This window comes from Sulfitobacter sp. M22, assembly GCF_021736025.1.
Lineage (GTDB): Bacteria > Pseudomonadota > Alphaproteobacteria > Rhodobacterales > Rhodobacteraceae > Sulfitobacter > Sulfitobacter litoralis.
The window spans coordinates 1,580,619-1,637,955 of record NZ_WMEC01000001.1; the positions used below are offsets into that span (position 1 = coordinate 1,580,619).

Annotated in this window: 57 protein-coding genes, 1 pseudogene and 1 other annotated feature (2 of these 59 only partly in view); of the genes and pseudogenes, 31 read left to right on the top strand and 27 right to left on the bottom strand. The window is 57.4% G+C overall.

Annotated elements, in window-relative coordinates; translation table 11 throughout:
• The 9 genes from hmgA to GLP52_RS07910 all read left to right on the top strand — a co-directional run.
• Positions 1-990: the 3' portion of a homogentisate 1,2-dioxygenase gene (gene hmgA, locus GLP52_RS07870; RefSeq protein WP_237272036.1), read on the top strand. It extends 372 nt beyond the left edge of the window; 990 of the gene's 1,362 nt are visible here — the last part of the coding sequence; its start codon lies off the left edge, out of view; it ends in the stop codon at positions 988-990.
• Complete coding sequence (maiA, locus tag GLP52_RS07875; protein ID WP_093734222.1) at positions 987-1,640, top strand: maleylacetoacetate isomerase; 654 nt, start codon at positions 987-989, stop codon at positions 1,638-1,640. The genes hmgA and maiA overlap by 4 nt, the downstream gene beginning before the upstream one ends.
• A complete protein-coding gene (fahA, locus tag GLP52_RS07880) occupies positions 1,637-2,893 on the top strand; it encodes a fumarylacetoacetase (RefSeq protein WP_237272037.1) in 1,257 nt (418 codons plus the stop codon). Before maiA ends, fahA begins: the two co-directional genes overlap by 4 nt.
• A gap of 12 nt (positions 2,894-2,905) precedes the next feature.
• A complete protein-coding gene (locus GLP52_RS07885) occupies positions 2,906-3,856 on the top strand; it encodes an MBL fold metallo-hydrolase (RefSeq protein WP_093734224.1) in 951 nt (316 codons plus the stop codon).
• A 23-nt stretch (positions 3,857-3,879) separates the two neighbouring features.
• Positions 3,880-5,505, top strand: a complete 1,626-nt coding sequence (locus GLP52_RS07890) for an FAD-dependent oxidoreductase (protein ID WP_237272038.1) — start codon at positions 3,880-3,882, stop codon at positions 5,503-5,505.
• Between the two features lie 2 nt (positions 5,506-5,507).
• A complete protein-coding gene (locus tag GLP52_RS07895; protein WP_237272039.1) occupies positions 5,508-5,690 on the top strand; it encodes a DUF2783 domain-containing protein in 183 nt (60 codons plus the stop codon).
• 76 nt (positions 5,691-5,766) lie between these two features.
• Positions 5,767-6,786, top strand: a complete 1,020-nt coding sequence (locus GLP52_RS07900) for a TRAP transporter substrate-binding protein (RefSeq protein WP_237272040.1) — start codon at positions 5,767-5,769, stop codon at positions 6,784-6,786.
• 59 nt (positions 6,787-6,845) lie between these two features.
• On the top strand, positions 6,846-7,241 hold the full coding sequence (locus tag GLP52_RS07905; RefSeq protein ID WP_237273479.1) for a TRAP transporter small permease: 396 nt from the start codon (positions 6,846-6,848) through the stop codon (positions 7,239-7,241).
• Positions 7,234-8,544, top strand: coding sequence for a TRAP transporter large permease (locus tag GLP52_RS07910; RefSeq protein ID WP_237272041.1), 1,311 nt, complete (start codon positions 7,234-7,236; stop codon positions 8,542-8,544). Before GLP52_RS07905 ends, GLP52_RS07910 begins: the two co-directional genes overlap by 8 nt.
• Positions 8,545-8,581: 37 nt before the next feature.
• Here GLP52_RS07910 and GLP52_RS07915 read toward each other — a convergent pair whose 3' ends face one another.
• The 3 genes from GLP52_RS07915 to GLP52_RS07925 form a co-directional block, all read right to left on the bottom strand.
• Positions 8,582-9,712 (bottom strand): aminodeoxychorismate synthase component I, encoded by a 1,131-nt coding sequence (locus GLP52_RS07915; RefSeq protein ID WP_237272042.1) that lies wholly within the window; start codon positions 9,710-9,712, stop codon positions 8,582-8,584.
• Positions 9,713-10,018, bottom strand: a complete 306-nt coding sequence (locus GLP52_RS07920; RefSeq protein WP_208596082.1) for a Dabb family protein — start codon at positions 10,016-10,018, stop codon at positions 9,713-9,715.
• 301 nt (positions 10,019-10,319) lie between these two features.
• Positions 10,320-11,315, bottom strand: a complete 996-nt coding sequence (locus GLP52_RS07925; RefSeq protein ID WP_237272043.1) for a zinc-binding alcohol dehydrogenase family protein — start codon at positions 11,313-11,315, stop codon at positions 10,320-10,322.
• A gap of 100 nt (positions 11,316-11,415) precedes the next feature.
• On the opposite strand from GLP52_RS07925, the gene GLP52_RS07930 reads away from it, so the two are divergent.
• The gene (locus GLP52_RS07930; protein WP_237272044.1) at positions 11,416-12,321 is read left to right on the top strand and encodes a LysR family transcriptional regulator; all 906 of its coding nucleotides are present in this window, start codon (positions 11,416-11,418) and stop codon (positions 12,319-12,321) included.
• A gap of 17 nt (positions 12,322-12,338) precedes the next feature.
• Here GLP52_RS07930 and GLP52_RS07935 read toward each other — a convergent pair whose 3' ends face one another.
• Both GLP52_RS07935 and GLP52_RS07940 read right to left on the bottom strand, forming a co-directional pair.
• Complete coding sequence (locus tag GLP52_RS07935) at positions 12,339-13,745, bottom strand: dihydrolipoyl dehydrogenase (protein WP_237272045.1); 1,407 nt, start codon at positions 13,743-13,745, stop codon at positions 12,339-12,341.
• Positions 13,745-15,133 (bottom strand): NAD-dependent succinate-semialdehyde dehydrogenase, encoded by a 1,389-nt coding sequence (locus GLP52_RS07940; protein WP_237272046.1) that lies wholly within the window; start codon positions 15,131-15,133, stop codon positions 13,745-13,747. Before GLP52_RS07940 ends, GLP52_RS07935 begins: the two co-directional genes overlap by 1 nt.
• A gap of 201 nt (positions 15,134-15,334) precedes the next feature.
• On the opposite strand from GLP52_RS07940, the gene speB reads away from it, so the two are divergent.
• Positions 15,335-16,312 carry an agmatinase gene (speB, locus tag GLP52_RS07945; RefSeq protein ID WP_093734235.1) on the top strand — a complete coding sequence of 326 codons (978 nt, stop codon included), beginning with the start codon at positions 15,335-15,337 and terminating at the stop codon, positions 16,310-16,312.
• A 325-nt stretch (positions 16,313-16,637) separates the two neighbouring features.
• Entirely contained in the window at positions 16,638-18,092 is a 1,455-nt protein-coding gene (locus GLP52_RS07950; RefSeq protein ID WP_237273480.1) for a sensor histidine kinase, read from the top strand.
• Positions 18,093-18,239: 147 nt separating this feature from the next.
• Here the strand turns inward: GLP52_RS07950 and GLP52_RS07955 are convergent, their stop codons facing one another.
• The 6 genes from GLP52_RS07955 to GLP52_RS07980 form a co-directional block, all read right to left on the bottom strand.
• On the bottom strand, positions 18,240-18,887 hold the full coding sequence (locus GLP52_RS07955) for a DUF3726 domain-containing protein (protein ID WP_093734237.1): 648 nt from the start codon (positions 18,885-18,887) through the stop codon (positions 18,240-18,242).
• Complete coding sequence (locus tag GLP52_RS07960) at positions 18,884-20,587, bottom strand: hypothetical protein (RefSeq protein ID WP_237272048.1); 1,704 nt, start codon at positions 20,585-20,587, stop codon at positions 18,884-18,886. Before GLP52_RS07960 ends, GLP52_RS07955 begins: the two co-directional genes overlap by 4 nt.
• 71 nt (positions 20,588-20,658) lie before the next feature.
• Positions 20,659-22,218: a BCCT family transporter gene (locus GLP52_RS07965; RefSeq protein WP_237272049.1), complete on the bottom strand. Its 1,560-nt coding sequence runs from the start codon at positions 22,216-22,218 to the stop codon at positions 20,659-20,661.
• Positions 22,219-22,265: 47 nt separating this feature from the next.
• Positions 22,266-23,273 (bottom strand): membrane dipeptidase, encoded by a 1,008-nt coding sequence (locus tag GLP52_RS07970; protein ID WP_093734240.1) that lies wholly within the window; start codon positions 23,271-23,273, stop codon positions 22,266-22,268.
• The gene (locus GLP52_RS07975) at positions 23,270-24,730 is read right to left on the bottom strand and encodes an aldehyde dehydrogenase family protein (protein ID WP_093734247.1); all 1,461 of its coding nucleotides are present in this window, start codon (positions 24,728-24,730) and stop codon (positions 23,270-23,272) included. The genes GLP52_RS07970 and GLP52_RS07975 overlap by 4 nt, the downstream gene beginning before the upstream one ends.
• A 123-nt stretch (positions 24,731-24,853) precedes the next feature.
• The gene (locus GLP52_RS07980; protein WP_237272050.1) at positions 24,854-25,723 is read right to left on the bottom strand and encodes a LysR family transcriptional regulator; all 870 of its coding nucleotides are present in this window, start codon (positions 25,721-25,723) and stop codon (positions 24,854-24,856) included.
• Between the two features lie 94 nt (positions 25,724-25,817).
• Between GLP52_RS07980 and GLP52_RS07985 the strand changes: the two genes are divergently transcribed.
• The 5 genes from GLP52_RS07985 (at position 25,818) to GLP52_RS08005 (ending at position 28,906) form a co-directional block, all read left to right on the top strand.
• Entirely contained in the window at positions 25,818-26,174 is a 357-nt protein-coding gene (locus GLP52_RS07985; RefSeq protein ID WP_093734242.1) for a RidA family protein, read from the top strand.
• A 270-nt stretch (positions 26,175-26,444) separates the two neighbouring features.
• The gene (locus GLP52_RS07990; protein WP_237272051.1) at positions 26,445-26,864 is read left to right on the top strand and encodes a hypothetical protein; all 420 of its coding nucleotides are present in this window, start codon (positions 26,445-26,447) and stop codon (positions 26,862-26,864) included.
• Complete coding sequence (locus GLP52_RS07995; RefSeq protein WP_237272052.1) at positions 26,834-27,301, top strand: hypothetical protein; 468 nt, start codon at positions 26,834-26,836, stop codon at positions 27,299-27,301. Before GLP52_RS07990 ends, GLP52_RS07995 begins: the two co-directional genes overlap by 31 nt.
• A gap of 39 nt (positions 27,302-27,340) precedes the next feature.
• Positions 27,341-28,555: an IS256 family transposase gene (locus tag GLP52_RS08000; RefSeq protein WP_237271104.1), complete on the top strand. Its 1,215-nt coding sequence runs from the start codon at positions 27,341-27,343 to the stop codon at positions 28,553-28,555.
• Between the two features lie 63 nt (positions 28,556-28,618).
• Positions 28,619-28,906 (top strand): PRC-barrel domain-containing protein, encoded by a 288-nt coding sequence (locus tag GLP52_RS08005; protein WP_272903430.1) that lies wholly within the window; start codon positions 28,619-28,621, stop codon positions 28,904-28,906.
• A 112-nt stretch (positions 28,907-29,018) separates the two neighbouring features.
• Here GLP52_RS08005 and GLP52_RS08010 read toward each other — a convergent pair.
• A pseudogene (locus GLP52_RS08010) lies at positions 29,019-30,116 on the bottom strand (IS256 family transposase); the annotation flags it as partial.
• Between the two features lie 54 nt (positions 30,117-30,170).
• Between GLP52_RS08010 and GLP52_RS08015 the strand changes: the two are divergent.
• Positions 30,171-31,415: an IS3 family transposase gene (locus tag GLP52_RS08015; RefSeq protein WP_237273481.1), complete on the top strand. Its 1,245-nt coding sequence runs from the start codon at positions 30,171-30,173 to the stop codon at positions 31,413-31,415.
• Positions 30,468-30,584, top strand: a sequence feature (AL1L pseudoknot). It overlaps the preceding gene by 117 nt.
• 37 nt (positions 31,416-31,452) lie before the next feature.
• Here the strand turns inward: GLP52_RS08015 and GLP52_RS08020 are convergent.
• From GLP52_RS08020 to GLP52_RS08030, 3 genes are all read right to left on the bottom strand, one after another.
• Positions 31,453-31,632, bottom strand: a complete 180-nt coding sequence (locus GLP52_RS08020; protein WP_237272054.1) for a hypothetical protein — start codon at positions 31,630-31,632, stop codon at positions 31,453-31,455.
• Between the two features lie 13 nt (positions 31,633-31,645).
• Entirely contained in the window at positions 31,646-32,596 is a 951-nt protein-coding gene (locus tag GLP52_RS08025) for a TniB family NTP-binding protein (protein ID WP_237272055.1), read from the bottom strand.
• A 383-nt stretch (positions 32,597-32,979) separates the two neighbouring features.
• Positions 32,980-33,492, bottom strand: a complete 513-nt coding sequence (locus tag GLP52_RS08030) for a 3'-5' exonuclease (protein WP_237272056.1) — start codon at positions 33,490-33,492, stop codon at positions 32,980-32,982.
• Between the two features lie 622 nt (positions 33,493-34,114).
• Between GLP52_RS08030 and GLP52_RS08035 the strand changes: the two genes are divergently transcribed.
• The 6 genes from GLP52_RS08035 to GLP52_RS08060 all read left to right on the top strand — a co-directional run bounded on the left by GLP52_RS08035 (position 34,115) and on the right by GLP52_RS08060 (position 38,186).
• Positions 34,115-35,059 (top strand): calcium/sodium antiporter, encoded by a 945-nt coding sequence (locus GLP52_RS08035; protein ID WP_237272057.1) that lies wholly within the window; start codon positions 34,115-34,117, stop codon positions 35,057-35,059.
• A gap of 68 nt (positions 35,060-35,127) precedes the next feature.
• The gene (locus GLP52_RS08040) at positions 35,128-35,586 is read left to right on the top strand and encodes a pentapeptide repeat-containing protein (protein WP_237272058.1); all 459 of its coding nucleotides are present in this window, start codon (positions 35,128-35,130) and stop codon (positions 35,584-35,586) included.
• A 38-nt stretch (positions 35,587-35,624) separates the two neighbouring features.
• On the top strand, positions 35,625-36,212 hold the full coding sequence (locus GLP52_RS08045) for an exopolysaccharide biosynthesis protein (RefSeq protein ID WP_237272672.1): 588 nt from the start codon (positions 35,625-35,627) through the stop codon (positions 36,210-36,212).
• A 238-nt stretch (positions 36,213-36,450) separates the two neighbouring features.
• Entirely contained in the window at positions 36,451-37,185 is a 735-nt protein-coding gene (locus tag GLP52_RS08050; RefSeq protein WP_237272059.1) for a Bax inhibitor-1/YccA family protein, read from the top strand.
• Positions 37,186-37,191: 6 nt separating this feature from the next.
• Positions 37,192-37,554 carry a TFIIB-type zinc ribbon-containing protein gene (locus GLP52_RS08055; RefSeq protein ID WP_237272060.1) on the top strand — a complete coding sequence of 121 codons (363 nt, stop codon included), beginning with the start codon at positions 37,192-37,194 and terminating at the stop codon, positions 37,552-37,554.
• A 140-nt stretch (positions 37,555-37,694) separates the two neighbouring features.
• Positions 37,695-38,186: an MgtC/SapB family protein gene (locus tag GLP52_RS08060; protein ID WP_237272061.1), complete on the top strand. Its 492-nt coding sequence runs from the start codon at positions 37,695-37,697 to the stop codon at positions 38,184-38,186.
• A 142-nt stretch (positions 38,187-38,328) separates the two neighbouring features.
• Here GLP52_RS08060 and GLP52_RS08065 read toward each other — a convergent pair whose 3' ends face one another.
• The 4 genes from GLP52_RS08065 to GLP52_RS19665 form a co-directional block, all read right to left on the bottom strand.
• On the bottom strand, positions 38,329-39,606 hold the full coding sequence (locus GLP52_RS08065; protein ID WP_237272062.1) for a hemolysin family protein: 1,278 nt from the start codon (positions 39,604-39,606) through the stop codon (positions 38,329-38,331).
• Between the two features lie 74 nt (positions 39,607-39,680).
• On the bottom strand, positions 39,681-40,043 hold the full coding sequence (locus tag GLP52_RS19590; protein WP_336885942.1) for a DUF6635 family protein: 363 nt from the start codon (positions 40,041-40,043) through the stop codon (positions 39,681-39,683).
• On the bottom strand, positions 39,988-40,143 hold the full coding sequence (locus tag GLP52_RS08075; protein WP_336885922.1) for a DUF6635 family protein: 156 nt from the start codon (positions 40,141-40,143) through the stop codon (positions 39,988-39,990). The genes GLP52_RS19590 and GLP52_RS08075 overlap by 56 nt, the downstream gene beginning before the upstream one ends.
• A 288-nt stretch (positions 40,144-40,431) precedes the next feature.
• A complete protein-coding gene (locus GLP52_RS19665) occupies positions 40,432-40,557 on the bottom strand; it encodes a DUF6635 family protein (RefSeq protein WP_423837024.1) in 126 nt (41 codons plus the stop codon).
• Positions 40,558-40,862: 305 nt separating this feature from the next.
• Between GLP52_RS19665 and GLP52_RS08080 the strand changes: the two genes are divergently transcribed.
• From GLP52_RS08080 to GLP52_RS08090, 3 genes are all read left to right on the top strand, one after another.
• Positions 40,863-41,783: a calcium/sodium antiporter gene (locus GLP52_RS08080; protein ID WP_237272064.1), complete on the top strand. Its 921-nt coding sequence runs from the start codon at positions 40,863-40,865 to the stop codon at positions 41,781-41,783.
• Positions 41,784-42,182: 399 nt separating this feature from the next.
• On the top strand, positions 42,183-44,645 hold the full coding sequence (gene secD, locus GLP52_RS08085; RefSeq protein ID WP_237272065.1) for a protein translocase subunit SecD: 2,463 nt from the start codon (positions 42,183-42,185) through the stop codon (positions 44,643-44,645).
• A 178-nt stretch (positions 44,646-44,823) separates the two neighbouring features.
• A complete protein-coding gene (locus tag GLP52_RS08090; protein WP_237272066.1) occupies positions 44,824-46,614 on the top strand; it encodes an SLC13 family permease in 1,791 nt (596 codons plus the stop codon).
• 339 nt (positions 46,615-46,953) lie between these two features.
• Here GLP52_RS08090 and GLP52_RS08095 read toward each other — a convergent pair whose 3' ends face one another.
• From GLP52_RS08095 to GLP52_RS08105, 3 genes are all read right to left on the bottom strand, one after another.
• The gene (locus tag GLP52_RS08095) at positions 46,954-47,817 is read right to left on the bottom strand and encodes a hypothetical protein (RefSeq protein ID WP_237272067.1); all 864 of its coding nucleotides are present in this window, start codon (positions 47,815-47,817) and stop codon (positions 46,954-46,956) included.
• A 794-nt stretch (positions 47,818-48,611) separates the two neighbouring features.
• Positions 48,612-48,809 (bottom strand): BBE domain-containing protein, encoded by a 198-nt coding sequence (locus tag GLP52_RS08100; RefSeq protein ID WP_237273483.1) that lies wholly within the window; start codon positions 48,807-48,809, stop codon positions 48,612-48,614.
• 375 nt (positions 48,810-49,184) lie between these two features.
• Entirely contained in the window at positions 49,185-49,976 is a 792-nt protein-coding gene (locus tag GLP52_RS08105) for an FAD-binding oxidoreductase (RefSeq protein WP_237272069.1), read from the bottom strand.
• A 161-nt stretch (positions 49,977-50,137) separates the two neighbouring features.
• Between GLP52_RS08105 and GLP52_RS08110 the strand changes: the two genes are divergently transcribed.
• The 4 genes from GLP52_RS08110 to GLP52_RS08125 all read left to right on the top strand — a co-directional run bounded on the left by GLP52_RS08110 (position 50,138) and on the right by GLP52_RS08125 (position 52,760).
• The gene (locus GLP52_RS08110; RefSeq protein WP_237272070.1) at positions 50,138-50,830 is read left to right on the top strand and encodes a winged helix-turn-helix transcriptional regulator; all 693 of its coding nucleotides are present in this window, start codon (positions 50,138-50,140) and stop codon (positions 50,828-50,830) included.
• A gap of 193 nt (positions 50,831-51,023) precedes the next feature.
• Positions 51,024-51,599 (top strand): hypothetical protein, encoded by a 576-nt coding sequence (locus GLP52_RS08115; RefSeq protein WP_237273484.1) that lies wholly within the window; start codon positions 51,024-51,026, stop codon positions 51,597-51,599.
• Between the two features lie 425 nt (positions 51,600-52,024).
• Positions 52,025-52,597 (top strand): tyrosine-type recombinase/integrase, encoded by a 573-nt coding sequence (locus GLP52_RS08120; RefSeq protein ID WP_336885928.1) that lies wholly within the window; start codon positions 52,025-52,027, stop codon positions 52,595-52,597.
• A 4-nt stretch (positions 52,598-52,601) separates the two neighbouring features.
• Positions 52,602-52,760 carry a hypothetical protein gene (locus GLP52_RS08125; RefSeq protein ID WP_237273485.1) on the top strand — a complete coding sequence of 53 codons (159 nt, stop codon included), beginning with the start codon at positions 52,602-52,604 and terminating at the stop codon, positions 52,758-52,760.
• Between the two features lie 436 nt (positions 52,761-53,196).
• Here the strand turns inward: GLP52_RS08125 and GLP52_RS08130 are convergent, their stop codons facing one another.
• The 5 genes from GLP52_RS08130 to GLP52_RS08150 all read right to left on the bottom strand — a co-directional run.
• On the bottom strand, positions 53,197-54,417 hold the full coding sequence (locus tag GLP52_RS08130) for an FAD-dependent monooxygenase (protein ID WP_237272073.1): 1,221 nt from the start codon (positions 54,415-54,417) through the stop codon (positions 53,197-53,199).
• Between the two features lie 352 nt (positions 54,418-54,769).
• Positions 54,770-55,063 carry a hypothetical protein gene (locus tag GLP52_RS08135; RefSeq protein WP_237272074.1) on the bottom strand — a complete coding sequence of 98 codons (294 nt, stop codon included), beginning with the start codon at positions 55,061-55,063 and terminating at the stop codon, positions 54,770-54,772.
• Between the two features lie 381 nt (positions 55,064-55,444).
• Complete coding sequence (locus GLP52_RS08140; protein ID WP_237272075.1) at positions 55,445-56,674, bottom strand: benzoate/H(+) symporter BenE family transporter; 1,230 nt, start codon at positions 56,672-56,674, stop codon at positions 55,445-55,447.
• Positions 56,637-57,263, bottom strand: coding sequence for a 3-oxoacid CoA-transferase subunit B (locus tag GLP52_RS08145; protein ID WP_237272673.1), 627 nt, complete (start codon positions 57,261-57,263; stop codon positions 56,637-56,639). Before GLP52_RS08145 ends, GLP52_RS08140 begins: the two co-directional genes overlap by 38 nt.
• A protein-coding gene (locus GLP52_RS08150) for a CoA transferase subunit A (RefSeq protein WP_237272076.1) crosses the window boundary here: on the bottom strand, positions 57,260-57,337 show its 3' end. The gene runs 618 nt beyond the window's last position; only the last 78 of its 696 coding nucleotides appear in the window; its start codon lies beyond the right edge, outside the window — the gene reads right to left on this strand; its stop codon occupies positions 57,260-57,262. The genes GLP52_RS08145 and GLP52_RS08150 overlap by 4 nt, the downstream gene beginning before the upstream one ends.

Below are 57,337 nucleotides of genomic sequence, written 5' to 3' on the forward strand. Positions count from 1 at the left end.
CTGACATGGTTGACGGGCATGCGCACGATGACGACCGCAGGCGATGTCCACACACAGATTGGCATGGCGACGCATGTGTATCTTGTGACAGACTCCATGATCGACGCGTATTTCTTTTCCGCCGACAGCGAGATGCTGGTCGTCCCGCAAGAAGGCCGTTTGCGTTTTTCAACCGAGCTGGGAATTATCGACGTCGCGCCGCAAGAGATCGCCATTATTCCGCGCGGGTTGGTTTACCGTGTCGAAGTCCTTGAAGGTCCGTGCCGCGGGTTCGTCTGTGAAAACTACGGGCAGAAGTTCGAACTGCCCGGGCGGGGGCCCATCGGTGCCAACTGCATGGCCAACCCGCGTGACTTCAAGGCCCCCGTGGCCGCGTTCGAAGACCGCGAAGTACCATCGACCGTAACTGTAAAATGGTGCGGCGCATTTCACGAAACCAAGATCGGACAATCGCCGCTGGATGTGGTGGCGTGGCACGGAAACTACGCGCCGATGAAATACGATCTGCGCACCTACTGCCCCGTAGGCGCAGTGTTGTTCGATCATCCTGATCCTTCGATTTTCACCGTTCTGACCGCCCCGTCTGGGCAAGAAGGCACCGCGAACATCGATTTCGTCCTGTTCCGCGAACGCTGGATGGTCGCCGAAGATACTTTCCGTCCTCCTTGGTACCACAAGAACATCATGTCCGAATTGATGGGCAATATTTACGGCCAATACGATGCCAAGCCCAAAGGGTTCATCCCCGGCGGCATCAGCCTGCACAATATGATGTTGCCCCACGGGCCGGACCGGAACGCCTTTGAGGGGGCGTCCAACGCGGATCTCAAGGCCGAAAAGCTCGATAATACGATGTCGTTCATGTTCGAGACCCGTTTCCCGCAGCAACTGACAAAATTCGCCAGCCATGAGGCACCGTTGCAGGATGACTATATCGATTGCTGGGCCGACATCGAAAAGAAGTTCGACGGGACGCCGGGTAAGAAATGAAACTCTATTCCTACTGGCGATCGACCACATCCTACCGCATTCGCGCAGCGCTGAACCTTAAGGGGCTGGCGTATGACGCGGTGCCGGTTGACCTCGTTGCTGGCGATCAGCGCGCGCCCGATTATGTTGCGTTGAACGCCGGCAAGGGCGTGCCAACCTTGGTGCTAGAGGACGGCACGGCGCTGACCCAGTCGATGGCGCTCCTCGAGTATATTGATGCGACATGGCCCGAACCGCGCCTGATCCCCGCTGATGCTTTGCTGCGGGCGCAGGTAATGGCGGTGGCACATACTGTCGCGCTTGATATTCATCCTGTGAACAATCTGCGTCTGATCGGGCAGCTCAGGACCCGTTTTGGTGCGACGCCCGATCAGGCGACCGATTGGATGTGCCACTGGATGAACGAAGGGTTCGCAGCGCTCGAGGCCATGCTGCCAGCCGGCGACAGCTTTGCCTTTGGTGACGCCCCCAACATCGCCGATATCTGCATCACGGCTCAGGTCTATAATGCCCATCGTTGGGGCGTTGACCTGACGCACTTCCCCAAAACCGCGCGTATTGAAAGGCTTTGCCTGAATATCCCGGCCATCGCCGATGCGCATCCCGACACTCAGCCCGACAATCGGACCGACGCGAAAGTAGCCACATGACATTGATGAAAAGCTGGGTAACCAGCGCAAACACGCCCGACACACCCTTCCCTCTGAACAATCTGCCCTACGGCGTATTTTCGGTCGGCGACGAAGACGCCCGCTGCGGGGTCGCGATTGGCGATATGATCCTTGATATGGCAGCGCTTGAAACAGCAGAGTTGATCCATCTGGACGACGACGCCGCCTTCGACCTGCCATTCTGGAATGATGTGATGGAGCTGGGCCCCGACATCTGGGCCAAGCTGCGCGCACGGCTGCACGAAATGCTGGCCGAAGGGTCGGCGGATCAGGCGGCGATTGAACCCTACCTTGTGCCGCTTGCGGATGCGCGACTGCATATGCCGCTGATGGTATCCGAATACACCGATTTTTATGCGGGCCGTCAGCACGCACAGAACATGGGCGCGATCCTGCGCGGGTCGCCAGATCTGCCGGCCAACTGGCTGCACATTCCAGTCGGCTACAACGGTCGCGCATCTTCAGTTGTTGTTTCTGGCACCGACATCCATCGCCCCAATGGCCAATCCAAGGCTCCTGACGCCGATGTGCCGTCCTTCGGCCCCTCTAAACGGTTGGATATCGAGCTTGAGATGGGCGCGATCGTTGGCACGTCTTGTGACTTTGGCACCCCGATCACGGTCGATCAGGCGGATGCGATGATCTTTGGCTATGTGCTGTTGAATGACTGGTCTGCCCGCGACATTCAGGGCTGGGAATATCAGCCGCTTGGCCCGTTTCAGGGCAAGGCTTTCGGTACGTCGATCTCTCCGTGGATCGTCACTGCGGCGGCACTTGATCCCTTCCGGACGGCGACACCAGCGCGTGAAAAGGAACTGCTGCCGTATCTCGACAGCACCATCGACGGCTTGTTCGACATCGAGCTTGAAGTTCTGATGCAACCCGAAGGGGCCGCCAAGGCAACGTCCCTGTCAAAAACCAACTATAGCCGGATGTATTATTCCGCCGCCGAACAGCTGTGCCACCATGCCAGCGGCGGCTGCGGCATGAACTCTGGTGATCTGCTGGGCTCCGGTACGATCTCGGGGCCAGATAAATCCGAATACGGGTCCCTGATGGAGCTGAGCTGGGCGGGGCGCGACCCCTTCACGCTCGACACCGGCGAGACCCGCACATTCATCGAAGACAACGATACGTTGATCCTGCGCGGTGCCGCGAAGGGCGATGGGTATCAAATCGGGTTCGGCACGTGCGAAGGCACGATCCGTCCCGCCGTTAAATTCCCCACATAAAGGACCAAAACAATGGCAAAAGCATTCGCATCCCAAGGGGATCTGTCCGAAAAGAAAATCACCTTCGACGAAGTCGGAGAGGGTCTGTGGGCCTTCACAGCCGAGGGCGACCCGAACTCGGGCGTCATCATCGGCGACGACAGCGTCATGATCGTCGAAGCGCAGGCAACGCCGCGCTTGGCCAATAAGGTCATCGAAAAGGTGCGCGAAGTCACCGACAAGCCGATCAGCCACGTGGTGCTGACCCACTATCACGCCGTGCGCGTGTTGGGTGCGTCGGCTTACGGCGCGGATCAGATCATCATGTCGGACGCCGCCCGCGCCATGGTCGAAGAGCGCGGTCAGGAAGATTGGGACAGTGAATTCCAGCGTTTCCCACGTCTGTTTGAAGGCCATGAATCAATCCCCGGCCTCACCTACCCGACGACCACCTTTAACGACAGCATGACCGTTTATCTGGGCAAACGTCGCGTTGATATCAAACACATCGGTCGTGCGCATACGGCAGGTGATGCGGTTATCCACGTGCCCGACCAGAATGTGATGTTCACCGGCGACATCGTCGAAGACCATTCCGCGTGCTATTGTGGTGACGGGTATTTTGGCGATTGGGGCCAGACGCTTGATAATATCAAAGCCTATGATGTCGATGCCATCGCACCGGGTCGCGGGGCGGCATTGATCGGAAAAGACGCTGTTGAACGGGCGATTGAAAGCACGCGTGACTTTGTCGAAAGCACATACAAACCCGCACAACGGGTCGCCATGAAGGGCGGCACATTGAAAGACGCATGGGATGCCGTGCGCGCCGAGTGTGATCCGAAATTCCACGACTACGCGATCTATGAACACTGCTTGCCGTTTAACGTAAGCCGCGCCTTCGACGAGGCCCGTGGTATCTGGCACCCCCGTATCTGGACCGACAAACGCGATCTGGAAATGTGGGCGCAGTTGCAGGGCTAAGGCCAAGTCTGGGAGGATTACTCATGGTCGACGTCCGCTACGACATCGCGTTCAAACTGTACCCTTACGAAAAGGTCGCAGATCAAGATCTGGCACCTCGACGACACCCTGTGGTGATCGTCGGGGGCGGGCCTGTGGGGATGGCAACGGCCCTTGATCTTGGGCGCAAGGGTACACCTGTTCTGGTGCTCGATGACCACGAAGGCGTCGGGCAAGGCAGTCGCGCCATCTGCTTTGCCAAACGCACGCTTGAAATCTGCGACCGTCTAGGGGCAGCCAAGGGAATGGTCGACAAGGGTGTCGTGTGGAACGTCGGCAAGGTGTTCCACGGCGACAAACGCGTGTTCGAATTTAACCTGTCGCCCGAAGACGGGCACAAGGCACCTGCGTTTATCAACCTACAACAACCCTATTTCGAAAAACACCTCGTAGAGGAAATTCGCGTGGCACAGTCGCAAGGCGCGCCCATCGAAATCCGCGGGCGCAATGGGGTCACCGGTATGGCGCAGCAGGGCGATCATGTGCTGATTGACGTCAATACGCCCGATGGCCCCTACCAGCTTGAGGCGGATTGGGTGATTGCCTGTGATGGGGCGCGTTCGCCCACACGCGATATGCTGGGGCTCAGCTTTGAGGGGCGCGTCTTTGAGGATAATTTCCTCATTGCCGATGTCAAAATGAAGGCTGATTTTCCGACCGAACGCTGGTTCTGGTTTGCCCCCCCTTTCAAAGACAGCGGTGCCTCTGCCCTGCTGCACAAACAGCCCGACGATATCTGGCGTATTGATTTCCAGCTTGGGTGGGACATTGACCGCGCCAAAGAGCTTCGCGTTGAAAACATCCGTGCACGTGTGGATGCGATGCTGGGCGAAAATGCCGAGTACGAACTGGAATGGACCTCGATTTACACATTCCAATGTCGACGCATGGAGAAGTTTCGTCATGGGAACGTGCTGTTCGCGGGGGATAGCGCGCATCAAGTGTCGCCGTTTGGCGCACGCGGCGCGAATTCCGGCGTGCAGGATGCGGAAAATCTGGCTTGGAAGCTTGATCTGGTGGTCAAAGGTCTTGCCCCCGATACGCTGCTGGACAGCTATTCAGAAGAACGGGTGCACGGTGCCGATGAAAACATTCTGAACTCGACCCGAGCGACCGATTTCCTGACCCCCAAGACCGAGATGAGCAAAATCTTCCGCGACGCTGTGCTCGAGCTTGCCCATGCCCATTCTTTCGCGCGGGTCATGGTGAATTCCGGTCGGCTGTCGCTGCCTTGCAGCTATGACGGTCTGTCGTTGAACGGGCCCGATGCGCTGAATGGCCCGACGGTCAGCCGGGTCGGTGCAAATTGCAGCGACGCCCCCCTGAAAGACGGGTTCTTGCTGAATGTTCTGGGGGGAGATTTTACCGTTCTGGCGATCGACACAGAGGTGCCGCAGCTTGCGGATGTTGACGGGATCACACTGAAAACCGTGACGTTGGATACCGGCCGCGACGACGTAAGCGGCGCGATCGCCGCGCGCTATTTGGGCGACGCCCCCAGCGGCATTTATCTGATCCGCCCGGACCAACATGTCGCGGCCCGTTGGGCAGTAGCCAGCGCTGCCGACATCCAGTCCGGTGTGCGCATTGCGACAGGAAGAGGGCAGTGAACATGGAACTCAATCTGAACCCGAATATCAAAGATCCCGACGGGTTTTATGATGAGCTGCTTGGGGCGCACAGCGGGCTGAGCAAGGACGAAAGTGATGCGTTCAATGCGCGGCTGATCCTTATTCTGGCCAACCACGTGGGCGACAGGGCGATCCTGCGCTCCGCGTTGAACGCCGCAAAGTAACACCGTTCGAAACATCGGACATCGCAACATCGCGGCAGGGAGGCCGCGTTGAAACAACCCAAAGGGGGGACTACTCATGACTAAATTCACATCCATCGCGCTGATCAGCGCATTGCTATCGGGCACAGCTGTTGTGCCAGCCTTCGCGGATACCGAACTGGTGTTGTCCAGCTGGCTGCCACCGCGCCACCCGATCGTGGTCAACGCAATCAAACCTTGGGCCAAGGAGGTCGAAGAGGTCACGCAAGGCCGTGTCACCGTGCGGGTTCTGGGCCGTGCCTTGGGCAGCCCACCGGCGCATTTTGACATGGCGAAAGACGGCATTGCCGACATTACCTATGGGCTGCACAGCTTTAGCCAAGACGATCGTTTCGATGCGTCCCAGGTCGGACAGTTCTCCTTTATCGGTGATGACGCCGTGACCGCGTCGCAAGCGTTCTGGACCGTCTACACCGAAGATCTGGGCGCGCGCGACGATCACGAAGGCACCCATCTGCTTAGCCTGTTCGTCCATGGCCCCGGACTACTGCACAACAACGTGCGCCGTATTGAAACGCCCGAAGATTTTAGCGGCCTGAAGATGCGCGTCCCCGGCGGCTATATTGCCGAATTCGTGGAAGACCTCGGTGCGACGCCGTTATTCATGTCCTCTACCGAGGTCTACGAGAAACTGTCGCGCGGCGTGATCGACGGCGCGGCCTTTACCTACGAGGCCCTGACCGCATTCAACCTAACAGACGACATCAAGTATTCGATGACCGTTCCGGGCGGGATCTATAACACGTCGTGGTTTCTGGTGATGAACGAAAAGAAATGGGACGGCATCGGCGCCGAAGATCAAGCCGCGATTGACGCCATCTCGGGTGTTGCTTTTGCAGAGCGGGTTGGCGCGGCATGGGACGCGGCGGACGCAGCGGCCGTGGTCGAGATCGAAGAAGCCGGTATCGAGGTCTATGCCGCACCTGACGCGGTTCTTAACGCCGCGCGCACATCGGCAACCGCCCTAGAGGCAACATGGGCAGAAAGCCTTGGCAGCGAATTTGACGGGCGCGCCGCGTTGGCACGTCTGCGCGAAATCTCTGGTGTTGCTCAATGATCATGCGCCTGTTGGGCCGAGGACTTGAAGTATGTTCAATCGCACTTCTCCTTGGTCTGATGACCGTCACGGGCCTTGATGTAATTGGTCGATATTTCTTGAACGCGCCCTTGAAGGGGGCGTTCGAACTGACCGAAATCCTATTGGCCGCCCTCGTATTCACCGCGCTGCCACTGGTAAGTCGCGCGGGGGAACACGTGGATGTCGACATAGCCACGAGCTTCCTGCCTGCCCGCCTGCAACACGCGCTTTCGCTGGTCATCGCGATCCTGTGCGCGGGGACCTTGCTGTTCTTTGCGTGGCGCTTGGGGCTGCTCAGCCAAGCGCAGGCAAGTGATGGTGCACGGTCGGTGGCCTGGGGCGTCCCCTATGCGCCGCTTGCGCTGCTTGGAGCCTTCATGTGTCTGCTTGCGGCGACCTATGGGATCATAAAAGGGACTGCCAAGAATGATTGAATCGACCGTCGGGATCCTGGTTCTTCTGGGTCTCATCTTTTTGCGGATGCCGATTGCCTTTGCGATGTCGCTGGTGGGCGGCATCGGTTTTGGCCTCATGCGTGACTGGAATGCCGCTGGCGCCATGGTGGGCAATGCGGTGTTCGAAACTGGCCTCAGCTATTCGCTATCCGTCGTGCCCCTGTTCATCTTTATGGGCAATATCTTGGCGCAATCGGGCATCGCGCACGGGTTGTTTGCCGGTGCTGACCGGTTGTTCGGTCGTATGAAAGGCGGGCTGGCCCTTGCCACGATCCTAAGCTGCGGCGGGTTTTCTGCGGTCTCGGGGTCATCGCTTGCGACCGCAGCCACCATGAGCCGCGTCGCCATGCCACCGATGCGAAAATTCGGCTATTCCGATAGCCTCGCCTCCGGTGCGATCGCTGCGGGCGGGACGCTCGGGATCCTCATTCCGCCTTCCGTGATCCTGATTATCTACGGTCTTCTGACCGAAAGCGATATCGGCAAGCTGTTTATCGCAGGGCTTCTGCCGGGGCTGCTTGGGATCATTCTTTATATGGTCGCCGTAGTGGTCGCCGTCAGGCTAAAGCCCGATCTTGCCCCGCCTGTGACGCAGTCGGAACCGATGACGAAACAGGATCGTATCGGCGTATTTGGCACATTGGGTCTGTTTGTCTTCATCATGGGCGGCATCTATGGCGGGTTCTTTACCCCGATCGAAGCCGCTGGCATGGGGGCCATTTTCTCGCTCGTCCTTGCGTTGCTTATCCGGGGACTGAACTGGAGCGGTTTCATCGATGCCTGCCGCCAGACCGTGTCATCGTCGGGTATGATTTTTGCGATCATCATCGGTGCCGAAATTTTCTCGGCGTTTGTGAACTTTGCAGGGTTGCCCGATGGTTTGGTCGATCTGGTCTACACGTATGACCTGTCCGCATGGGGCGTGATCTTTATCATGGTCGCGATCTATCTGATCATGGGCTGCGTCTTTGAAAGCCTGTCGATGATCTTGCTGACCGTTCCTGTGTTCTATCCGGTTGTGAGCCAGCTGGACTTCGGCGGCGGTGTATTGGGCGACCCGGAACTTGTTCTGATCTGGTTTGCGGTGATCGTTGTCGTCGTGACCGAGATCAGCTTGATCACACCGCCTGTCGGTATGAATGTCTTTGTCCTGCGTTCTGTCCTCAAGGACGTTTCGCTGAGCACAATCTTTCGCGGCGTATTGCCGTTCTGGATCGCCGACATCGTACGACTGGCGCTGCTACTGGCGGTCCCGTCGATCTCGCTTGTCCTGCTGACCTAGCCTGCCTCAAGCGACAAGGCACGGGCCGCCAATCGCCCTATAGCTGGGCGAACCGCGATTTTAGCAGTGCTTCGTCATATTCGCTTTGAGCGGTGCTATCGTACACGACCCCGCCGCCGACATTCAGCTTTGCCTGACCGTCGGCGGTGCAGGCCAAGGTCCGGATAGCGACATTGAATTCCATCGACCCATCGGGCGCAATCCATCCGATCGTGCCGCAATAGGCATCACGGGCCGTCGTTTCGAGATCCGAAAGGATCTCCATCGCGCGGATTTTTGGCGCACCTGTAATTGATCCGCAGGGGAAAACAGCCGTCAGGATATCGGTCAGTGTACAGTCGGGACGGATCGTCGCCGTCACCTCCGAGATCATCTGATGCACTGTCGCATAGCTTTCGATCTCGAACAGGGCCGGCACCCGAACGCTGCCTATCTCTGAAATACGGGCGAAATCATTTCGCAAAAGATCCGTGATCATCAGGTTTTCGGCCTGATTTTTCTCGGACGCACGCAGCCACGTCTTAAGCGCTTCATCTTCTGCAGCATCCGCGCCACGGTTGACCGTCCCCTTCATCGGACGGGTGCGCAGCTGGCCTTGGGCCGAAAGCGAGAAAAACAGTTCCGGCGAACGACACAACAGCTTTGCGCCGCCAAGATCAACAAAGGCACCGTAGGGCACGGGCTGCTTTTGTTTCAGCTGCTCATAAAGACGATCAAGACGGCCCTCGTAAGTCGCCGTCATAGGGAACGTCAGATTGGCCTGATAGATATCCCCGTCGCGCAAGTAGCGCTGAATGGTATCAAACGCCGTCTTGTAGGTTGGAAAATCCCACTCCGGTTTGAAACGTCCAAGGCTGGCGTCGCCTGTCGCAACCGGCGCGGGCGGCGCGTCAACCCGATCAAAGACGCCAAAGCGCAGCAACGGTTCGCCCAGGTCTGCCGGCAATCTGCCGCGCAGTTTCGGAATGAGCGCGTAGCCCAGCTCGTAGGAAGCTGTCCCTGCGAGCCATTTTCCGGCTTTGTGTTCGGTCTCTACCGCGCGCAGGGCATCGGCCACCTCGTCGGGGTGCCACGCCTCGATGATATGTGCCGGTCTATGAAACCAAGAGCCGGTTCCAAGTGGCCCTCGGTCAAACAGGATCGACGGACCTTGCGCGGAATGTGCCATTTAGAAATCAGCTGCGATACGCATTTCACGCAGCGGGCGGACAATGTCGATACAGTCTTGGTATATCTGATGCGCCCGATACGCCTTCAACGCAGCCTCATTCTCGAACTCGGCATAGACGATCACATCAACATCATTGGCAAAGCGATCTTCATTCCGGTTCCGCGAAACCTCGAAATGCTTCACTGATGGGATGGTGCCGAGCATGGACAGACCTTCGACAATTTGGTCAATATCTTTGGCGTCTTTGCTGCTGAAAAACACGACATGACGAATGATCTGGCCGTTAGATTTCTTGTCTGACATTTGACTGTTCCTATGCACGGTTAGCGGTGGGACTTCGGGTGGGGGACATGCTGTTCCCGTCGCTGCTGCTCATCTCACGAGACCATCGGCAACACAATACTGGCAGCCGCCACGCATGCACCCATCATTGCGCGCCGCGGCAAACGGCTGGACCGTGGCCCTGCAATGCAAAGCCATAGGCCGCATACTACCCACGTGCGCCCTTGACCGGTTGCGATACGGCTCAAGGCCGTGACATCACATCACGGCCTTGTTCAGGGGCATCGGGTTCCAGGACCCCTGCCCTTCAGTCAGTGCCGACTTAGAAGCCGCCCAACACCTGCTTGCCAATCACGCGGCCGCTTTCTTGCTTCAGATGGGCGGCGCGCAGGGCGTCAACGGTCAGGGCGTCTCCTTTTTCGGTGACGGTGGATTGCAGAGTGCCTGCATCGATCATCTCGGCGACACGGTTCAACAGGTCCCGCTGGGCACCGATATCTTCAGTGCCGAACATCGAGCGGGTGAACATGAATTCCCAGTGGATGCTCAAAGCCTTGGGCTTGGCAGCCTTAATGTCGAGAGCTTCGGGATCATCAATCAAGGCGATCTGCCCGCGAGGGGCGATCAGGTCGATGATCGCGGGCCAGTGCTGGTCCGTCGCGGTCAGCGCAGCGACATAGCTGGGGACAAGACCAAGGTCAGCCACCTGCGCAGCCAGATCGCCACGGTGGTCCACCACGTGATCCGCTCCCATCTTGCGCACCCAGTCCTGCGTTTCGGGCCGTGAGGCAGTGGCAATAACCGTGAGCCCGGTCAACGCCTTGGCGAGTTGGATCAAAATCGAGCCCACCCCTCCGGCACCGCCGATGACCAGTAGCGTCTGGCCACTGCCGCCCCCCTCGGTCAAGCGAAAGGCGTCAAACAGCATTTCCCAAGCGGTAATGGATGTAAGTGGCAGTCCGGCGGCCTCGACGAAATCAAGGCTGGCAGGCTTGCGCCCCACGATCCGTTCATCCACCGCATGAAATTCGGCATTGGTACCGGCGCGGGTGACATCACCGGCGTAATATACCGCGTCGCCGACCTTGTAGCCTGTCACCTCATTGCCGATTTCAGTGACGACGCCAGCCGCATCGAATCCAAGCACGCGCTCAGCGCCATCAGGCTCTACGCCGGCGCGCAGTTTGACATCCACCGGGTTGACCGAGATCCCCTCGACCGCGACCAAAAGATCGCGTGGTCCGACCACTGGCTGATCCATTTCAATAATTTCGAGCGTGTCTGCGTTGCCCGCTGCGTTGTAGCCGATGACTTTCATGAGTTGATCCTTTTTTCTGTTGGAGGAGAGATAGCCCTTGCGAAACCGTAAAAATACAGCAGTTTTCAGAGTTAATTATTCGGATTCTGGAGATAATGCCGTGGACACTGATAACCTGCGCCTTTTTGTTATGGCCGCCGATAGGTTGAATATCTCTGCCGCTGGACGCGATCTTGGTCTTGCGCCGGCGGTGGCCAGCGCACGGCTCGCCAAATTAGAGCACGAGCTTGGTGTCGAGCTGCTGCACCGGACCACGCGCAAGGTGTCGCTGTCCCTCGAGGGGTCCGATTTCCTACCCTATGCACGCGAAATTCTAGCGCAGGCAGAGGCAGCCAAAGCCGTCCTTGGCGGCAGTGAAACCAGCCCGAAGGGCACATTGCGCTTTGCCGCACCGAGCAGTTTTGCGCAGCGGCATATCATGCCATTGTTGCCCAGGTTCCACGCATTATTTCCCGATTTGACGCTGGACCTCCGCCTGTCCGACACCCGTTTCGATGCGATCGAGGGCAGCTTTGACCTTGCCCTACGCAGCGCGCCCCTGAAAGACAGCAGCCTCAAGGGGCGCAAGCTGGCAGAGGACACCCGCGTATTATGCGCCTCCCCTGAATACATCGCAGCACATGGCGCACCGCAGACCCCGGCAGAGCTTGAGGGGCATCGTTTTACCGCTTGGAAAGACCTAGAGCCACGCGAACTGATCGGGCCCGAGGGGGCGACCGCGCTTCTTGATCCGGCATGTATGAACTGCCGCACCATCGTAGACGACGGCGACGCGCAGCGCGAAGCGACCCTTGCCGGTGCGGGCGTGTCGATCAACTCGCTCTGGAGCGTCACTGACGAGCTTGCCTCGGGCCGCCTGATACGGGTGTTGCCGAAATGGAAGCTGAACGACAATTCGGTTTTGTGGCTGGTCTATCCCCGCTCGAACGTGCTCACCCCGAAAACACGGATCTTGATCGACTTTTTGATCGATAGTTTAGCCATCCGCATCGAGTGGGGCGACTGACCGCCGAACCCTAAGGGTCAGGCCCCCGGCGGGTCGTTGGACCCGCGTCCGATCGGCAGGGCGGCTGGCGTTGCGGCACAGATCTCGCGCAGCGCCGATTTCAGGCCTTCCTCAAGGGTTGGGTGGTAGAATGGCATGTTCAGCAGGTCGCTTGCCGTCTCGCCACGCTGGATTGCGTGAACAAGCAGATGCGCCATGTGGTCGGCACCGGGGCAAAACAATTCGGCGCCGGTCAGACGCCCGTCAGGCGCAGCATAAAGCCGGACAAGACCCTTCGCGCGCGCTTCGACTTTGGCACGGCCCTGATCCGCATAGGAGGCACAGCCGGTTAACGTGTTCTCATCCGGACCCTCGCCGAGTATGGCGAGCGGCGGATCGCTAAAGGTTAGCGTGAAGGTCGGCATACGCGGGTGGGCATTTATCGACGGATAGGCAGCGGCGTTGCTCCCTGCCACGTTTCCCTCGTCACTTGCCTCGTGCAGCACGGCCGCGTCAGCGTTCACGTCACCCGCGATAAAAACGGACGTGTCGCCGCATTGCATCGTGGTGCGGTCAAAGACCGGCACGCCATGTTCATCAAGCTCAAGCCCTGCCGCGTCAAGCCCGAGTCCCTCAAAGGCAGGCGGACGGCCTGTCGCGACGAGAACGCGGTCGAACGCGCGCTTGCCGCTAGAGGCACCGGACCACGACAGTTGCACGCGACCATCGAGTTTTTCGACATTCAGGTCGACGCCAAGATGGAGCGGAAGCTCCTCCCCGATGATGTTGACAACTGCGGCCTGCACGTCTGAATCCCGCGCGCCGCCGAGTGTATCGCCTTGATCAAAAAGGACCGTTTCGACACCAAGCCGCGACATAGCCTGCGCCAGCTCCAGCCCGATCGCACCGCCCCCGATCACAGCAAGCGAGCCGGGGAGATCATTCATCTCGAACACGCTCTCGTTGGTGAGGGCAAGATCGCCGAGGCCTTCGAACGGCTCGGGGATGCGCGCATAAGATCCGGTCGCGATCACAATCGACTTGGCGCTTACCGTGTCACCGTTGTCGAGGGTGAGTGCGTTCAGACCGGCAAGATGCGCGCGCGCCTGAATGCAGGTTCCAGCCGGAAGTTTGTCAAACGAAGCACGCGTTGCTTTCACAAATTTGTCGCGCTCGCGGCGGACGCGTTCTAGCACCGCCTGCCCGTCGACCTCGACGTGACCCACATTAACACCGAATACGCCCGTGCCATGGGCATTATGCGCCGCGTTTGCCGCAGCGATAAGAAGCTTGGACGGCATGCAGCCCGTATTTGCACACAGCGTGCCACGGAAGGCGTCGTCAATCAGGAGAGTGCGCGCGCCATCGCGACGCGCGCTCCGCTCGGCAGCGAGGCCGGCAGTGCCGGCCCCGATGATGGCGACATCGGTGTCATGATGCGCCATCACTTCGCCTCTTGATCCGTCATATAAATCGATTTGGCGTTGACGAACTCCTTCATGCCAAAGCCGCCATGCTCGCGCCCGTAGCCCGAGTTTTTCACACCGCCGAATGGCATGTTCGGAAGCGCAATATTGTACCCGTTGAGCGTGATCATACCGGTATCGAACTGCTCGCTCGCCAGCTTGCGTGCGCGCGCCTCGTCACGGCTGAAGATACCACCACCAAGGCCATAGCGACTGTCGTTGGCGATGCGCATGGCGTCTTCGTCGTTCTCGGCGCGGATCACGGAAGCGACGGGACCAAACAGCTCATCGCCATAGGCGGGCTGGCCAGGCTTCACGTCGACCAGCACGGTCGCGGGGTAATAGGCACCCTTGCGGTCCGGTGTCTCGCCTCCGACCACGGCGCGCGCGCCTTTTTTGATGCTTTCTGCCACCTGCTCCGCCAGCTTGTCGCGCAGATCGTTGCGCGCCATTGGTCCAAGACCGATGTCGGCGTCCGTCGGATCACCCATCTTGATCGCTTTCATCTTCTGGGTGTAGCCCTCGACAAAAGCGTCGTAATTTTTCGCCGTGACGATAAAGCGCTTACCGTTCACGCAGGTCTGGCCGTTGTTGTAGATCCGCGCCGTGACACAAGTATCCACCGCGAGATCGATATCGGCATCGTCCAGAACGATGTAAGCGTCGTTCGATCCAAGTTCGAGCACGGACTTTTTCAGCTGCTCCGCCGCTTTCTGCGCCACGGTCCGGCCAGCGGTATCGCTGCCTGTCAGGGTCACGCCGCGCACCAGATCGTTTTCAATAACCAGATCGGACTGGTCGTGGTCAATCAAGAGCACCGTAAAGAGGTTCTTTGGAAGGCCTGCTCGCTCCATCAGATCACGCAGGAAAAGCCCCGACCCGGTACAGTTTTCCGCGTGCTTGAGAAGAACGCCGTTGCCCGTCATCAAGTTGGAGATGGCATAGCGCACCACCTGATAGCAGGGGAAATTCCACGGCTGGATACCATAAATGACACCCAGAGGGGCATAGTGGACGACACCCGTGCCACCGGGAATATCGCGTTCCTCGTCGGCCAGCGCGTCAGGTCCGTGATCAGCAGTGAAGTTACAGATTTGCACACACAGATCGATTTCGTCGCGGCTGTCGCCGATTAGCTTGCCGACCTCGCGAGTCATGAGCTGGGCAAAATCTTCTTTGCTGTTGGAAAGTTCCTTGCCGATAGCTCGGATGATCTCGGCGCGATCCTTGGTCGATTTCAGCCGCCAGTCGAGGAAAGCATCATGGCAACCACGCACGGCGTCTCGCGCTTCGTCGTTGGTCATGAGGGTGTAGGTTTCCAGAGTTTGCTCTGTCGCTGGATTGATGGTGGTGATCTGGCCGGTCATGAATGCCTCCGCAGTAATTTCAAATGAATTGTATGGAAACAACGTGTCCTGTCTGCTTTCGTTCCTTGTGTGCGACTATGCTGCGCGCACATTATGGAGAGCAGATTGAAACCTCCGAGGGTTCCGGCCCTGTTTTGGTGGAAGCGATATATGATAAAACGCACGGCCCTTTAAAAACAAACAATTGAAGGTGAATAAAATATGTCATCACATGGCTATGAAACGGGGCGGCTCGACCTGCCTTTTGTCGGGATCGCAACTTTTGGCAAGAAGCCCTACGTGCAGGATTGGGACAAGATCGACGCTGATGTTGCGGTACTAGGAGCACCGTTTGATTTCGGGTGTCAGTACCGCGCAGGGGCGCGGTTCGGTCCGCGTTCTATTCGTGAGGCATCCACGCTTTTCAGCTTTGGTCATGCCGGTGCCTATGATCACGAAGACGACGCGACGTATCTGGATGCGTCTGTGCGGATCGTCGACATCGGGGATGCCGATATCATCCATACTAAAACTGACGAAAGCCACGCCAGTATTGCCTATGGGGTTAAGAAAATTCTCGACGCTGGTGCCCTGCCCGTGACCATTGGTGGCGACCATTCGATCAACATTCCTTGCATCAAAGCCTTTGAAGATAATTGTGCCGAAAACGGCCCGATCCATGTGGTGCAGATCGACGCTCATCTTGATTTCGTCGATGAACGCAAGGGCGTAACCGACGGGCACGGCAACCCGATGCGCCGCGCTATAGAAAGGGACTATGTATCCGGCATGACCCAATTGGGCATCCGCAACGTGTCCTCCACCGCAAGAGAAGGCTACATTGATGCGCGCGCACGGGGATCCGATATCCTATCTGTGCGACAAGTGCGCGCGCTTGGCACGCAGTCGGTACTCGAGCGGATTCCGGAAGGTGCTCGCTATTACGTCACAATTGATATTGATGCGTTTTGCCCGTCCATCGCGCCGGGCACGGGCACCCCAAGTCATGGCGGATTCCACTACTATGACGTATTAGAAATCCTTCAAGGTCTCAGCAAGCGGGGCGATGTGGTGGGCATTGATCTGGTTGAAGTCGCCCCAGCTTATGACCCTTCTGAAAGCACGCAGATCTTGGCCGCACAGCTTTTGCTGAACTTCATCGGGTTCATTTTCCACAATAAAAAGCAGACATCAGCCTGATGGACCGCCCCTGATATATCTAGCTTTCAGCGGCTAGAACGATCCCCTCACGACTGAGATGCTGAGTTCCAGCCCACAACCGTTCTCAGATCCGCTGATATGACAGCTCGCTGACCGCGGGCTGTCCATGTCAGCGTGTCTGGTGGAGCGCAGGATCCACCAGATGCCCAGAGTAAGCACCTAATGGGCCTCAATTTTGCCTAATTCGCCTACTAGCAAAAAAGCTGGTTAAGTTACTTAGTAGCGCAGAAGCGTAAAATTTTATGCTAAACGGCAGGGCTTTGAATTCCCTTCAAAAGCGACGTTTGGACATCAGGAAAAGTGCATGAGAAAATCTAACAGCACTCCCCACAGCGCAAACGGCCTTACGGCCCCAACAGCACCTGTGCCCGCACGTATTGATCCGAAAGCCATCATAGCCGTTACTCTTGGGTTTTTTATCTTATTGGCGTTCATGACCTATCAGATCGCCATCGTTATGGTTCACCATGGGGTGGAACGTGATGCGTCCCGGCGGTCGCTCGAGTGGGCGGAATTTGCGGTAAAGCAGGTTCCAGAAATAGCTGCCTTGGCTGACGGGCAGCGGATTGAACCGGAACATTGGGATGCGTTCCGTGATCTCGCCAGCTTTGGCGGTGTCTTCCGTTTCAAAATTTTCAGCCCCGATGGTGTGCTCCGCTTTGAATCCGATGATCCCGCCGCCACAGGTGAAAGTCTGGGCAAGCACAATGCAATTGCCGCATCCGTTGTGAAAACCGGAGAGGCCTATACTACCGTAGAGAACGGGCGGTCGAAGCCCAATCGCCCCGATTTATATAGCGAAACCTATTTGCCAGTATATGACAGCGGGCGATTGGTCGCGATCGCTGAGACCTACATGGACCAAACAAGCAAAACGGCGGCTGTGCGCGTTGAATACGCCTTCGTCGCTGTGCTGATGGCCGGTATGATCCTGCTGGCACTCTCCATCCCATCGGCTGGCTTATGGCTTATGTTCCGGCGGCTTAAATACAACAATGAACGATTGAGGCTCGCCCAGATACGCGCAATGGCCTCTGACAAAAGCAAGAGCGAGTTTATTTCGACGGTCAGCCATGAATTACGGACGCCTTTAACATCGATAAAAGGCTCCCTTGAAATGCTGAAATCTGGAAAAATAATTGAATTGTCGGCCCCCGCAGAAAGATTGGTCGCGATGGCAGCAAAAAATTCGAATATTTTAAATTTGCTCGTGAACGATCTTTTGGATTTCGAGAGAATAGATACAGGAAACCTTGAGGTGTCCAAGCGCCCTTCGGATATCGTCACCATCGTAAAAGATGAAATCGAGACCATGATGTCCTATGATACGGAACAAGAGGTAGAGTATTTCTATACAGGGGATGACGGACCGATTATCGGCAATGTGGATCCTGACAGAATAGCCCAGGTGGTTCGCAACTTGCTTTCAAACGCTGTCAAATTCTCACCGAGAAATGGAGGGGTTTTCGTGTCGGTCAGAGCGGAAACCGGGGCGGTGCGGATCGTTGTTGCGGACTCTGGCTGCGGCATCTCACCAGACGACTGCGCGAGAATTTTTGACAAATTTACCCAAGTCGATTCATCAGACACGCGAAAACACCGCGGAACCGGACTGGGTTTGGCCATTTCCAAGGGCATAATCGTGGCCCACGGCGGCGATATCGGCGTGACCAGTGTCGAGGGTGTCGGAAGCGAATTCTACTTCGTCGTGCCTATCGGCATCGAAGATAAGCGGCTGCCGTTGCAAGACGCCGCCTAATCCTTCTCTTTTCGATCACGCGGCGAGCCCTAGCGCGGCGAAAAAGACGTAAATAAAACCGCCTGATTGCTATGGCTGGTCCCCATCGAAGGTGGAAAGGTTGCCCCCCGCACCCCATGTCCGCGCAATTGCCCCGCGAGAACACTGCTAGTCGCTCTCTTGCCCGGCCCCCGCCCCGGCGCGGCTTTCGGCAGTGGCAGGGGCATAGGTGCGCTGCGCGTAGTTTTCCAGCGATTGCATTGTCTCGCTTGATACATCCCGATCAGAGCATGGCCGAACCGTCCCGTCTGCCGGTCGAATGGCGCGGGACAAGGTGACCGTTTCTGTGGAAGCCACGCGCAAAGCAGCCTCAGCACCTTCCCCACCAGGCGCGGCACCGCCGAGATTGAGCTTCACCCCGCTCCATTCCAACGCAATGCTGACCCCGGCGGAACGGGCGGCTTCGCTGGCAAAGGGGGCCAACAGCAAAGGCACCGCGACATTGCCAAGCCGCAATTCTGCCCCGCCCTTCAGATCGTCGGCCTGATCGCAGATCAGTGCCCCGGCGATGATCGGACAAAGCAGACCGCTTTGCGCGCGGAGAACACCGTCATTCCCCTGCTGCACCGCAAGTTCGGAATAGGTTTTACCATCGTTCTGCCGCAGCAATTCAGCAAGCAACGACGGCCCCGGGAACCCATTATCGCTGAGCCAGCGCACGGCCTTGCCGGCCTCCTCGGCAAGCCCCCAGCTCATGCCGCCGCCCCGCGCGGCCTTGCGTGCGAGGGCTTCGATTTCATTCAGCGAACAGATCATACCGGCACCTCTACCAACGCGGGATAGGTCCAACCCGCGAACTCCATTTCGGCCAGCTCATGCGGGAACGGCGCGTTGCGGAACATGTTGATCCGCACCCAACGGTCTGAGCGCGGGTCGAAATGGCAGGCCCCGAAAAAGGACAGTTTGGCGCGCAACAGGTCGATGGGCAGGATATCAGCACCGACCGTGTTGTCGCGGATCTCGGCATAGGGATGGCGGGCGACGATCTGCACGCGGCGCAGGATGTGACGATGCTCCGGATGGCGCAGCAGGAAATCCGCCACGCGGGTCTGATCGGCCTCATCGTCAAGTGCCCTGAACAATAACGCCGCATCCCGTCCCGGTGCCAGTGGTTGTTCATAGGGGGCGACCGGCTCCAGATGCCGCTCACCAAGGCGCGGCTCGAGCTTCTCGATGGAGACATACCAGGCCTTGGCCTGGCTCTCGGGGCTGTCCCAGTCGATCTTGAGCGCCCACGCATAGTCACGCTCCAGGATGCCGCGCAACTGGGCCGCGGTCATGCTGCCGTCGATGCGGAACCCAGCGCCCTCATCCGCGCTCATCTGGTTGGGCAGATCGTCGACAAGTGCACCGTAAGGCTCCATCATCAGCGCCACGAGAAGCTCTTGCCCCTCAAAGCTCAGCGCGCCCTCGGCCCAGCGGTAGAGCGCATCCCATGGCATGGGCGCCGTGAGCGCGCCGCTAGCCAGATGTGCGTCAAGCCGATCAAGGTCAGCCTTCAGCCCATCAATCTTGTCGCATTGCAACGGATGCTCGGAATGCCAGTCGTCCACATTACGCCGGCCGCGGCGGAGCATGGTCAAAAAGGCCTCGGTTTCCGTGGTAGAGATGACCGGCAAGGAGCGCACGCGGGCCAGTGCGGTCTCGCGGGCCTTGATCCAGTTGTTGAGCAGGATGGGGTGGTTCAGTAAGAAAGGCGCCATACCAAGGCCGGTGGAATTGCCGATGCCAAAGTGGCGGCGCATGGCAGGATCGAGCTTCACGGCCCCGGCCCCGCCCTTGCGCGCAGCGAGATGTTCAACAAGGTCCAGCACGAAGCCTCGAATCAAGAAAACAGTCAGCATTTCGGCTTGGAAGGGCGCGGCGAACTCAGGGCGATCGGCGATGCTCTCGCGGTCGGCAGCACCAAGCTTGCCGGAGCCGTAAACCGCCGTGGTTCGCATCAGATAGCCCACCGCGTCGACATCCGCCGCTTCCGGTTGTTCGCCCCGGCTCAGACAATCAACGACGTGATCGAACAGCCGCACCGAACGGTTCGCGCGGGAGACTGTGAGCTCGGAGGTTGTGACGCGCCCAGCCTCTTGCAGCGGGACATTCTGTGACAGGCGGGTGATGTCGGCCTCAGTGGGCAGGCCATCAAATAGGGCAAAGGTCGTGTCCCAAGCGGTAGCGATCACACGGTCGGAACGTTGCTCGGGGGGCAGATCATGGGCAAAAGCGACAAGGCTGTAGCTGTGTGAAGGTCCGTGCATGGTATAGACCGCATGGCCAACACTGTTCTCGTCGATCTCGAAGGCGCGGCGCTCAAAGCGCCAGTTCTCAGCCTTGAGCCGCCGCAGGAGCACCCGCATGAAGGACAGCCGTGATTGGTGAAATGATCCCATCCGCGCCAGTCGCATCACGGTTTCAGCCGGGCGCAAGGCGACGCAATCGGGGTTAAGCTGGTCATGTTTCATCACGTGCCTCCTCCTGGATGATATCATAGTCTCATGCCGGGCGCCCCTTTGCGGGCCGCCCGGCGGTTTTCTCAGGCTTTAGTATCGCGTCCCTTTGCCAGCGTGATGCGCAGCGCATCCCAAAGCGAGGGCAACAGCACCAGCGACACCGGCACCGCGGTAACGACGATAAAGCTTTGTAGCTTGCCGACACCGCCAGCGCCGAGCGAGACGAGGATGATCGCCACCAGCCCCATGCCGATGCCCCAGAACACCCGGACCGGCATCGAAGACATATCCTCGTCCGACATGGCGACCGAAATCACATAGGTCATCGAGTCGCCCGTCGTGGCCACGAAGATCGTGGTCAGGATCAGGAACAAGAGCGATATGATAAAGCCCATAGGCAGTTGCTGCGTGATCGCCAAAAGCGCCGCCGGCAGGTTGAAGCCTTCAAAGGCGGTCGAGACCGAGCCAGTGTTGCCAAGCTCGAACGCGATGCCCGTGCCGCCGATGATGGTGAACCAGAAGGTGGTGATGATCGGTGCAACCAGCGACAGCATGATGATGATCGACCGGATCGACCGCCCCCGCGAAATACGCGCGATGAACATCGCCATCAGTGGCCCGTAGCCCATGAACCAGCCCCAGAAGAACACGGTCCACCAGCCGAGCCAGCCCGGCTCTCCAAAAAGCCCAGCCTCGCCGCGATAAAGCGCCATACCGAAGAAGTTACCAAGGTAGGAGCCAAGGCCCGCGAAGTAGCTTTTGAAGATAAAGACCGTCGGACCGAACACCAGCATGAACAGCAGCAAGCAGGCAGCGAGGATCACGTTGATCTTGCTCAGCAGCTGGATCCCACGGGTCAGCCCGGTCATCGCCGAGATCGTATAGAGTGCAACCAGCCCTGCGATCACAATGGCCTGAGTGGCAAAGCTGTCGGGGATACCAAAGAGCGTGTTGAGACCATAGCTGACCTGCAACCCAAGGAAGCCGATTGGCCCCACGGTGCCCGCAACCACGGCGATGATGCAGGACGCATCCGCTGCCAGCCCGATCGGCCCTTTGATCGCACGCTCGCCGAACAGCGGATAAAGCAGCGTGCGCGGGGCCAATGGCAGGCCTTTTTCATAGTGGTAATGCATCAGCATCACCGTGGTCAGCGCGCCAAGGATCGCCCAGGCGAGGAACCCCCAATGCATAAAGCTTTGCGCCAGCGCGGGCGCGACAGCTTCGGGTGTGCCTGCTTGGGCACCAAAAAGCGGCGGCGAGGACAGGAAATGCGCCATCGGCTCACCCGCGGCCCAGAAAACGCCGCCCCCCGCAAGCAGGGTACACATGATCATCGACCCCCACTGGAAGGTCGAGAATTCCGGCAGTGCCAGCCCGCCCATGATCGCGCGGCTGCCCGGCAGGACGATCAGCACCAAGCCGATCAAGAAAGTGGCCAGCAAAAGCACCTGCCAATAGAGGCCGAAGTACTTGGCCGAAAAGGCAAAACTGCTGTCGACAATCACCGAGAGCAGCTCTAGGTCAAAAAGAGCCAGAAGACAGAAGGCCGCGATGAAGCCCCCCGTGATGGCAAAGAGGGGCTTGTTGATATGCCCGGCACTTGGCGTTTGCGCCGCCGGGCTTTGAGTTTGGTCCGTCATTCAATCCTCCCTAAAGGACTATGGTCGTGATGAATCGGACTAACGGATCATTCCGCAGCCCAGTGGGCCTGCGTCTTACGCACAGTACCAAAGCTCAAGTCGAAAAATTGAAGCCAGTTCTCTCCCATGATCCCGGCCACTTCCTCCGGGTCGAAACCTACCGTCCGCAGACCAGTTTCGAGGTTGCCGAAATCGCGGTTGTCGCGGAACCAGTCGGGCATGTCAGGGAAGCCCGGCGCGGCTGCCGAGCCTTCGCCGTAGTCGACCCGTTTGGTCCAGCGCCCCATGCGCATCCAATCAACGACGCTGTCGGGGTGGTCTTGGCAAAGGTCCGATCCGATCCCGAGGCTGCTGCTGCCGAACTTTTCGGCGGTGCGTGCCACCATTTCGCAAAAGCTATGCAACGTGCAGGCGCTCTTGTCTTTCAAGTGATGCGGATAGAGCGAAAACCCGATCATGCCGCCGCTTTCGGTCAGCGCACGGATCACCGCATCGGATTTGTTGCGCCGTGCTGGTGCCCATTGTGCCGGGTTCGCGTGGGTAATTGCGATGGGGCGCGTGGAATGCTCAATCGCCTCCAACGTGGAGCGGTCCGCCGAATGGCTCATATCAACCACAAGGCCCACGCGGTTCATCTCTTCGATCACCTCGCGACCCATGCGGGTCAGGCCCGGGTCTTCGGCCTCGTAGCAGCCCGTCGCCAGCAGGGACTGGTTGTTGTAGCTCAGTTGCATGAACCGCGCGCCGAGGGTGTGGACGATCTCGACGAGGCCGATGTCATCCTCGATCGGGCTGGGGTTCTGGAAACCAAAGAAGATCGCCGTGCGCCCCGTCTCCCGCGCAAGCCGCACGTCATCGCCGGTCCGGCCCTGAAAAATCAGATCCGGGAATTGTTCAAACCAGCGGTTCCAGGCTTCGATGTTCAGCACCGTCTCGCGGAAGTTTTCGTGGTAGGCGATGGTGACATGCACCGCATCCACACCGCCCTCGCGCATCTGGCGAAAGATCTTCTCTGACCAGTTCGCATATTGCAGACAGTCGATGCGATAGGTCACGCCAGCTCCTCCGGCGTGCCTGCCGCGATATAGGCGGTCTTGACCGTCGTGTAGAATTCTGCGGCATAAGAGCCCTGCTCGCGCGGGCCGTAAGACGAGTTGCCGCGCCCGCCGAAGGGCACATGATAGTCGGTGCCCGCAGTGGGCAGGTTGACCATGACGCAGCCGCTGCGCGCGTTGCGGCGGAAATGCGTGGCCCGCGCGATGGAGCGGGTGACGATGCCCGAGGTCAGGCCAAATTCGGTGTCGTTCACCACCTCAAGCGCTTCGGCATAGCTGCCGACTTTGATGACACAGGCGATGGGGGCGAACATCTCTTCGCGGTTGATGCGCATGTCATTGGTCGTGCCGGTGAAAACTGCGGGTGACATGTAGTAGCCCTCGGTTTCCATGCTCAGCCGCGTGCCACCACATTCCAGTACCGCGCCTTCGGATTTGCCCAGTTCGATGTAGCCTAGATTGGCTTGAAGCTGCTCTTCGCTGACCACCGGACCGATCTGCGTGCCGTCCGCCAGCGCCGGGCCGACCTTCATAGCCTTGGCCCCCGCGACCAGCTTCTCGACAAAGGCGTCATGCACCGCCGCGTGGACCACCAACCGCGAAGACGCTGTGCATTTCTGCCCCGAGCCGCCAAAGGCACCGCCAAGTGCCAAGCTCACGGCGAGGTCGAGATCGGCATCATCCATCACGGCCAGCGCGTTTTTCGAGCCCATCTCCATCTGGATCTTTGTGAAATTCTGCACGGCGGCAGCGGCTATGCCGCGCCCCACTGGAACTGAGCCCGTGAATGAAATTGCATCCAGCTCGGGGCTCTCCACCAGCTTTTGCCCAATCTCGCGGCCTGCGCCCATGACGAGGTTGAACAAACCATCGGGAATGTCTTGGCGGCTGATGATCTCGGTCAGTGCCACGGCTGAAGCGGGGGTTACATTGGCGGGTTTCCAGACCACCGCGTTGCCATAGGCCAGCGCCGGGGCGATTTTCCAGCTGGCGGTCGCCGTGGGGAAGTTCCACGGGCTGATCACAGCCACCACACCCACCGGCTCGCGGCGCACGTCAATCTCCACGCCTGCGCGTACGCTGTCGGCCGTGTCACCGATTTGGCGCAGGCATTCAGCGGCGTAGTAGGTAAAGAACTGCCCGGCGCGGTAGACCTCGCCCTTGCCCTCGGCCAGTGGCTTGCCCTCTTCGCGCGACAGAAGTTCGCCCAGTTCGGGGGCGCGGCGCATCATTTCGGTGCCAATGGCCATCAACACGTCGTGCCGACGCTCGGGGCCGTAGCCTGCCCAGATCGCCTGAGCCTTCCGTGCCGCGCTGAGCGCCTCATCCAGCTGCGCGGCGCTGGCCTGTGCGTAGCGACCGACCACCTCGGACACGTCGGATGGATTGTGGTTTTCGATCTCGCCGCTGCCCGCAACCCATGCGCCTGCGATGTAATTGCGGTTTAGGTCTGTCATGACGTTCATTGGGCTGTCTCCTGTCTGGCCGGGGTGTCCCGGATGCTTGGCGACAGTAAGCCTGAACATGGCTCTTCAATCAAATTCGATTAAATTTAATTTACTACAGGAAAACTGAAATTCCTACCCGTCCTGCTCGGCTTCGAGCGCCGCCAAGAATGCCTCCGCGGCTGGCGGTAGCAGACGGCGGGGTTGTGAAACGAGGTAAAGATGACGCTGTGCATTGCTCTGCGCGAGCGGAAGAAAGACCAATCTGGGATCGTCCTCTGGCACCGCACGGCGCGGCAGAAGGGTAAGGCCGACCCCACCGCGCACCAGCGCCAGCAGCGACGCGGTATTGGGCACCGACATTGTCGCGGCCTCAAGAATGGGGGCAAACGCCACGTCATCAATCAAGTGGCACAGCCCATGTGTGATGAAATCAACTGCAACGAGGTCAGCCCAGGCCACCGTCTCTGCGCGCAGGGCCAGCGGGTCTTCCGGCGCGCAGACCACGCCGAAAGGATCAGAGAAAAGCAGCTTGCGATCAAAGTTCGGTCCGCCCGCAACGCTGCCCAGCCCGATGTCGGCCCGCTCGGCCTCCATCTCGCGCTGCACGGCGGCGCTGTCCATGTCGCGCATGTCGATCCGTACTTTTGGATGATCACGACGGAACCGCCGGATCACAGCAGGCAACACCACAGTCGCGACCGAAGGCGTCACTGCCAGCCGCACCAGCCCTTCTTCGGCGCGCGACAGCCCTTCAATGGCTGAGACAGTCCGCCCGAAGTGATCAATTTCGCGCCGCGCCTCGCTATAGATCATCTCACCCAATGGCGTCAGCCGTGCTTTCCGTGCCGTCTCGAACAGAGCCGCGCCGATATGTTCCTCAAATTGCTTGAGCATCATCGAAACCGCCGAAGGCGTGCGCGCCAATTGTAATGCGGCATCGTTTAGATTGCCTTGTTCCACCACTGCGCAAAAGCAGCGTAGCATTTCGATCTTGATCGCCAATTTCAAACTTCCTGAAGTAGATTTCAGATAATGAACTTTGCCTGAACATAGCCCCCCTGTCTACATGGCTGCAGATAGTTGTAAGGAACATCCAATGACAGACAGCCTCAGAAAAATCGGCGGCTCGGCCCGCTTTTCCGCGATTTCCATTCACAACGGCCAAGTGCATCTTGCCGGACAGGTTTCGCAGTTGAAAGATGGTGATATCACCGCCCAATCCCGCGATGTCTTTGCTAAGGTCGATGACCTTCTTGATCAGGCGGGCACCACCCGCGAAAACCTGATCTCGGTGCAAATTTGGCTCGCGAATATGGATAACTACGCCGGGATGAATGCGGTTTGGGACGAATGGGTCGCGCCTGTAACGCCCCCCACCCGGGTCTGCGTCGAAGCGCGCATGGCGCAGCCGCATTACCTGATCGAGGTGCTGGCCATCGCGGCAGCGGACTAAGCGCTCGGTACGCCCGCACCCCCCTTACTGTACTAAGGTCGGACCCTCCTGTGACTACCGGAGGGTCCACTGCCTGATTGCTGCGCCTCGCCGTGCCGGAATGCGAAGCTGTCGCTGTCACCGGCGACCGCGTCATCAAGCGGTTCACGACGTCGAACAATATCCGCAAGCTTTTTATGGAACACAGCGGCTATTTATCGATTGTTTCCCCATGCACGAGACGGCGAAAGCCAATTCGTAAAATGAGACCAAACATATGGGAGAGACCTTATGAACTATACAAAAACACTCTTGGCCGGCGTCTCCGCCGCAGCCCTTTTCGCAGCTGCTCCGGTGTTGGCTGAAACGCACCCCGCCGATCCAAGCAAGAACGCTGAAGAGAAAATCGAACGTTCAGAAACCGGTGTTGCTGCGGCCGCGGACGTGGCCGGCGGCAAGGTCGTTGTCGAGCAGAAAGATGCGGAAGTCGACGTTAAAGTACCCGAGCCAGATGTGAATGTATCTCAGGATGCGCCTGTCGTGACTGTTGAGCAAGGTCAACCAGAAGTGACCGACAGGTACCTGAGCCAAACGTACGTGTGCAGCAGCAGGCTCCGATTATCACCATCGAACAGGCCCAGCCACAAGTTACCGTTCGCATTCCCGAACCGGTCGTCACCGTGCAAGTGCCGAAGCCAAAGGTCGACGTGAACACCGGTGAGCCGATTGTTGATCTGGATCAGCCCGAGCCCGTCGTAAAGTTTGTACGCCCCGAGCCCAAAATCACCATCGAGGAAGCAGAGCCGAAGGTGACCATCGAAAATGCTGAAGCTGATGTGAACGTAGACGAAGCCGGCGAGGCCAAAGTCGCCGTTCAGCAGAAAGAAGCCAACGTCAATGTGCAGCAAAGCGACGATGCCAATGTGGTTGTCGAAGAAGCCAAAGATCCAACGGTGAATATCGAAGGCTCCGAAACTGCTGACGTGGAAGTCGAGCAAGAGCAGGCACGCGTCTTGATGGAAGATTTCAATGCTGACGCGCAGGGCAACATGTCCGATGAAGACCGCAAGCGCTATCAGGAGGATGTGCAGCGTCTGCCAATCTTCAACCTGACTGCTGAAGAGGAGAGTGTCCGATCTTCTGTGTAACTGCGATCTGGTCCATGCTTCCTGAGAGGAGCAAGGACGATGACCATATCCGAGGAACTGCTGGACGAACTACTGAAGGGCTGCGAGCGGCCTGAAGACCTGCTTGGCGATGCCGGTCTAATGAAAGAGCTCAAGATCAAGCTGATGGAGCGAATGCTCGGTGCTGAGTTGACGTCACATTTGGGCTATGAAGACGGCAAGGATGCCCCGCCTGATCAGACCAACCGTCGCAACGGGTCATCCGCCAAGAGATTGAAGGGGCAAGACGGCGAACTGCCTATCGCTGTGCCACGGGACCGGGACGGTAGCTTCGAACCTGAACTGGTGAAGAAGGGTCAGACCCGCATTGATGGGATGGATGACAAGATCATTGGCCTCTACGCAGCCGGTCTGACGGTCCGCGATATCCGTGCTCATCTTGAGGACGTCTATGGCCTGCAAGTTTCGCCAGACTTGATCAGCCGCGTGACCGATGCGGTGCTGGATGAGGTTCGGGAATGGCAGTCCCGGGCGCTGGACCGGATGTATCCCATCGTCATTTTTGACGCTCTACGGGTCAAAATCCGTGACGCCGATAGCCGCATGGTCAAGAACAAAGCCGTCTACGTGGCCCTTGGCGTCAGCAAGGATGGCGTGCGCGAGGTTCTCGGTCTTTGGATCGCTGACAACGAGGGCGCCAAATTTTGGCTCTCCGTGATGACAGAGCTTAAGAACCGTGGGCTGCAAGACATCCTGATTGCGGTCGTAGACGGTCTCAAGGGCTTCCCTGATGCCATCACAGCAGCCTTTCCGGACGCGACCGTGCAAACGTGCATTGTCCATCTCGTGCGCCACTCGTTGAACTTCTGTGCCTGGAAAGATCGCAAGGAAGTGGCCGCTGATCTACGGCGGATTTACAGCGCCCCTACAGCCGATCAAGCTGGTTTGGAGTTGGATGCCTTCGAGGAAAAATGGGCCGGAAAATATGCCTCCATCGCACCGGCCTGGCGCAGGGCTTGGCAGGAAGTGATCCCGTTCTTTGCTTTTGATCCCGCCATCCGAAAGATCATCTACACCACCAACGCAATTGAAAGCTTGAACCGTGGAATCCGCAAATCGATTAAGACGCGGGGATCGTTCCCGACCGAAGGCGCAGCCACGAAGCTGATCTACTTGGCGATCCGCAAGTTTGAGAAAGGCGGCCGAAATGTTCGAGAATGGTTTGCGGCCCGCAATCATTTCGCCATAATGTTTGAGGATCGCTTCAATGCGTGACTGTATCTAAAACCCGCATGGGCCAGACCAGATACACAAAGTTCATGACACTCCCCTGAAGAGCTGACCGGCCGCAGCGTTGCCACCGAGACTGGCGAAGACGTTGGCGAGATCGACTTTATCGGTGTGCGGGGCGATACCATCGTTGCTATCATCGGTGTCGGTGGGTTCCTTGGTATGGGCGAAAACGAAGTCGCCATCCCAGTTGAAAAGCTGCTCCTGCGTGAGGACGAAGTGATCGTCCCCGGTGTGACCGAAGAGCGTCTGGAGAGCATGCCGGAATTCAACGAAGCCGAAGTACGCATTCTTGAGCCGGGCATCCGTCTCGCCGAAGAACTGGGTCTCGACTAATTTAACGCGGGTACCGGATTAAAAGTTTTAAAGGAGGCGCTTCGGTGCCTTCTTTTTGGGAGTGTCATGAACTTTGTGTATCTGGTCTGGCCCATGCGGGTTTTAGATACAGTCACGCATTGAAGCGATCCTCAAACATTATGGCGAAATGATTGCGGGCCGCAAACCATTCTCGAACATTTCGGCCGCCTTTCTCAAACTTGCGGATCGCCAAGTAGATCAGCTTCGTGGCTGCGTCTTCGGTCGGGAACGATCCCCGCGTCTTAATCGATTTGCGGATTACACGGTTCAAGCTTTCAATTGCGTTGGTGGTGTAGATGATCTTTCGGATGGCGGGATCAAAAGCAAAGAACGGGATCACTTCCTGCCAAGCCCTGCGCCAGGCCGGTGCGATGGAGGCATATTTTCCGGCCCATTTTTCCTCGAAGGCATCCAACTCCAAACCAGCTTGATCGGCTGTAGGGGCGCTGTAAATCCGCCGTAGATCAGCGGCCACTTCCTTGCGATCTTTCCAGGCACAGAAGTTCAACGAGTGGCGCACGAGATGGACAATGCACGTTTGCACGGTCGTGTCCGGAAAGGCTGCTGTGATGGCATCAGGGAAGCCCTTGAGACCGTCTACGACCGCAATCAGGATGTCTTGCAGCCCACGGTTCTTAAGCTCTGTCATCACGGAGAGCCAAAATTTGGCGCCCTCGTTGTCAGCGATCCAAAGACCGAGAACCTCGCGCACGCCATCCTTGCTGACGCCAAGGGCCACGTAGACGGCTTTGTTCTTGACCATGCGGCTATCGGCGTCACGGATTTTGACCCGTAGAGCGTCAAAAATGACGATGGGATACATCCGGTCCAGCGCCCGGGACTGCCATTCCCGAACCTCATCCAGCACCGCATCGGTCACGCGGCTGATCAAGTCTGGCGAAACTTGCAGGCCATAGACGTCCTCAAGATGAGCACGGATATCGCGGACCGTCAGACCGGCTGCGTAGAGGCCAATGATCTTGTCATCCATCCCATCAATGCGGGTCTGACCCTTCTTCACCAGTTCAGGTTCGAAGCTACCGTCCCGGTCCCGTGGCACAGCGATAGGCAGTTCGCCGTCTTGCCCCTTCAATCTCTTGGCGGATGACCCGTTGCGACGGTTGGTCTGATCAGGCGGGGCATCCTTGCCGTCTTCATAGCCCAAATGTGACGTCAACTCAGCACCGAGCATTGAACCGCCCCGGGTTTACCGGAGGGCAAAACTTTCGGAGAATTGCCCATTATGGAACAGTCACACAACAAGAAGACCTCGAAGCCGTATTCACCTGAGTTCCGCGAACGTGCGGTGCGGTTGGCGATGGAACACCGCGATGAGTATCGTAGCGAAGCTGCTTTATTCACAGCGATCGCAAGCAAATTGGGCTGTTCGCCAGACAGTCTTCGCGTTTGGGTCCGGCAGGCTCAGCGTGATGGCGGCGAACGGCCTGGCCAAACCAGTGCCGAGAAAGCGCGGATCAAGGAGTTGGAGCGCGAGGTGCGCGAACTCCGGCAGGCCAATGAGATCCTGGAAGAAAGCATCAGCGTATTTTGCCCAGGCGGAGCTCGACCGCCCGTTTCGCAAGTGACTGCTTTCATTGAAGAACATCGCGGTGAGTTCGGGGTCGAGCCGATGTGCAAAATGCTGCAAATCGCCCAGTCCACCTATTATGAACGGCGCTCCATCGCGCGTGATCCTGATCGGGCTTCAGCCCGGGCGAAGTCTGACGCTGATCTGTGCATCAAGATCAATGCGGCCTGGGAAGAGAACCGCAAGCTCTATGGTGCGCGGAAGATCTGGCATGTCTTACTGCGCGATAATCAGGAGATCGCACGATGCACGGTGGAGCGGTTGATGCGCAATTTGGGCATCAAGGGCGTAGTTCGGGGTAAAAAGGTTGTCACGACTAATCCGGACACCTCCCAGCCGTGCCCTGACGACAAGGTAAACCGCTTGTTCAAAGCAGATCGGCCTAACCAGCTCTGGGTCTCTGACTTCACATACGTCCCGACGTGGTCGGGAACGGTCTATGTCGCTTTCGTCATCGATGTCTTTGCGCGCCGGATCGTTGGCTGGCGCGTATCGACCTCAATGGCGACGCAGTTCGTTCTCGACGCTTTGGATCAAGCAATCTGGCAAAGAAAAACACTTGATAACAATACCTTGATTCACCACTCAGACCGTGGATCGCAATATCTCTCGATCAAGTATACCGAGCGCCTTGTCGAATTCGGTATTGATCCATCGGTTGGAACAGTCGGCGATTCCTATGATAATGCCCTCGCTGAATGCGTCATTGGCCTGTTCAAAACAGAGGTCATCAACCAGATCGGTCCATGGAAATCGAGGCGCGAAGTCGAATGGGAAGCGCTGAAATGGGTCGATTGGTATAACAACCGTCGGCTATTCGGTCCCATCGGATACATCACACCCGCAGAAGCAGAGGAGGTATTCTATGCAAATCTAAACACACTCGATAAAGTAGCCTGACGTTGAACAAAGCACCCTCCGGTAAAATCGGGGCGGTTCAAACTGCCAAATGGTTGATCGCATCTTCCTGACCGCGAGCGAGGTCAGAAATCTTGATGTTCATATCGCGCAGAAAAGGTCCTGTGCGATTGTCAGCATGAAATGCTGCAAGGCGAGCGGCAAACCCCAGTAGGGATTCATCATTTTCGAACGCCAGTTGAGGGAAAAGTACAGTCATGTCGATGTCTCCCTCAAAGCGGCTTATGAAGCTGGGTGAGATCGATTTCCGCCCAACGCGGTGCCAAGAAAACATTTTTGCCCGGGACGACACCCTCATTCATCCCCCATGACTCGGCAAAATGCTGAACGGTGAGTGCTGTGTCGCCATTCAGAATAGCGGCCTCCAGCGCTGCATGAATGTTCTCGATGCACCGACCGAACCGGCCCCGACTGGCGTACACGAGACGGTCGATCAAATCATTTTCATCAGGCGCAACCAGTTCCACTTTTTCGCAGAATGCCTTGATGATCCCGCGAAACATCTTGTCGTGTGTTGAGGCTGAAATTTCCGGCAAGGTAACCTTGGAATAGCGGCGCTTCACCTGATCATCGTAAGATGCCATCTCCCAGAGCTTATCAACTCCGGTCAGAACAAGGATCACGGCGCCCTCCCCCTGCATGATCGACTTCAACATCTTCAGGATGTCTTCGATCGCCTTTCCCGCCCGGAAGAGATCATGCGCTTCATCAATCCAGAGAACGACGGTTCCGAGCAACTTCAACCGAGTGCGTACGAGCGACCAAATATCCCATTCTTTGCGTGCATTTGATACGCTTGGATAACCGGTTTCACGCAAGATCTCGAGGCCGAGGCTCTTAAGCGTCGCAGGACTCGGAACGCGCACCCCAACCCATGGCTTGCACGTAGGATCATCGCTCTGCAAAGCTGGATGGTTGTTCAGTACATGATGAACCAGAGATGTCTTACCTCCTCCGGCTCCTTCGATCAAAATCACGCCATGTGTATCCCCGGTCGCAGTGAATTTGCGAGGCTTTGCGATCAATAGCCCCACGGCGTCGCGTTGGAACTGCCTATCCAAGTGTGTTTCGAAGATTTGGTCGCGCGCCGTCGTGATATATTTTGCACGAAGTGCGTCGATTGCTGAAATTGACTGCTGTGAAGCGAAAGTGTCTTTAGCCATGAAGTTTGGGCTCCTTAAACGGTTTCCGGTTCCGGCTGCTGCTCTGCTGGAGACTGTAAGCATCGGTCCGTAACGAGAATTTGCGTTCACCCTTCTCGCAACGGAAAGAAGATTACGTTACGTCAACTTGTTTCTTCGCTTTAGTTGGCCCGTTAGCGCCCTGTCGCAAAAAACGCCACGCAGCTCATTGTGCTCTTTTGGGTGCACAAGAATGCTCAGATCCTCCTTATCAATTCATCCCCAACACCATTCCAAATGTCGGCGTGCTGTCCTTTTCTCGGCATGCTGATCAATGGCTGCTACCGACGACGACATTGGCCCTTTTGCTCGAGGACGAAGCACTTTTCATGTGAAAGATCGCGCAGCGAGCCGCGCCACAAATTTCAGTATTGCTGAGCTTTTCGCCAGGCCCTGACGAGCCGCGCGCTATCCGGTCCTGCACGATGTGGGGCGGGATGCCTTTCAAGGTTTTCGTAGACCATATCGAGCGCCAAACCGGAAAACTGTGCAAAGGATACGTCGTGATAGTCTTCAATCTTCGGCATGGTCGCGTGTCCGCTTGCGCGTAGTAACCGTGAGAGCCAGCGCCGGTCGAACTCCGGCGCATCGGACACAGGTATTTTTCCTTCCAGGAGAGGGAGCAAATCTTCGACGACCGCCGATACAGTAGGTGCGTCGAGTAAATCTTCGAACACAATGCCATGGACGGCACCACTCTGCGTTGACCAATCGGAAAAGCTCCAACGCGCCGCGGGCCGGATCAATGAGGTCCAGGTTTGAACGTCCCCATTCTTCAGCCAAGACAGGCCAATTTCTATTGGCCAACTCTGCGGCGTAAGACTTGATGCTTCAAAGTCCAAGGCTGCGTATGCTTCGATGTCAGTAGCTTTTTTCATATCGTGTCTCGCCTCATGCAAGCTGCATCGGCAACGACATTGGCCGTCTTTGTCTGAAAAGAAGAAGAAATATAAATCTCAGCATCCCCGACGTGAAATTGCCGCAGTTTAACTCAACAGATATCCTAATCTGTTGGACTTGAGCTGCAACTTCCGGTGGATGCAACATCCGCGAGAGTGTTGAAATGGGCGGAAACCGGCCATTCGCCGCAAATGCGAGCCGGACACGCCACAAACATGGAAGCCGACATTCACAAGACTTCGGAATCGCGCGTTGCTCTGCGCTGCCGCAAGGCCGCTCCGAGCCCTCTTGACTGTAATTCTGCGATGCTGCGAATCGCCGCTTTCTTGTATCGGCACAAACCTTCCGTAAATTCCTGCGATTTGACCAGGAGTTGCGAAAGGATCAAATGACACGCAATTCGGGTGCTTCAAGGACGAGCGTCTTTGCCAACAGACCATTCTCTAAACTAAATACTCCCGGCTATATGGAATTAGGCGACAACTGAAAGTTTAGCGCTCCCACTTGAAAGCTGAGCATATAGCAACTTAGTGCTGCGGAAGAGGCTATCGAGCCGCGTATCCCGTGCGCGCCAATCTTGCGATACAGGCATTAAATAATATGGTTTTTCTTCAGCTTATTTTCGGATTTGCCCTTCTGGTTGCGGGAGGCGAAGCTTTGGTACGCGGTGCTGTGTCTGTCGCTGCTCGGTTTGGCGTATCGCCTCTTCTCATCGGCCTGACGCTTGTTGGGTTCGGAACCTCGACGCCAGAACTGGTGACGAGTTTGCAGGCCGCCTTCGGCGGTTTTCCCGGTATCGCTGTCGGGAATGTTGTCGGGTCAAATGTCGCAAACATTCTGTTGATCCTCGGTGTGGCGGCGGTGATAATGCCCTTGGCTATCGATTCCGTCGCGTTTCGTCGTGACGGGACGGCGCTTGCGATCGCGACCACTCTCGCGGTCGGCGTGATCCTATTCGGGTCACTTGATCGGTGGATGGGCGGCGTCCTGATCGTCGCGTTGCTGGCCTATCTCTGGATCGCTTATCGCAGCGATAGCACTGCCGTCGCCGCGCACAGCGCTCAAGTCACTCCCGATACCACGCCCATCCCTGGACCGGTTTGGATCGCAATCGCTCTCGCGGTCGGCGGTATTGTGGTGACCATCCTGGGAGCCCGGCTGACGGTCGACGCGGCAGTCACAGTCGCGCTCCTTTGGGGCATGAGCGAGACTGTCGTGGGGCTGACAATCGTGGCTGTGGGCACCTCGCTGCCCGAACTGGTGACGTCTGTGATGGCAGCGCTGCGCCGTGAATCCGGTATCGCGTTCGGCAATGTCGTCGGGTCGAACATCTACAATATTCTCGGGATCTTAGGTGTCACAGCACTGGCCCGGCCGATCCCGATTCCGCCACAGATCGCACAGCTCGACGTTTGGGTAATGTCGGCAGCCACGCTGGCGCTGATTATTGCAGTCATGGCGTGGCAACAGATTGGGCGGGTGACCGGCATCTTATTTCTTGGAGCCTATGCCGCTTACACCGGATGGCTTGTTGCAGCCGCATGACCCAAAGCACCCCCTCGGCTTTGACTTCAGGCCAAAACTCCCCTCCTTTATCAAGAAAGAAGTGACATATGGGCACCATTGACCGCCTCTTCGTCCCGACGATTGCGGGCGTTCTGACGCTTACCTTCGCGCTCGCGGCTGTGGCGCAGGAAGGCGAGCGGCTTACGGATGTCAGGGTTCTTGGCAACTGCGAAGACTGTGTGTTCGGGGGACAGGATTTCTCTGACCGCAAGCTGACGGGCATCAACTTCGTCTCCGCGCAGCTGAGCGATATCAGCTTTGACCGGACCGCTATGAACATCGCGATTTTCGAAGGCGCTGACCTGCGTGGTGTGAGCTTCATCGATACAGACCTCAGCGGTGCCAGTTTTGTAGGAACGCGCCTCGAAGATGTGATGTTTGACGGCGCAGACCTGAGGGGCGCTATCTTTGAGGGGGCAATTCTGGTCCGCACGGACATGCAAACGGCTCGGCTTTGCAACACTCAGCTTCCTGACGACGTCATGGACAATTCGGATTGCAATTGAGCGGATCGCTTCCCTTCAAGCCTAATGATGGCAGTGAATTGGACAGGAAGCTATCGGCGGTCCTCCGCGAGCTCGCGTCCGCTCACAGCGAGCGCATATCGCTCAACGATCTGATCGTCATGCTGGGTGATCGCAGCTTCGTGCCGCTGCTTATCATCTTTGCTTTGCCAAACCTGTTTTTCTTCGTTCCGGGGGCGTCAGTGATCACTGGACCCCCGCTCATATTTGTCGCAGCACAACTTGTTCTCGGACGCGCCGCTGTCTGGCTGCCGAACTTTCTGGGAAAGCGGTCAATCGAGCATCAGGCATTTGCGCGGATCGTCACGCGTGCCTTGCCTTGGATCGAATGGGTGGAAAGATTGGCACATCCCCGTTTCTGGGTTCTGTCACGACGAGCGGCCGATCTTACCGTCGGTATCGCGTGTCTCGTGATGGCGATTTTCATGTTCCTGCCTATCCCTTTCGGAAACACGCTGCCAGCGCTGTCGGTCATCATGTTGGCCCTGAGCTTGGGCGAACGCGATGGGCTGTGGCTTGTCGGAGGGTTTATCGTCAGCCTCGCGTCGTTTGCGGTCGTTGCCGCTATTTTCGCTGCCGGAGCTTTCGCCATGCTGAACTTCTTTTGATTTTTACCGACTGGCAAAAACGCGCCCGGACAGCGAAACATCCTCATTCATCTATTGAAGCTTTTCCGGCCAATAGCCACTTTAGTCATGCGAGCCGGGCCCCTCTGACGGATGATGCATTGCAAGCATCTGCCGTGATGTCGGATCGCTCCCCCGAAGGGGAGTGGACTAACCGATGCTCGCCATCCAAAGCATCAAAAAGCCGCTTTCCTTCAGGGTCACACCGAAGGAGTAATCAATGGAAAGATCTGTTCCACCACGCGACTACGTAGCAACCGACGGGCGTCAATACGACGTAGGACTACGCAAGTATCTGACAGGCGTATTTACCTACATGAGCGGCGGGTTGGTGTTGTCGGCGCTGGTTGCATTTGCTGTGGCAAATTTCGCCCTGGTCACAGCCTTCATCTTTGGCACACCGCTTAAATGGGTCGCAATCTTCGCACCACTGGCGTTGGTGATGTTCGCCTCATTCCGTTTTGACCGGTTGTCCGTCGGTGCCCTACGAGGTCTCTTCTGGGGGTTTGCAGCATTGATGGGCGTGTCGTTGGCCAGCGCGCTGCTGGTTTTCACAGGCACGAGCATTGTCACGGCGTTCCTGAGCGCGTCAATCATTTTTCTGACGATGGCCCTGTGGGGCTACACGACGAAACGCAACCTGTCCGGCTGGGGTAGCTTCCTGGTGATCGGCCTGATCGGTATCATCGGTGCCTCGATTATCAACCTGTTCTTGGCATCTGGCGCACTGGCCATGGCCGTCTCTGTCATCGGGGTGATCGTCTTCACTGGCCTAACTGCCTGGGACATGCAGCGCCTTCGGAACGAGTATCTGGCGTATCACGAGGCAGGTGGGATGTCTGCCACAGCTGATCTCGGGAAACTACAGATCATGGGGGCACTCTCTCTCTATCTTAATCTTATCAACCTGTTTCAGATGCTTTTGAGCCTTTTTGGCCAACGGCAGGAAGGATAATCAATCATGCGAACTCAAGAAACTGTCTCGGCCATGCTGTGCCCCGTTTGCCAGACCGGGCTGTCGATGTCTGACCGGAGCGGGGTGGAAATTGATTTCTGTCCTTCTTGCAGGGGTGTCTGGCTTGATCGCGGGGAACTCGACAAGATCATCGAGCGCTCCACTGCGCCGGCAGCGCGAGAGATGGAACCTCAAAGGAGCTCCGACCGACGCGGAGAACGCGGCGGGCTTATGGGGATGGCTTCATCGCTCCTGAAAGGTGATGACGACCGCTACGGTGACCGACGCCGGGATGACCAGTATGATGACGATGACCGCTACGAAAAACGACGGCGGAAAAAATCGATCTTCTCGGAATTTTTCGACTAACCACCTTTTGAACACCGCCTTCGAAAGGAGGCGGTGTGCTACGTTGTAGTTCATCCACGATAGATTTCCTTAGGGTCGGTATGCCAACCCGGCTAATCCAGCCGGACACTCTTTGCTTGGAATAATGTGAGGAAGCCACCATGTGGCAAGAAATCTGGACGGCCGTCATAGTCGAATTTTCCGACATTCCCGATCTGGCCACCATGACGCGCATTGTGCTGCGCCTGGTGCTGGCCGCAATTCTGGGGGGTGTCATCGGATATGAACGCGAGCGCAAGGCAAGCAGTGCCGGTGTAAGAACCCATATGCTGGTTGCCGTCGGTGCCGCGCTTTTCGTTATTGGCCCACTTCAAGCCGGTATGGAAATTTCGGACATGTCGCGTGTGTTGCAAGGTATCGTTCAGGGCGTCGGCTTTTTGGCAGCTGGAGCAATTCTTGTCCGTGCCGGGCAGCAAAAAATACTCGGGCTGACCACAGCAGCAAATATCTGGGTGACTGCAGGAATTGGAGTAGTCGTCGGGCTTGGTCTCGAAGCAACCGCGATCCTTTCAACGGTTATCGTGTTGACCATTTTAGCTGTTGTGCCCTTCATTGTGCAGGCATCCGATCACGACGATATCACGCAAAAGTAGAACGTCATTCTGATTATTGCTCCTAACCACTGACCCAGGATCATTCGCGTAGTGTGCGGCTAAGGTTAACGTTGAGTGATGTCTGCAAAGATACAGACGAATTTGTGACTTCACATTAGCTTGCCTACTGTCGCATTGTTTTTTATCCGGCGCGTGTCACCAGAACTTTGTCGATGCGACGACCATCCAAATCAACGACTTCAATTGACCAGTTCTGTAAATCAAATCGCTCCGCAACCATTGGCAATCTGCCAAATTTCTCAAGGATAAACCCGGCTGCCGTCTCGTAATCACGATCATCCTCGAGCTCGAGCGTTAGCAGATCGGCGAATTCGTCCACAGGCATCCAGCCTGCTATGAGGTACGACCCGTCGGCACGGATGACGACTTTAGGTTCATCAGTTTCGCTGTCCGGAAATTCGCCGGTTATGGCCTCCAGAACGTCCATCGGCGTAATGACACCTTCGAAATGGCCGTACTCGTCATAGACCAGCACCATATGCGCCGGTGCTGTGCGCAACCTGTCAATAACCTCCAGCGCGCTTTGTCCACCCTGGACGACCGGCGCTTCACGCAGCAATGCGCGGAAATCGAAGGGCTCGTTCATCAGGGCGGGCCCCAGAATATCACGCGTCATTAACACGCCGATGATGTCGTCTGGATTGCTATCCTGGACCGGCAGTCTGGACCGGCTCATCCCGCGCAGCTCTTTGAGAATCTGCGCCTTGCTGATGGATGCGTCGAGCGTCTCGACCTCGTGGCGCGGCGTCATTAGTCCGCGTGCGTTACGGTCAGCCACGCGCATCACGCCCGCGATCATCCCGCTTTCGGAGCGATGCATGGCACCGGTGCTTTCGGCTTCCGCGATGATTAGGCGCACTTCCTCATCGCTTACCTTGCGCGACTGAGCGCCGGACTGACCCAGTAGGCGCAATACTACTTTGCCGGACCAATCAAGCACCCAGATCAGCGGTGCCGCGGCGCGCGCGATGAGCCCCATCATCGGAGCCATGCGGGCGGCGACCTTTTCGGGCGCACGCAAGGCGATCTGTTTTGGAACAAGTTCGCCCACGATCAGCGACAGGTAGGTGATCGCTACAACTACGGACGCCACACCGAGCGGTTGCGCGAGATTCGCCGCTAAACCCACTTCAATTAACCCTGCGGACAAACGCGAACCCAGTGTCGCGCCCGAGAAAGCCCCCGCCAGCACCCCTATAAGCGTGATCCCGACCTGAACACTGGACAGGAACCTGCCGGGGTCCTGTGCAAGTGAGATTGCGATGGCAGCACCCTTGCTGCCCTTATCGGCCATTAGCTTCAATCGTGCGGTGCGAGCAGAGACGATGGCAAGTTCAGACATCGCAAGCGCGCCATTGATCAGCGTGAGCAGAATGACGACTGAAATTTCTAAGACCATTTTCTCCAACTTTTTGCCAGACAGTTCCGGAATCCATCTCGCCAGTCTCGTGTAAATACCACGATGCGGGACAATCAAGCAGCGTGTTTATTTCGAAAGAACCTAAATGCGCTGCCGATGACATCCCAAAGGTCTAATAGTCGAGCGTAGCGGTGTTCGCGTACGGCGAAGGGCTTGTCGCCGGGATCGGAATGCTCGACTTCAAGCGTTTCGATCAAGCGCATGAGACGCCGACGGTGAATGCCATGACAACTTTGGATCGGATAGGCCAGTGCTCCTGCAAACGCGGCAAAGACCGACCCGATCATGACAGGAATCGCGACACTTGCGGCGAGAAGTCCCGGCGATGAGCCCTGTGGGGAATATGTCGTACCAAAGGCCTCAGATGGGCTGTGCCAACGGAAACTGCGCAATCGCAGTGGTCCGAGCCACCGCATTCGCAACGTCGGGTGCCATCGAGATCATGCCGGGGGCCAGAGCTTGGAACACCAACGCGCCCACGGCCAGCGTTGCGATGGCCGTGGTCATCTCTACCACCGCCGACGTGTTCCCGCATAAACTCTAAGCGCACCCGCGATCCGCTGACCGAGAACCTGCACCTCTGCCACTTCAGTACGTTCTCGGATCAGTTCGCGAAACTGGGGGGCCGCAAGAACAGAGCGCGCCAGCGCACCGGCATCATGTGCCGCTGATCACTGTGGCAGAGGGAGGTCCAGAAGGTCAGTCGCAATCAGCGCCTCTACCCTGCGCGAGACCGCGATGGGCAGCAGGATACGCCGCGCTGCGAGCAAGCTGGCAGTTGCTGCAGTATCAGTACAAGGACGGCTACAGCAGCGCGTTGATCGGCGCGCGCAGGACATCCCAGCCAATCGCAGCGCTGTGAAGATGCAAGGTTACTGACCAGGTAAAGTGGTGATTGATGAACCCGCCAACGCTGGCCCGTCGGTCCAAAAAAACGTATGGCTGTTCGTCATGCCGGTGGCATAGTCTTTTGACGTCGGGTTTGACGGTGAGGTTATGGCCCCCTTCGTTTCTGTGCTGATGCGATCTTCGTTTTCTCAGGGACGCTATCTTTTCCCTTCCTCAGATACTGACCTACAGATCATGCCGCCACAGCATTCCTTCAAGGTTTGCTGCTTAGAATATTTGTGCGTCTTCTCCATTCGAAAATTATCTTTATGAGGCACTTGCAAGCGCCCTATCGCATCCACAATTTTACGTGAAGGGCAGATTACTTGCCCTCGGAGAACAACGATTTGGATTATGTATACCTGTTTATCGGATTGATAGGTCTGTTCTTCGGTGGCGAGGCGCTGGTGCGTGGCAGCGTCGGCATCGCCCGGCGTATGGCGATCCCGCCGCTGCTGATAGGTCTGACGGTTGTGGGCTTCGGCACGTCAACGCCTGAACTTCTGGTTTCAGTCGATGCAGCCTTGCGCGGTGTTCCAGATATTGCGTTGGGCAACATCGTCGGCTCCAACATCGCCAACATCCTGCTGATCGTCGGCATTTCTGCGCTGGTCTGGCCAATAAAGGTCATGGGTGCGACCCTTAGGCGTGACACGGCGGTCATGATGGCCGCGGCACTTTTACTGGTCCCGATTTTCGCCTTTGGTCAGATGTCGCGGCTGTCCGGGCTGGTTTTGTTTGCCAGCTTGATGGCCTATCTTGTCTGGGCGTATCTCAAGCCGGGTGAGGCAGAAGCAGAGGACGAGAGACTGCAACCTCCGGCCTCGGCCCTTGTTTCGGTGCTATGGGTCCTCGGCGGCCTTGTCGCGTTGATGGTTGGCGCGCGGTTCCTGGTGGACGGCGCGGTGTCGATCGCGCGCGGATACGGCATTTCGGAGGCGTTTATCGGCCTGACCATTGTTGCCGTTGGCACATCTCTGCCGGAACTGGCCACGTCTCTGATCGCAGCCTTCCGCCGCCAGTCCGAAATCGCCATCGGCAATATCATCGGATCGAACATCTTTAACGTTCTGGGCATTCTTGGCGTCACCGCTTTAGTCGCGCCGATCCCGGTGGCGTCGCGCTTCCTGACCTTCGACCTTCCAGTGATGATTGCCGTGTCGCTGGTGCTAACCGGGCTTCTGCTTGCTCGGCCGGTGATCGGGCGCGGCGTTGGGGTCGTGATGCTGACGGGCTACTTCGCCTATGTGTGGGCTGCTCAGGGATGAAAATGGGGCTTGGCCAAGCCGCAAGGAGGATGGCGGCGATTGTGTCGCGGCTTTTCCTTGTACTGACGGTAGGTTTTTTTGGGGCGTATCATGTCGGCGCAGAACGAACTGCCACGCACAATGGCCACGTTGCGGTACCTGAGACCGCAATTGCACCGTTCATCCTGACAGCGCAAACCCACCTCATCCGCGAGTCAATGCCTGAAGGCGACACACCTCAGGCCACCGCGCCACGATCAGAAACTCCTAAGCCACGACAAACTTTGGCGAGTGTTCCGCGGCAACCTTTTGCAACTGTTCCTACTTCTGTAATCAATGTCTTGCCACCGGTCCGGGGGCCGCCTGCGGTCTGACATTTCGACGTCAGACCAAATACTCAGGCACCTAAGGATATCGAAAATGCGCCGACCAGCATGGGTCGTGATGACCTATGCCGTTCTTCTGCTTCTGGCAGTTGTGACGGCCCTCCCGAACTTTCTTTCCAAAGACATCCGCGACACGCTGCCGCCTTGGGCAACCAGTCAAACGGTCTCACTCGGCCTTGATCTGCAGGGGGGCGCGCATCTGCTGCTGGCCGTCGATCGCGCGGATCTGGCGACCGCGCGCCTTCAGGATTTGCGTCAGATACTTGTATCAGAGATGCGCACGTTGAACCTTAACCCGGCAACGATCCGGGCCGACGTCACCTCATTGTCCGCTCCAGCGAACGAAGCGCTACTGACGGCTCTGAAGGCGGCGGCGTCTGCCACCACTCAGCCCGGTATCCCACCGGACTTCACCGTCGACCTTTCTGGTGACATAATCAGGTTGTCCCTGACTGCATCCGGCCTTGACCGAGCGGCAAGCGACGCTGCCGATGCCAGTCTTGAAGTGATCCGCCACCGGGTCGATCAGGTCGGCGTCTCCGAGCCGGTGATCAGCCGGGTTGGCGATGACCGCATCCTTGTCCAGATGCCGGGCGTAGAGAACCCGGCCCAGTTGCGCACACTGCTGGGATCGACCGCGAAGATGAGTTTCCAGATGGTCGCACCGGGGCCGGGACCGAGCGCCACGCTGCTGCCGCTTCGGGACGGCTCCGGCGACATTCCGGTTTATGACGATGTCGCTCTGTCGGGTGATCGGCTGGACGCGGCGGCCTCGGGGTTCGAACCCGACACCGGCCAGCCAATGGTCACTTTTAATTTCGACCGACAGGGTGTTGCGGCCTTCGCCGAAATCACTGCCGCCAATATCGGTCAGAGGTTTGCGGTCGTGCTGGATGGCGAGGTTTTGACCGCTCCGGTCATCCAGCAGGCCATTCCGGGTGGTCAGGGCCAGATCACCGGCGACTTTACGCTCGAAGAGGCGCAGACGCTGGCTGTGCTGCTGACGTCGGGTGCACTGCCTGCATCTCTCGAAGTGATTGAGGAACGCAGCGTGGGCGCTGCGCTTGGTGCGGATTCCATTCGCGCCGGGTTGGTCACGGGTGCCGTCGGTCTGGCGCTTGTGGTCGCGATTATGGTCGGGCTTTATGGGGCTTGGGGCCTTCTGGCCAGCGCCATCCTTGGACTGAACGTGATGCTTACGCTGACCGCTTTGGGACTTCTTGGTGCCACACTGACATTGCCTGGGATTGCGGGGATCATCCTGTGCTTTGGCATCGCTGTGGACAGCAACATCCTGATCTTTAGCCGTATCCGTGAAGAAACGGCCAAGGGATCGATTGCGATCAAGGCGCTGACGCTTGGTTATGGGCGGGCCTGGGCGACAATCCTTGATGCCAACATCACCACGCTTCTGGCGATGGTATTGCTGTTCATGTTTGGTGCCGGTGCTATCCGGGGATTTGCCGTCACGATGAGCTTTGGCATCGTCATCTCGATGTTCACGGCCGTCGCGCTGATGCGGTTCATGATGGAAACGCTGGTGCGTCGCCGCAAACTCAAGCGGCTCGACATCGCGCCGCTGTTCGGTGGCGTGCCAGCGCCGGGGAAACTGCCCTTCATGCGGCGCGGACGCCTGGCGCTTGTGATATCGGCAGTGCTGTCTGTGGGGTCGCTCGGTTTGCTCGTGATGCCCGGGCCGAATCTTGGAATTGATTTTACGGGTGGGGTGCAGATGGTCCTACGCTCGGACGCGCCCGTCCCGTTGTCCGAGCTGCGTGCCGCCATCGCGCAACAGGTTCCGGGCGACGCGAGCCTGCAGGCCTTCGGCGACCCCAATGAGGTGCTGATCCGAGTGCAGGGAGAGGTCGGACAGGCCACGGTTGCCGCTGTCGAACGTGCTGCAGCAGACGTGATCCTTGATGCGGTGTTCAACCAGATCGACCTTGTCGGCCCGACGATCAGTGGCGAGCTGGCAACCACCGGCCTGCTGGCGCTTGGCCTCGCCGTACTGGCGATGCTGGCCTATATCTGGGTCCGGTTCGAGTGGTATTTTGCCGCTGGGGCCATTGCTGTGCTGTTCCTCGACGTCACCAAGACCTTCGGCGTCATCGCCCTGATGGGATGGGAGGTGAACCTAACCACCATCGTCGCCCTACTGACGCTGATCGGCTATTCGGTCAACGACAAGGTCGTGGTATATGACCGGATCCGCGAACACCTTGCAGGCGGCAGTGAAGAACCCTTGGCGGATGTCATCGACCGCAGCCTCAATCAGGTTCTGGCACGGTGCATCTTCACCTCTGGCACGACGCTCGCAGCGATTGTGCCGATGGCGATCTGGGGCGGGCCAGCGGTATCCGGATTTGCCTGGCCGATGATTGCGGGCGTGACCATTGCCACCGCGTCTTCGTTGTTTGTGGCGGGGCCGGTCCTTGCTTGGCTCGCGCAGCGCAAAAAGGTTGCGGCTATGCAGGATGCCCTGAGCAATCAGGCCTGAAAGCGACCATCGCCGGGGGCGCAATCCCCCGGCGAGATACCTCCTATTGCGGTCGACGGAGCAATGTCACGCTGACCGTTTCTTGCAGCTGAGTGTATGATCAAAAAACAAGGATGCGGTTCAAGTCGAGAAAATCTGAACCCGCGTCGCCACTGGCCCAACGGAGCCTTAACACATCATGGCAATCGACCTTTTGACACTGGCTCCTTACGCTGCCGTAATCTTGTTCATCGGCGTATTCACAGCCTTTGTCATGGAACTGCGATCCCCAGATGTTATCGCCTTTTGCGGGGCGGCCGCAGCTCTTGCCATTGGACTTGTCAAGCCGACCGATGTTCTGGACGCGCTCGCTAATCCTGCACCTGCAACCATCGGCGCGATGTTCGTCCTCAGCGCGGCCCTTGTCCGGACTGGCGTACTTGAGGCCCTCAGCAATGTCCTTGGTCGATATGCATCGACCCGTCCGTTCCTGACACTCGCGCTGTTCTTCAGTGCCGCCGCCGGGGCCTCGATGTTTATGAACAACACACCGGTGGTCATCGTGCTGATCCCGGTGGTGATCACCCTTGCGCGTCAGATGAAGATTGCGGCTTCGCACCTTCTTATCCCGCTGTCCTACATGGTCATTCTTGGCGGAACCTGTTCGCTGATCGGGACCTCGACGAACCTGCTGGTGGATGGCGTTGCGCGCGATCTGGGGATGGCACCGTTCAGTCTGTTCGAGATCGCGCCTGTCGGAATCGTTGTCACCGTCGTTGGTGGAGTTTTTCTGGTAATCGCCGCCCCGCGCCTTCTCGCTGTGCGACAGACGGTTGGAGAGGTTCAGTCCAAGCGCGACGGGCGCACCTGGCTGGTCGAGTTGTTTATTCCCGCAGGCTCGCCATTGATCGGCAAGACTGTGCTGGAAGTTGACGCTTTCAAGAATGCCGGAAGTCGGGTCGTTGATCTTGTCAGTGGAGACCTTTCCCTGCGCACAACTCTTGCCACATCGACGGTGGCGGCTGGCGATGTCGTGGTTGTGAAGACCACAGATACCGAGATTATGGGTTTTCGCGACGGCGCAGCCGTGGGCAACACCGTTCTGGGCACCGAGCCGTCGACCGCGAGACGAACCTCTGTGGTAGAGGTTTTAATCGGCCCAAATTCGAAAGCGCTGCACAGAATGGTCGGGCGTTTGCAGTGGCGTCGTCGTTTTGGGGTCTATCCGGTCGCACTCCACCGAAAGGGAGCAGCGGTCGACATGCGCCTTGCGATGATGAAATTGGAGGTCGGGGATACTTTACTACTTGACGGTGCGCCGGAAGACATCGCGCGGCTTACCGATGAAGAACAATTGATCGAACTGTCCTTGGTCACCTCTCGTAGTTTTCGCCGCAAGAAAGCCCCCATTGCGATCGCCACCATGGTTGCCGTCGTCGTTTTGGCGGCTCTGAATGTGGCGCCAATCTTGACCCTTGCGCTGATCGGGGTCGCTGTGGTTTTGCTGACAAACTGCATTGACGCGGATGAAGGTGTGGGCGCGATTGATGGCCGGTTGCTGTTGTTGATCGTCTCGATGCTGACATTGGGGAGTGCATTGGACAATTCGGGCGCGCTTGCGCTGATTGTGGCCAAGGTTTCACCGCTGCTGTCGACGGTCCAACCTATCGTCGCCCTTGCGCTGGTCTATGCCCTGACGTCGATCCTGACGGAACTTGTCACCAACAATGCCGTCGCGGTCCTGCTGGCACCAATCGCAGCTGGTGTGGCCATTCAACTTGGCCTTGACCCGCGCCCTTTCGTTGTGGCCGTGATGTTCGGCGCAAGCGCAAGTTTTGCGACGCCAATCGGTTATCAGACCAATACGCTTGTCTACAACGCCGGAGGGTACAAGTTCACCGATTTCCTAAAAGTTGGTGTTCCAATGAACATTATCATTGGGTCAGCAACCGTTGTTCTGATCCCGCTCATTTGGCCACTGATGCCCTAAAAGCTGCGAGCTTTAACTGGGTGTCGGAACAACGAGGTGAAAAAGACTTTCCTGCATCGACACAACAGCGCTTTTGTACTCACGAAGTCGTTGAAATTCAAAGTGCCTCAGCCACCTAAATCGATTGATGGATTCCAACGGAAAAAAACTAAAGGAAATGAAGTGCAGGGATAGTCCCTGACTAATTCATATGAAGGTGGAACAGCATCTGCCGGATTGGCAAAACCGGAAGGCTTGGTTGGCGGAGAATGGTACCCAAGTTGAGTGCCTATAGGGCCCAATGCTCCGGGACCCCCAGGCGATCAGTGAAGGGAAGCGTCTCGACAGAAATCGTGTTTTTCAACGCGAATTAGCCTTTAGCTCGGAGTAAAGTGCAACGATCTCCGTCTTCGCGACTGAGGCTTGCCCCGCCGTTCTGGCTTTGACTTCAGAAAAGTCGATCTCCCGGAAGAGTGCGAGTTGCTCTTGAACAGGTATATTTGCGCGTATGAAGTAGTGTGTTGTTTCGACAAGATTTTCAAAATTCTCTTTAACCGCGCCTGCACGAGAGCCAACCCGCTGAACAGCGAAGTCTGCGTCAGCTCGCGCAACGAACTTGAAATCCGGATGTTCAGTTCGCAATTTAATTTTAGGTCGCAGATTCTCACTTCGCTGCCAAACCTGGAAGACGCAAGGAACTGGGTGGCTTTTACCCTCAAACGTAAAGCTATCGCATTCAAGCACGCGCTTCTCAAGGAGATGGAATTGAGGAGCAAGGCGATTTTGGATGCTGACCTTCTCAAAGGTGCGCGGAACAATGAACGCTATCTGGTCGGCGAACGTTACCGCGTGATTGAAAAACTGGATTGCGAGGCAGCAGCTCCTTCCGAAAGGCGGGTTGCCAATTACGATAGCAGGCGTGCGGCGCTCAAGTTTCAAGAAATCTTGTTGCGCTATCCTCGGGTCTTCGGGCAGTAGGTCGTAGGCCAGCGTGCGCGACGGCAGGAAGTCGAGGAACGCCCCTGCGCCGGCGCTTGGCTCCAAGATGTCAGTTTTCGTCGTGTTCAGATTTATACCTGTCCAACTTTCGAAGTCAGCTACACACTGGCGTGCTATCTCCGGCTTCGTGTAAAATTTGTCGAGATTTCGCGACAGCTCTTTACTGCTGATCGGGAGATCGACCGGGGCGGGTATAAATGATTTTTGGTTTTGATAGATCGACATGAAGAAGATTTGGGTTCATGCCGATCTGGCCGGAAATCTGATATGATGATTTATTGCGACCTGCCGAGAGGACTGCGCAAATGGACCTATTCGAGATAATGATATCGGCTGGGAGTGTCGCCATTGCACTCTGCGGCCTTTGGTATGTTCGAAAAATCATCCGTACGAGCGGACGGGATCGACCTCATGATCCTGAGCGCGTTCGGCGTTTGGTTGAGAGAACAAAGCGTTGGCGTAGCTGATTTTAAGGCGTTTTTCGATCATTGCAGACATCGATAGTGAGGTCATGCGCGCAATATCGAGTTAAATTTCTTCTCGGCTGGATCGGGCGCCAATTCTTCCGCCCAAGTTCAACGTGAAGCTGAACAACGTGAACTTCTTTCACCTCACACTCGGCCATGTGAAGCGAAGGGCTGGATGCAGCACAAGGATACCTAAACAGGCCTCTGTGCTTTGAGCGGCAGCATCATCGAAAACCCCAAGTCGTCGGTCATAAATGGAAGCGAACGGCCCTAACCGGCCATTGACTAAGGCGCCCATCGCCGCGATGCAGCTTTCGCATTGCTGACATTCATGCGCAGTGCAGCATTTTGTCGGCTGGAACGTCGGTCCGCGGACTTTTCTGCCGTCCGCCCCAGCATGCCGAATGTCCCCTTTTCTGATACTGCGCAAGTATCAGCGACCAAGTTGCAGCCCCCGATACCGAATCTGCGCTCCATTTTCGAAGTAAACCCGGTATCGCGCTCCGAATGACACCACCAGCGCACGTGGCGCAATCGACTTGAACAAAGGCGTCAGGTCGTCAATGTCACGCCTTCTGCGACATCAACATTGTGGTTCAGGCGGAACAGGTTGTTCGGGTCATATTTTCCCTTGATCTGGCGCAGCTTGTCGATGTTGGAGCCGTAAGCTTCCGACATCCGGACATTGTCGTCGGATGGCATGAAGTTCACATAGACACCACCAGCGCACGTGGGGCGCAGTGCGGTCAAAGAGGTCTCGGGCCCAAGCAATACAGCTTTTGTCCTTTGCAGCGTCCGACCACCGCGTATGGACGTTCATCACGAAGTGCCGCGCGCGCTGTGGAAAGGGGGTCGCTGCTGGGTCGACACGGGTCATGGCGCCAGCTAAGTGGGCGATGAAAATCTCCGATTGTGGGTCCGGAAGTGCTGTGACGGCGGCGAGAGCGCTATCAATCACCTCATCGGTGAGTTGCAAGAAGTCATTGCTTTTCCAGTAGTTGCGCGCACCGGGCGTCAAAAGCGGATCGAATGCCTGTTGCCACCCCGCGTAGGGATGCGGGCCGATTACGTCGGCAATCGGCTGTCCAAGGCCACGCAGTTCCTCCAGAGCCTTTTCACCCTCTTTCATATCGCCCGCAAGACGGCCCATATGGTCAGTTCATCCGGCGCGCGAGCGCAGATATCGCGATAGCTTTGCAACAAACTGCGCGCGTCAGCCAAAGGATGCACGACAAGGCCCGAAAGGACCTCTGGACCGATCGGATGCAGCGCAAATTCAAAAGACGATATGACCCCGAAATTCCCACCGCCCCCACGAATTGCCCAGAACAGATCAGCGTTTTGTGTGGCGCTTGCAACGCGCACCTCACCGTCGGCACAGACAACTTCGGCAGACAGCAAGTTGTCGATGGTCAGGCCATGCTTGCCCGTAATCCAGCCGAAACCGCCGCCAAGCGTCAGACCGGCGACGCCCGTGGTCGAATTGATCCCCAGCGGCACGGCAAGGCCATAACGTTGGGTCTCTTGATCCACATCGGCCAAAAGGCAGCCTGGTTCTACGGTTGCAGTCGCCTTATCGGAATCCACATGGACGGCTTTCATCTGCGAGAGGTTCAGCAAAAGGGCACCGTCAGCCACTGCATGCCCCGCGATCTGGTGCCCACCGCTTTTAACGGCCAGTAAAAGATTGTTTTTACGCGCAAAGTTCACGGTAAGCCGGATGTCGTCTGTGTCCTGCGCAAGGACGATCAGGCCTGGGCGTCGGTCGACCATGCTGTTCCACAGCGCCCGGGCATCGTCGTAACCCGCACTCATTTTGTCGATCAGGCTACCGCGAAGTGATGCTCTAAGGTTGGCCAGTTTGGCATTCTCGACATCAACGGTATCGCCGTTCAATGTCTTCAGGATCTGGGTCATGACGGTTGCTCCAATTGAGTTTCGGTATGACCAAAGGCTGCGCCCTAACCCGTAACCAGGCCAGTCCTGAAACTGGACCGGGCCTTTTTCTGCCTGAATCGGGGTTATTTGTGATACGATGTCAGCCGGCAAAGATGAAATTGCCGCGAAGGATTAGCACAATGACGCTTGGGAGTTACGGGCAATTCTGTCCGGTCGCGATGGCGGCCGAGAAACTCTGCACGCGCTGGACGATGGTACTGGTGCGCGAAATGGTGGCCGGTTCGACCCGGTTCAACGACCTGCGGCGCGGCGTGCCGCGCATGTCGCCAAGCCTTTTGTCGCAGCGCTTGAAAGAGCTTGAGGCCGCCGGGATCGTCACCCGCACGCCTGCCGCCGACGAACCAGCCGTCCAGGAGTACCGTCTCACAGAGTCTGGTCGAGACCTGCAATCTATTGTCGAGGCCTTCGGGACTTGGGGGCAAAAGTGGATCGAGACGCAGGCCACGCTGAAGAACCTCGACCCCTCACTGCTTATGTGGGACATGCGCCGCAATCTCGATCCTTCGCCGATGCCTGCGCGCCGGATTGTTGTCAATTTCAGGTATCCTGAGCTGGTCGAATCCCGACGCAACTGGTGGCTGGTTGTGGACCCAGAGGCAGAGGTCGACATCTGCTCTACCGATCCGGGTTTCGACGTCGATCTTTGGGTGACGACCGACCTGCGCACGATGACCGCGATTTGGATGGGACTGAACAGAGTCTCGGGCGTACGTGATAAAATCCAACTCGACGGCGATCCGGCAATTGCCCGAACGATGCAGACTTGGCTTGGTCTCAGCCCATTCGCGGCGCAGTCGAAGTTGGTTCACTGACGCTGCACTCCAGCAGGCCCAACCGGTCCAGTTTCTGGACTATCGGCCCAAGGCCCGCTGCCTCAACCTCAGGAATGTTTCGTCATCCGATCAGGACAGGCGAACTTCTCTTGAAAGGAGCTTTAATATGCTTTCTCACATGATCTCACCTCGCCGCACTTATTGCCCGGAACAGGGCAGCCGTGCTCCCTGCATGATCAGCGGACTGCGCAGCGTAACGGGCATGGCTATTGCTTGCACAGCACTGGCTACTTCGGCTTTCGCCCAGTCATCCCCCGAAGCCACCGCAATGATTGCCGAAGCCCTTACCGCGGCTCCGGCAGGTATTTTTGCAACCGCGACCGTTTCCGATCTGGAAGGCAATATCCTGCGCGAAGGTACAAGCGACTACACCTGCTTTCCCGCACCAGATGGGCTTGCGGGACCGATGTGCATGGATGCCGAATGGCGGCGCTGGATGGCGGCGTGGATGAGCGGCAAGCCGTTTACGGCTGAGCATGTCGCCATTGCCTACATGCTTGCCGGCGACGGGCCAGAAGGCGGTGCCAGCAACATCGACCCCGCAGCCACCCAACCGACTGCCGATAATGAATGGGTCGTCGAAGGGCCGCACATGATGGTCATCACACCAGATCCAGCCGTCTTTGCAGATCTGCCGACGGTTATTGAAACGGACGGCCCCTATGTAATGTGGACTGGAACGCCCTATGTTCACCTCATGGTGCCGGTCGCCGCCCGCCCAGAACAGCGCAGCGTCCCGACGAACTGACATAATAACGGCCTTCGGAAGAGCGTCGCGACTTCCGGGGGCCGACCGATGCTGGCTCTTATGAAAAACTTTTGAAAGTGTCTCTTTTTAAGATCATCGGATTTCCCAACTGATCCTCGTAGGCAAGCACATCCGATGTTGTGGTCACTTTTATGTTGGGGCGGCAAACATTCAGGTTGAAAGCCTGATCGGTGGTCTTCTGCTTTACATGCTACGCACTCAGTTGCAAACGTTCGCTAAGACCAATAACCGCATCAAGAAGGGCTCCCAGCCGACCTCGGATGCAGCTCAGCATTTCATGATATGATGCAATGTCAATGTCGGGTTGTCGATGTGGGAGGGCATGGTGGATCGGAGGAACTGTCGTGCAAACACCAAACTTACCGGCTATTCGCGCACTTCGCCCCGCGTGGAATTAGGGGCGCATTGTTGGTCAAAAGCGACCACTGAAGCCCAAACATGTCTGGGCGATCCGTGTCAGGCTGGAACTTGCTGAAAACTATCGCGATCTGGCTTTGTTCAATATGGCGATCGACAGCAAGCTGCGCGGCTGTGACCTTGTGCGGATGAAAGTCGTCGATGTCATGGCGTCCGCACAGATCAAAGAACGGGCATCGGTGCTGCAAAACAAAACCCAAAAACCGGTGCGGTTCGAGATTTCCGAAGGCACCCGCGCCTCGGTGGCGAAGTGGATGGACGATCCGTTGATGGTCGGCTCCGTATATCTCTGGCCTGGGCGTTTTCACAAGCGGCTTCACATCTCAACACGCCAATATGCCCGCATCGTGCGGGATTGGGTTTCATCTATCGGTTTGGAAGTGACCGCCTATGGCACCCATTCGATGCGACGCACGAAGGTCACCCAGATCTATAAGAAAACGGGCAACCTGCGTGCCGTTCAGCTGCTGTTGGGGCATACGAAGATGGACAGCACAGTTCGTTACTTGGGCGTTGAACTTGAAGATGCGTTGGCAATAGCAGAGGCTATTGAAATATAAGTACTTGGGCCGTTCCGACAAGGACGGCCCTAAGGAGACCTTCATCGGCCAGTTCCGCGCTGCGCTGCAGTTTTTGCATTGCTGCCGTTCATGCATTTCGCAGCAATTTGACGGCTCAATAGGCGATCAGCGTACTGAGCGTGAATTTGCAGGACTGCAATAAGTATGAGCTGATACCGTGCTTGACGCACGAAACTACGTTGGCACGCCGGGGCGGCTTTCAAAATCGCGTTGCTGTGCCGCTGAGTTCCGCCGAGAACTGACAATGTTCCCTAATGCCAAACAAGACGATCAGGTCGACAGTCTGTCACAGTTTCTCAGATGGTTCGATCAACCGCAGTTTGAGTGATACGTGAGCAATTCATAAAATCAGCAAACCGATGTTCCATGAGCATTTGGATCCAGAAGTGCGTCTTGGTCGAAAACGCTGTGCAGCCGTTTCTTGCTCGGCTGATCTCTCACCTTCTTCTGATTGCGCTTTCGGATAAAAACGCTTCAAAAGCAAAGGAAACAGGGCTTCGGATCGGATTCGAAACGAACTTTTTGGCTAAGTCTGCACATAATTTTCGAACTATCGTAAGCGTCTTACAGCTTTGTGTCTAACGCGCCCGAAGACGGATATTTCGTGTTGGCTCCGACTTCACCTTCGACGTGTCGAAGGCATGGATCCAGCCAAATTCGTCTGGGAATTTCTTCAACCGCGTGGCCCTGGCCTGCAGGTCTTCTTCATCGTGCAAATGCAAGACATGATTTGTCGCCGTAGCGCTTTTTTGAATGGCCGTCGTTCGCACCCGACGTAAGCCCGTGAAACGGGTCAGCAAGCCCTCAAGGTCCGAAAGTCCCAAGCTCGCGATCAGACCGGCCAGTGTCACGGCATCCTCGATAGAGGTGTTGGCACCTTGCCCGTGGTGCGGCACCATCGCATGTGCCCCGTCGCCGATCAGCACAGCACGGCCCTTGTGCCAGTGCCGCAGCGGCTTGGTAATGAAGAGGCCCCAACGGGCAAAATGGTGCGACTGGCCGACCATTTCCGTCACCGCTTCGTCCCAGCCCTGAAACGGTTTCAGGTGGTCGTCGCGCGTCGCCTCGATCACCCAGCGGTCGGGGTCGGGCCATGTGTCAGGTCCTTCGGTCACTGCGAAGTAATTGACATCTTCGCCGTTCGGTCCGATCGCATAATGCAGCAGATGCGCGTCCGGGCCCATCCAGAATTGAATAGCTTCGGGGTCAGGCAGATGCGGCAGATCTTTCGTCGGCACGATTCCGCGAAATGCCGATGTTCCTGAATAGCGGATTGCGCCCGGCCCCGCGACATGGTCGCGCACGCGGCTTTTGATGCCGTCAGCACCGATGACCAGATCGACGACGGCGCTATCCTCACCATAGAAGTCAAGCCGGATGCCCTGATCGGTCTCGGTCAGGCCGGTCAGGCGGTGGCCCATGCGAATGGCGTTACCGCGCAATTGCGCGCGCATAACCTTCTGCAGATCTGCGCGGTGGATGCCGAGGTAAGGTGCACCATACGCTTCTCGATAGGTGCCGTCTTTGCGCACAGGATGGGCAGCAACACGGGTCTGGTCCCGCCAGCCGCGCCAGATCAGTTCGGTGGGTTCGCATGAAGCGGCCTCCAGCCCCGGCAGACAGCCGAAACGCGCCAATTCCCGCGACCCGTTGGCAGAAAGTGCGATGGCGGCACCGATTTCGGTCAGAGCCGGGGCCTGTTCGTAGATCGTGAAGGGGACACCTGCCTGTTGGAGGGCAAGCCCGCAAGCAAGTCCGCCGATCCCGGCACCAATGATGGCAATGCGTGATTCAGTCACGATGTTTTCCTTGTTTCAAATCACCAGGCCAGGGGCGCGGCGTCAATATTGTCGCTCAGGATGGCAGATATCGAACGCGCAATCCAATACCCGTTCGGTCTGAAGTGATACCCACCGGGCGGCGGACGTGTTGCGAGTTTTCGTGAAAAGCGTGAAGGGTGTCAGTCCTGAGGGAGAGCCTTCTTTCAAACAGAGCAATACAGTTCGCAGCCTCTCAGTTCTGTCGTTCTCAATGATGCCAGCCTAATCATTGTCGAGAAATGCCATTGAAATGTAGGAACCCCGCAAGCATCCGGCCTTACCGCCCCAATGAGTTGATCGGTCTATTGCAGAAGGCATCCCCGGTAGGTTTTTACTCGAGCGCCTGCCCGCGCCAGAGCATCATGGCAAGTGCGAGGGCCAGGACCACGTCGATCCCAAGACAGAACTGTCCCCACCAACCCGGCGCGGGGTTCGTTATGACCGGTCCGGCGAACACATCAAATATCCCGTGCGCGAGTAGCGCAGCAGCCAGTATCCACGATGAAGTGCGTGCACCGAAGCTCGCAAGCGCCACGAAGCCTTCCGCGAGGCCGGTATGGACGACGATTTCCACCGTGACGCCGGTCTGGATCTTGAAGACCTGGCAGAACAAGGCGATGGCCACGGCTTTGTTTTTGGCTTGAACGCCTACGACAATGACAATGACACATTGCGATGCCGTCGAGAGGAGGTATCCACGCCATCAACAAAGCCATCCAACTCGGTAGCCGCGTCGCAATTTAGAACTGACTTTTGCGTGATTAGCTCCAAGCGCCGCTACACTTTCCGGCAGGCCTTGCGCCGCAGTAACGATCGGCCCAAAGCGACTTTGGAAAGCGTCGCCATTGCCTTAATGTAGCTGCTCAAAAGTTGACTTTCAACACTGAGGTCACTTGGTAAAGATCGTCGCTCAACGCCGAGCTAAGTACGGCCGTCACTGCGACTGGACCGCGAAACTGTCTCCATCAAGCAGAAACCCTTCAAATTGGCACGACATCGGCCTCGTCTAAGAAGGTTTGAACCTTGCGGCGATCCGCGTCAAATACCATGCAGCGAGGCCTACAACGACACCCCAGAAGGCCGATCCTATCCCACCCAATGTCACGCCCGAGGTGGTGACAAGAAAGGTCAGCAACCCAACCTGCACGTTGTCGGCAGACATCATATCCGACAGGCTTTTCTGAATGGCACCCAGCAGCGCAAGGCCTGCGAGAATTGAAATCATCGCTGTAGGAATCAGGACTAATAGGTCAACAAGCGTGCCTGCAAAAATGCCCCCTAAACAAAAGAAAACACCCGCCGCAACACCTGCGATGTATCTGCGGCTCCGGTCGGGGTTACATGCCTCGCTTGCGAAGAAGGCAGAAGTGATCGCCGCCGAAGCAACCGTAACGCCACCATAAAATGCCGCTCCAGCCGAGGCGATCCCAGCGCTCACCAGAACACCACGCGACTTCGCTTCAAAACCATAAGTCCGAAGAACAGCCATGCCCGGCAAGAACTGTCCGCTAAGCGTTGTGATGAAGAGTGGAACTGCAAGGCCCAGTACCGCAGCCATCGAGAACACAGGTTGAACCAGCATGGGCGATGCAAATGCCAGACCAACGTCACCAATCGGTGCGTCGAACACAGTTGCAGTCAATGCAATCGCAATGCCGACAAGGCAGATAATCGCATAGCGCGGTAAAAGAACGGTGAGCAGGACAAATGCAACAACCAGAACAGTGAAAATCAACGGATCAGCAGCAAGGCTGCGTGCCGCATTCAATCCGAATCCGAATAAGATACCTGCCATCATACCGTCGGTCACACTGGGGGGCAAAAACTGGACCAAACGCTCGAAAAGGCCCGACAAGCCCAGCAGGATCAATGCCAGAGCAACCAGCAAATACGCACCGACAATTTCTCCCAATGTCAGTTGGGTGCCGATGGAGATCAGCAACACGGTTCCCGGGATGGACCATGCCAGCGCTACGGGCGCGCGCAACCAAAGGCTAAGAAAGATACATGACAAACCCGCCCCCATCGATATCGCAAAGACCCACGACGTGAAAACAGCAGGCGGCACTGCCATCGCGTTAGCCGCCTGAAGATAGATCAGCAACGGGCCAGAATACGAGATCAGCACCGCGAGAAATCCCGCGCCGATTGCCGTGCCTGATACATCCCGCCACCACGGCCGCTTTGTGGAGATCCCCTCAGACAAGGTTGGCATCAGTGGCAGCGACCATCTCATCCATGCTGACTCCGTCAGCCAGTTCCATGACGCGCAGTCCCTTGTCGGTGACTTCAAGAACACCGAGATTGGTAATGATCAGATCGACGACCCCCTTGCCCGTCAGCGGTAACGTGCATTCGCGCAAAACCTTGCTATCGCCGTGTTTGGAGGTGTGATCCATAACAACAACGACACGGCCAACGCCCGCGACGAGATCCATCGCACCGCCCATGCCTTTGACCAGCTTGTCGGGGATCATCCAGTTCGCCAGATCGCCGTTTTCCGCCACTTCCATGGCACCCAGAATAGCCATAGCGATTTTGCCGCCGCGGATCATGCCAAAGCTGGTGGCGCTGTCGAAATACGACGTCTGCGGCTGCTCGGTAATGGTCTGTTTGCCTGCGTTGATCAGGTCGGCGTCCTCGGTTCCTTCAATTGGAAACGGCCCCATACCCAGCATGCCATTTTCCGATTGCAGGGTTACTTCGATGCCTTCGGGGATATGATTGCTGACCAGCGTCGGGATGCCGATGCCAAGATTGACGTACCAGCCATCTTGCAGCTCAAGTGCGGCGCGTGCCGCCATCAAATTGCGATCCCACATTATGCTGTCCTCACTGTGCGTTGCTCTATCCGCTTTTCATGGGTGCCCTGAATGATGCGATGCACATAAATGCCGGG

Excerpts from the sequence above, each read along its gene's own strand:
- GLP52_RS08105 (WP_237272069.1), bottom strand. The coding sequence starts at position 49,976 with ATGACCCAGATCCTGAAGACATTGAACGGCGATACCGTTGATGTCGAG.
- GLP52_RS07960 (WP_237272048.1), bottom strand. The coding sequence starts at position 20,587 with ATGAAACATGACCAGCTTAACCCCGATTGCGTCGCCTTGCGCCCGGCT.
- GLP52_RS08035 (WP_237272057.1), top strand. The coding sequence starts at position 34,115 with ATGGTTTTTCTTCAGCTTATTTTCGGATTTGCCCTTCTGGTTGCGGGA.
- GLP52_RS07985 (WP_093734242.1), top strand. The coding sequence starts at position 25,818 with ATGACAGACAGCCTCAGAAAAATCGGCGGCTCGGCCCGCTTTTCCGCG.
- GLP52_RS08095 (WP_237272067.1), bottom strand. The coding sequence starts at position 47,817 with ATGTCGATCTATCAAAACCAAAAATCATTTATACCCGCCCCGGTCGAT.
- GLP52_RS08050 (WP_237272059.1), top strand. The coding sequence starts at position 36,451 with ATGGAAAGATCTGTTCCACCACGCGACTACGTAGCAACCGACGGGCGT.
- GLP52_RS08055 (WP_237272060.1), top strand. The coding sequence starts at position 37,192 with ATGCGAACTCAAGAAACTGTCTCGGCCATGCTGTGCCCCGTTTGCCAG.
- GLP52_RS07915 (WP_237272042.1), bottom strand. The coding sequence starts at position 9,712 with ATGGCACATTCCGCGCAAGGTCCGTCGATCCTGTTTGACCGAGGGCCA.
- GLP52_RS07940 (WP_237272046.1), bottom strand. The coding sequence starts at position 15,133 with ATGACCGGCCAGATCACCACCATCAATCCAGCGACAGAGCAAACTCTG.
- GLP52_RS07895 (WP_237272039.1), top strand. The coding sequence starts at position 5,508 with ATGGAACTCAATCTGAACCCGAATATCAAAGATCCCGACGGGTTTTAT.
- GLP52_RS08015 (WP_237273481.1), top strand. The coding sequence starts at position 30,171 with ATGGAACAGTCACACAACAAGAAGACCTCGAAGCCGTATTCACCTGAG.
- GLP52_RS07975 (WP_093734247.1), bottom strand. The coding sequence starts at position 24,730 with ATGACAGACCTAAACCGCAATTACATCGCAGGCGCATGGGTTGCGGGC.
- GLP52_RS08065 (WP_237272062.1), bottom strand. The coding sequence starts at position 39,606 with ATGGTCTTAGAAATTTCAGTCGTCATTCTGCTCACGCTGATCAATGGC.
- GLP52_RS07905 (WP_237273479.1), top strand. The coding sequence starts at position 6,846 with ATGACCGTCACGGGCCTTGATGTAATTGGTCGATATTTCTTGAACGCG.
- GLP52_RS07935 (WP_237272045.1), bottom strand. The coding sequence starts at position 13,745 with ATGGCGCATCATGACACCGATGTCGCCATCATCGGGGCCGGCACTGCC.
- GLP52_RS07965 (WP_237272049.1), bottom strand. The coding sequence starts at position 22,218 with ATGACGGACCAAACTCAAAGCCCGGCGGCGCAAACGCCAAGTGCCGGG.
- GLP52_RS08090 (WP_237272066.1), top strand. The coding sequence starts at position 44,824 with ATGGCAATCGACCTTTTGACACTGGCTCCTTACGCTGCCGTAATCTTG.
- maiA (WP_093734222.1), top strand. The coding sequence starts at position 987 with ATGAAACTCTATTCCTACTGGCGATCGACCACATCCTACCGCATTCGC.
- GLP52_RS07955 (WP_093734237.1), bottom strand. The coding sequence starts at position 18,887 with ATGATCTGTTCGCTGAATGAAATCGAAGCCCTCGCACGCAAGGCCGCG.
- GLP52_RS07990 (WP_237272051.1), top strand. The coding sequence starts at position 26,445 with ATGAACTATACAAAAACACTCTTGGCCGGCGTCTCCGCCGCAGCCCTT.
- GLP52_RS08020 (WP_237272054.1), bottom strand. The coding sequence starts at position 31,632 with ATGACTGTACTTTTCCCTCAACTGGCGTTCGAAAATGATGAATCCCTA.
- GLP52_RS07885 (WP_093734224.1), top strand. The coding sequence starts at position 2,906 with ATGGCAAAAGCATTCGCATCCCAAGGGGATCTGTCCGAAAAGAAAATC.
- secD (WP_237272065.1), top strand. The coding sequence starts at position 42,183 with ATGCGCCGACCAGCATGGGTCGTGATGACCTATGCCGTTCTTCTGCTT.
- GLP52_RS08140 (WP_237272075.1), bottom strand. The coding sequence starts at position 56,674 with ATGAGATGGTCGCTGCCACTGATGCCAACCTTGTCTGAGGGGATCTCC.
- GLP52_RS07910 (WP_237272041.1), top strand. The coding sequence starts at position 7,234 with ATGATTGAATCGACCGTCGGGATCCTGGTTCTTCTGGGTCTCATCTTT.
- GLP52_RS07900 (WP_237272040.1), top strand. The coding sequence starts at position 5,767 with ATGACTAAATTCACATCCATCGCGCTGATCAGCGCATTGCTATCGGGC.
- GLP52_RS08025 (WP_237272055.1), bottom strand. The coding sequence starts at position 32,596 with ATGGCTAAAGACACTTTCGCTTCACAGCAGTCAATTTCAGCAATCGAC.
- GLP52_RS07950 (WP_237273480.1), top strand. The coding sequence starts at position 16,638 with ATGAGAAAATCTAACAGCACTCCCCACAGCGCAAACGGCCTTACGGCC.
- GLP52_RS08115 (WP_237273484.1), top strand. The coding sequence starts at position 51,024 with ATGATCAGCGGACTGCGCAGCGTAACGGGCATGGCTATTGCTTGCACA.
- GLP52_RS08030 (WP_237272056.1), bottom strand. The coding sequence starts at position 33,492 with ATGAAAAAAGCTACTGACATCGAAGCATACGCAGCCTTGGACTTTGAA.
- speB (WP_093734235.1), top strand. The coding sequence starts at position 15,335 with ATGTCATCACATGGCTATGAAACGGGGCGGCTCGACCTGCCTTTTGTC.
- GLP52_RS08060 (WP_237272061.1), top strand. The coding sequence starts at position 37,695 with ATGTGGCAAGAAATCTGGACGGCCGTCATAGTCGAATTTTCCGACATT.
- GLP52_RS08110 (WP_237272070.1), top strand. The coding sequence starts at position 50,138 with ATGACGCTTGGGAGTTACGGGCAATTCTGTCCGGTCGCGATGGCGGCC.
- GLP52_RS08000 (WP_237271104.1), top strand. The coding sequence starts at position 27,341 with ATGACCATATCCGAGGAACTGCTGGACGAACTACTGAAGGGCTGCGAG.
- GLP52_RS07925 (WP_237272043.1), bottom strand. The coding sequence starts at position 11,315 with ATGAAAGTCATCGGCTACAACGCAGCGGGCAACGCAGACACGCTCGAA.
- GLP52_RS07920 (WP_208596082.1), bottom strand. The coding sequence starts at position 10,018 with ATGTCAGACAAGAAATCTAACGGCCAGATCATTCGTCATGTCGTGTTT.
- GLP52_RS07890 (WP_237272038.1), top strand. The coding sequence starts at position 3,880 with ATGGTCGACGTCCGCTACGACATCGCGTTCAAACTGTACCCTTACGAA.
- GLP52_RS19590 (WP_336885942.1), bottom strand. The coding sequence starts at position 40,043 with ATGCGGTGGCTCGGACCACTGCGATTGCGCAGTTTCCGTTGGCACAGC.
- fahA (WP_237272037.1), top strand. The coding sequence starts at position 1,637 with ATGACATTGATGAAAAGCTGGGTAACCAGCGCAAACACGCCCGACACA.
- GLP52_RS08040 (WP_237272058.1), top strand. The coding sequence starts at position 35,128 with ATGGGCACCATTGACCGCCTCTTCGTCCCGACGATTGCGGGCGTTCTG.